The 50802-nt window shown below is 68.0% G+C and carries 51 protein-coding genes; 18 read left to right on the forward strand and 33 right to left on the reverse strand.

Going from position 1 to position 50802, the window contains the following annotated elements; all coding sequences use genetic code 11:
• Positions 1-238, reverse strand: a 238-nt coding sequence (locus DDE13_RS10125) for a hypothetical protein (RefSeq protein ID WP_222626073.1), incomplete at its 3' end; no start/stop codon positions are given.
• A gap of 148 nt (positions 239-386) precedes the next feature.
• On the opposite strand from DDE13_RS10125, the gene DDE13_RS10130 reads away from it, so the two are divergent.
• From DDE13_RS10130 to lexA, 6 genes are all read left to right on the forward strand, one after another.
• A complete protein-coding gene (locus DDE13_RS10130; RefSeq protein WP_111403967.1) occupies positions 387-980 on the forward strand; it encodes an aminodeoxychorismate/anthranilate synthase component II in 594 nt (197 codons plus the stop codon).
• Positions 977-2005, forward strand: coding sequence for an anthranilate phosphoribosyltransferase (trpD, locus tag DDE13_RS10135; RefSeq protein WP_111403968.1), 1029 nt, complete (start codon positions 977-979; stop codon positions 2003-2005). Before DDE13_RS10130 ends, trpD begins: the two co-directional genes overlap by 4 nt.
• Entirely contained in the window at positions 2002-2805 is an 804-nt protein-coding gene (gene trpC / locus DDE13_RS10140; RefSeq protein WP_111403969.1) for an indole-3-glycerol phosphate synthase TrpC, read from the forward strand. The genes trpD and trpC overlap by 4 nt, the downstream gene beginning before the upstream one ends.
• The gene (gene moaC, locus DDE13_RS10145) at positions 2805-3293 is read left to right on the forward strand and encodes a cyclic pyranopterin monophosphate synthase MoaC (protein ID WP_111403970.1); all 489 of its coding nucleotides are present in this window, start codon (positions 2805-2807) and stop codon (positions 3291-3293) included. The genes trpC and moaC overlap by 1 nt, the downstream gene beginning before the upstream one ends.
• Before the next feature lie 4 nt (positions 3294-3297).
• Positions 3298-4473 carry a molybdopterin molybdotransferase MoeA gene (locus DDE13_RS10150; RefSeq protein WP_111403971.1) on the forward strand — a complete coding sequence of 392 codons (1176 nt, stop codon included), beginning with the start codon at positions 3298-3300 and terminating at the stop codon, positions 4471-4473.
• A gap of 81 nt (positions 4474-4554) precedes the next feature.
• On the forward strand, positions 4555-5241 hold the full coding sequence (gene lexA, locus DDE13_RS10155; RefSeq protein ID WP_111403972.1) for a transcriptional repressor LexA: 687 nt from the start codon (positions 4555-4557) through the stop codon (positions 5239-5241).
• On the opposite strand, the gene DDE13_RS10160 is transcribed toward lexA, so the two are convergent.
• Positions 5235-7589 (reverse strand): ComEC/Rec2 family competence protein, encoded by a 2355-nt coding sequence (locus DDE13_RS10160; protein ID WP_111403973.1) that lies wholly within the window; start codon positions 7587-7589, stop codon positions 5235-5237. The genes lexA and DDE13_RS10160 overlap by 7 nt on opposite strands.
• Positions 7590-7714: 125 nt before the next feature.
• On the opposite strand from DDE13_RS10160, the gene gltX reads away from it, so the two are divergent.
• Positions 7715-9118, forward strand: coding sequence for a glutamate--tRNA ligase (gene gltX, locus DDE13_RS10165; protein ID WP_111403974.1), 1404 nt, complete (start codon positions 7715-7717; stop codon positions 9116-9118).
• Between the two features lie 85 nt (positions 9119-9203).
• A complete protein-coding gene (gltA, locus tag DDE13_RS10170; protein WP_111403975.1) occupies positions 9204-10505 on the forward strand; it encodes a citrate synthase in 1302 nt (433 codons plus the stop codon).
• Between the two features lie 42 nt (positions 10506-10547).
• Here gltA and DDE13_RS10175 read toward each other — a convergent pair whose 3' ends face one another.
• Positions 10548-11135, reverse strand: a complete 588-nt coding sequence (locus tag DDE13_RS10175) for a hypothetical protein (protein WP_162630940.1) — start codon at positions 11133-11135, stop codon at positions 10548-10550.
• A 96-nt stretch (positions 11136-11231) separates the two neighbouring features.
• Here DDE13_RS10175 and purB point away from each other — a divergent pair, with 96 nt between their 5' ends.
• The 3 genes from purB (at position 11232) to DDE13_RS10185 (ending at position 13976) form a co-directional block, all read left to right on the forward strand.
• Positions 11232-12539, forward strand: coding sequence for an adenylosuccinate lyase (gene purB, locus DDE13_RS10180; RefSeq protein WP_111403977.1), 1308 nt, complete (start codon positions 11232-11234; stop codon positions 12537-12539).
• Positions 12540-12600: 61 nt separating this feature from the next.
• A complete protein-coding gene (locus tag DDE13_RS22820) occupies positions 12601-12762 on the forward strand; it encodes a chitin-binding domain-containing protein (RefSeq protein ID WP_162630941.1) in 162 nt (53 codons plus the stop codon).
• A 161-nt stretch (positions 12763-12923) separates the two neighbouring features.
• Entirely contained in the window at positions 12924-13976 is a 1053-nt protein-coding gene (locus tag DDE13_RS10185; RefSeq protein WP_235868662.1) for a flagellar motor switch protein FliG, read from the forward strand.
• 129 nt (positions 13977-14105) lie between these two features.
• Here the strand turns inward: DDE13_RS10185 and DDE13_RS10190 are convergent, their stop codons facing one another.
• Positions 14106-15224 (reverse strand): anhydro-N-acetylmuramic acid kinase, encoded by a 1119-nt coding sequence (locus DDE13_RS10190; RefSeq protein ID WP_111404013.1) that lies wholly within the window; start codon positions 15222-15224, stop codon positions 14106-14108.
• Positions 15225-15289: 65 nt separating this feature from the next.
• Between DDE13_RS10190 and tyrS the strand changes: the two genes are divergently transcribed.
• Both tyrS and DDE13_RS10200 read left to right on the forward strand, forming a co-directional pair.
• Positions 15290-16543 (forward strand): tyrosine--tRNA ligase, encoded by a 1254-nt coding sequence (tyrS, locus tag DDE13_RS10195; RefSeq protein ID WP_111403979.1) that lies wholly within the window; start codon positions 15290-15292, stop codon positions 16541-16543.
• 194 nt (positions 16544-16737) lie between these two features.
• The gene (locus tag DDE13_RS10200; protein ID WP_111403980.1) at positions 16738-17727 is read left to right on the forward strand and encodes a GNAT family N-acetyltransferase; all 990 of its coding nucleotides are present in this window, start codon (positions 16738-16740) and stop codon (positions 17725-17727) included.
• On the opposite strand, the gene DDE13_RS10205 is transcribed toward DDE13_RS10200, so the two are convergent.
• Positions 17717-18274: a peptidylprolyl isomerase gene (locus DDE13_RS10205; protein ID WP_111403981.1), complete on the reverse strand. Its 558-nt coding sequence runs from the start codon at positions 18272-18274 to the stop codon at positions 17717-17719. The two genes, DDE13_RS10200 and DDE13_RS10205, sit on opposite strands and share 11 nt — an antisense overlap.
• The gene (locus DDE13_RS10210; protein WP_111403982.1) at positions 18267-18773 is read right to left on the reverse strand and encodes a peptidylprolyl isomerase; all 507 of its coding nucleotides are present in this window, start codon (positions 18771-18773) and stop codon (positions 18267-18269) included. Before DDE13_RS10210 ends, DDE13_RS10205 begins: the two co-directional genes overlap by 8 nt.
• 146 nt (positions 18774-18919) lie before the next feature.
• On the opposite strand from DDE13_RS10210, the gene DDE13_RS10215 reads away from it, so the two are divergent.
• From DDE13_RS10215 to DDE13_RS10225, 3 genes are all read left to right on the forward strand, one after another.
• The gene (locus DDE13_RS10215; protein ID WP_111403983.1) at positions 18920-20110 is read left to right on the forward strand and encodes a phosphoglycerate kinase; all 1191 of its coding nucleotides are present in this window, start codon (positions 18920-18922) and stop codon (positions 20108-20110) included.
• A gap of 95 nt (positions 20111-20205) precedes the next feature.
• A complete protein-coding gene (locus DDE13_RS10220) occupies positions 20206-21135 on the forward strand; it encodes a class I fructose-bisphosphate aldolase (RefSeq protein WP_111403984.1) in 930 nt (309 codons plus the stop codon).
• A 136-nt stretch (positions 21136-21271) separates the two neighbouring features.
• Positions 21272-21565, forward strand: a complete 294-nt coding sequence (locus tag DDE13_RS10225; RefSeq protein ID WP_111403985.1) for an FtsB family cell division protein — start codon at positions 21272-21274, stop codon at positions 21563-21565.
• Between the two features lie 7 nt (positions 21566-21572).
• Here the strand turns inward: DDE13_RS10225 and cysE are convergent, their stop codons facing one another.
• The 21 genes from cysE to fabF all read right to left on the reverse strand — a co-directional run bounded on the left by cysE (position 21573) and on the right by fabF (position 39972).
• Positions 21573-22370 carry a serine O-acetyltransferase gene (gene cysE / locus DDE13_RS10230; RefSeq protein WP_111403986.1) on the reverse strand — a complete coding sequence of 266 codons (798 nt, stop codon included), beginning with the start codon at positions 22368-22370 and terminating at the stop codon, positions 21573-21575.
• 73 nt (positions 22371-22443) lie between these two features.
• Positions 22444-23154 (reverse strand): DUF2793 domain-containing protein, encoded by a 711-nt coding sequence (locus tag DDE13_RS10235; RefSeq protein ID WP_111403987.1) that lies wholly within the window; start codon positions 23152-23154, stop codon positions 22444-22446.
• Positions 23147-27073, reverse strand: coding sequence for a baseplate multidomain protein megatron (locus tag DDE13_RS10240; RefSeq protein WP_111403988.1), 3927 nt, complete (start codon positions 27071-27073; stop codon positions 23147-23149). Before DDE13_RS10240 ends, DDE13_RS10235 begins: the two co-directional genes overlap by 8 nt.
• Positions 27073-27516 carry an NlpC/P60 family protein gene (locus tag DDE13_RS10245; RefSeq protein WP_111403989.1) on the reverse strand — a complete coding sequence of 148 codons (444 nt, stop codon included), beginning with the start codon at positions 27514-27516 and terminating at the stop codon, positions 27073-27075. Before DDE13_RS10245 ends, DDE13_RS10240 begins: the two co-directional genes overlap by 1 nt.
• Positions 27513-28400, reverse strand: a complete 888-nt coding sequence (locus tag DDE13_RS10250) for a DUF2163 domain-containing protein (protein WP_111403990.1) — start codon at positions 28398-28400, stop codon at positions 27513-27515. The genes DDE13_RS10245 and DDE13_RS10250 overlap by 4 nt, the downstream gene beginning before the upstream one ends.
• Positions 28400-29029, reverse strand: a complete 630-nt coding sequence (locus DDE13_RS10255) for a DUF2460 domain-containing protein (protein ID WP_111403991.1) — start codon at positions 29027-29029, stop codon at positions 28400-28402. Before DDE13_RS10255 ends, DDE13_RS10250 begins: the two co-directional genes overlap by 1 nt.
• Positions 29030-29050: 21 nt before the next feature.
• Positions 29051-29713, reverse strand: a complete 663-nt coding sequence (locus tag DDE13_RS10260) for a phage tail tape measure protein (RefSeq protein WP_111403992.1) — start codon at positions 29711-29713, stop codon at positions 29051-29053.
• Positions 29706-29909: a rcc01693 family protein gene (locus tag DDE13_RS10265; RefSeq protein ID WP_111403993.1), complete on the reverse strand. Its 204-nt coding sequence runs from the start codon at positions 29907-29909 to the stop codon at positions 29706-29708. Before DDE13_RS10265 ends, DDE13_RS10260 begins: the two co-directional genes overlap by 8 nt.
• Positions 29906-30226: a gene transfer agent family protein gene (locus DDE13_RS10270; RefSeq protein WP_111403994.1), complete on the reverse strand. Its 321-nt coding sequence runs from the start codon at positions 30224-30226 to the stop codon at positions 29906-29908. The genes DDE13_RS10265 and DDE13_RS10270 overlap by 4 nt, the downstream gene beginning before the upstream one ends.
• Positions 30226-30639: a phage major tail protein, TP901-1 family gene (locus DDE13_RS10275; RefSeq protein ID WP_111403995.1), complete on the reverse strand. Its 414-nt coding sequence runs from the start codon at positions 30637-30639 to the stop codon at positions 30226-30228. The genes DDE13_RS10270 and DDE13_RS10275 overlap by 1 nt, the downstream gene beginning before the upstream one ends.
• Positions 30640-30658: 19 nt before the next feature.
• Positions 30659-31057, reverse strand: a complete 399-nt coding sequence (locus DDE13_RS10280) for a DUF3168 domain-containing protein (RefSeq protein WP_111403996.1) — start codon at positions 31055-31057, stop codon at positions 30659-30661.
• The gene (locus tag DDE13_RS10285) at positions 31054-31392 is read right to left on the reverse strand and encodes a head-tail adaptor protein (RefSeq protein ID WP_111403997.1); all 339 of its coding nucleotides are present in this window, start codon (positions 31390-31392) and stop codon (positions 31054-31056) included. Before DDE13_RS10285 ends, DDE13_RS10280 begins: the two co-directional genes overlap by 4 nt.
• A complete protein-coding gene (locus DDE13_RS10290; RefSeq protein ID WP_111403998.1) occupies positions 31389-31988 on the reverse strand; it encodes a head-tail connector protein in 600 nt (199 codons plus the stop codon). The genes DDE13_RS10285 and DDE13_RS10290 overlap by 4 nt, the downstream gene beginning before the upstream one ends.
• Before the next feature lie 175 nt (positions 31989-32163).
• A complete protein-coding gene (locus DDE13_RS10295) occupies positions 32164-33396 on the reverse strand; it encodes a phage major capsid protein (RefSeq protein ID WP_111403999.1) in 1233 nt (410 codons plus the stop codon).
• A 35-nt stretch (positions 33397-33431) separates the two neighbouring features.
• A complete protein-coding gene (locus DDE13_RS10300; protein WP_235868663.1) occupies positions 33432-34004 on the reverse strand; it encodes an HK97 family phage prohead protease in 573 nt (190 codons plus the stop codon).
• A gap of 4 nt (positions 34005-34008) precedes the next feature.
• On the reverse strand, positions 34009-34269 hold the full coding sequence (locus DDE13_RS10305) for a GTA head formation protein, RCAP_rcc01685 family (RefSeq protein WP_111404000.1): 261 nt from the start codon (positions 34267-34269) through the stop codon (positions 34009-34011).
• A complete protein-coding gene (locus tag DDE13_RS10310) occupies positions 34266-35474 on the reverse strand; it encodes a phage portal protein (RefSeq protein WP_111404001.1) in 1209 nt (402 codons plus the stop codon). The genes DDE13_RS10305 and DDE13_RS10310 overlap by 4 nt, the downstream gene beginning before the upstream one ends.
• A gap of 105 nt (positions 35475-35579) precedes the next feature.
• Positions 35580-36953 carry a DNA-packaging protein gene (locus DDE13_RS10315; protein ID WP_111404002.1) on the reverse strand — a complete coding sequence of 458 codons (1374 nt, stop codon included), beginning with the start codon at positions 36951-36953 and terminating at the stop codon, positions 35580-35582.
• Positions 36862-37203 carry a hypothetical protein gene (locus DDE13_RS22825; RefSeq protein ID WP_162630942.1) on the reverse strand — a complete coding sequence of 114 codons (342 nt, stop codon included), beginning with the start codon at positions 37201-37203 and terminating at the stop codon, positions 36862-36864. Before DDE13_RS22825 ends, DDE13_RS10315 begins: the two co-directional genes overlap by 92 nt.
• A 352-nt stretch (positions 37204-37555) precedes the next feature.
• A complete protein-coding gene (gene mltG / locus DDE13_RS10320; RefSeq protein ID WP_111404003.1) occupies positions 37556-38710 on the reverse strand; it encodes an endolytic transglycosylase MltG in 1155 nt (384 codons plus the stop codon).
• Positions 38710-39972, reverse strand: coding sequence for a beta-ketoacyl-ACP synthase II (gene fabF / locus DDE13_RS10325; protein ID WP_111404004.1), 1263 nt, complete (start codon positions 39970-39972; stop codon positions 38710-38712). The genes mltG and fabF overlap by 1 nt, the downstream gene beginning before the upstream one ends.
• Positions 39973-40200: 228 nt before the next feature.
• Between fabF and DDE13_RS10330 the strand changes: the two genes are divergently transcribed.
• Positions 40201-40506 (forward strand): hypothetical protein, encoded by a 306-nt coding sequence (locus tag DDE13_RS10330; protein WP_111404005.1) that lies wholly within the window; start codon positions 40201-40203, stop codon positions 40504-40506.
• Positions 40507-40565: 59 nt separating this feature from the next.
• Here DDE13_RS10330 and DDE13_RS10335 read toward each other — a convergent pair whose 3' ends face one another.
• The 6 genes from DDE13_RS10335 to DDE13_RS10360 form a co-directional block, all read right to left on the reverse strand.
• On the reverse strand, positions 40566-40955 hold the full coding sequence (locus tag DDE13_RS10335; protein ID WP_111404006.1) for an MOSC domain-containing protein: 390 nt from the start codon (positions 40953-40955) through the stop codon (positions 40566-40568).
• Between the two features lie 17 nt (positions 40956-40972).
• Positions 40973-41263 (reverse strand): DUF1330 domain-containing protein, encoded by a 291-nt coding sequence (locus tag DDE13_RS10340; RefSeq protein WP_111404007.1) that lies wholly within the window; start codon positions 41261-41263, stop codon positions 40973-40975.
• Positions 41260-43926 (reverse strand): alanine--tRNA ligase, encoded by a 2667-nt coding sequence (gene alaS / locus DDE13_RS10345; protein WP_111404008.1) that lies wholly within the window; start codon positions 43924-43926, stop codon positions 41260-41262. The genes DDE13_RS10340 and alaS overlap by 4 nt, the downstream gene beginning before the upstream one ends.
• Before the next feature lie 165 nt (positions 43927-44091).
• The gene (gene recA / locus DDE13_RS10350; protein WP_111404009.1) at positions 44092-45162 is read right to left on the reverse strand and encodes a recombinase RecA; all 1071 of its coding nucleotides are present in this window, start codon (positions 45160-45162) and stop codon (positions 44092-44094) included.
• A 254-nt stretch (positions 45163-45416) separates the two neighbouring features.
• Complete coding sequence (locus DDE13_RS10355) at positions 45417-47717, reverse strand: ATP-binding protein (protein ID WP_111404010.1); 2301 nt, start codon at positions 47715-47717, stop codon at positions 45417-45419.
• 160 nt (positions 47718-47877) lie between these two features.
• The gene (locus DDE13_RS10360; protein ID WP_111404011.1) at positions 47878-49059 is read right to left on the reverse strand and encodes an RsmB/NOP family class I SAM-dependent RNA methyltransferase; all 1182 of its coding nucleotides are present in this window, start codon (positions 49057-49059) and stop codon (positions 47878-47880) included.
• A gap of 356 nt (positions 49060-49415) precedes the next feature.
• Here DDE13_RS10360 and DDE13_RS10365 point away from each other — a divergent pair.
• Positions 49416-50802, forward strand: a 1387-nt coding sequence (locus tag DDE13_RS10365) for a VPLPA-CTERM sorting domain-containing protein (RefSeq protein WP_111404012.1), incomplete at its 3' end; no start/stop codon positions are given.

The following is a 50802-nucleotide window of genomic DNA, read 5'->3' on the forward strand; positions in this document are numbered from 1 at the left end:
CAGCCGGGTCCGGACGCAGCAGGGCGGGCAGCGCGGCAGACGGCGCAGCCAGCGCCCCCATGCGCGGAAGCAGGACCGGCCCGGCATCGGGTGCGGCCGGCGGCGCCGCGGCCCCCAGCGCATCGGGCGGCGTATCGGTCCCGAGATCGATCAGCACTGCCGCCAGCAACAGCACGAGCCCGCCGACGACCGCCCCCCAGATGGCACCCCACAGGACCCCGCCTGCCGTCCCGGCCATTCGCCCGCGCCCGCCACGCCCCATGGCTCGTCTGCCCCGCCAGTTCTGCCGTTTTGACCGGGATAGCGTCTTGTTGAACCCTTGACCACCCGCCCCTGACCTGAACACATGACCGCACCCCGAGCCCGCTGAACGGACCCCCGCCGCCATGCTGCTGCTGATCGACAATTACGACAGTTTCACCTACAACCTCGTGCACTACCTGGGTGAGCTGGGCGCGGAGGTGCAGGTCCACCGCAACGACCGGATTGGCGTGGCCGATGCGCTTGCGCTGCGCCCCGATGCCATCGTGCTGTCGCCGGGTCCATGCGACCCGGACCAGGCAGGCATCTGCCTTGAGCTGACGCGGGCGGCTGCGGATGCGGGCGTGCCGCTGCTGGGCGTGTGCCTGGGTCACCAGACCATCGGGCAGGCCTTCGGCGGACATGTCGTGCGCTGCCACGACATCGTCCATGGCAAGCTCGGCGCGATGCATCACGGCGGCGCGGGCGTGTTCGCGGGCCTGCCAAGCCCGCTGAACGCCACACGCTATCATTCGCTGGTGGTGGACCGCGCGACCCTGCCCGACTGCCTGACGGTCACGGCATGGCTGGAGGATGGCACAATCATGGGCCTGCGCCACCGCGATCTGCCCATCGAGGGCGTGCAGTTCCACCCCGAAAGCATCGCGTCGGAACACGGCCACGCCATGCTGCGCAATTTCCTGACCGACATGAAGACTGGCATGCAGGTGTCCGCATGACCGCGCCCGATGGCCTGAAGCCGATGATCGCCGCGGCCGCGACGGGGCCGCTGACCGGGGCGCAGTCCCGCGCGGCCTTCGGCATCCTGTTCGAAGGCGACGCGACCCCGGCCCAGATCGGCGGGTTCCTGATGGCCCTGCGCACGCGCGGCGAAACGGTGGCCGAGATCGCGGGCGCCGCCGCCGCCATGCGCGCGCGCTGCGTGGCCGTGCGCGCCCCCGAAGGCGCCATGGACATCGTGGGCACCGGCGGCGACGGCAAGGGCACGCTGAACATCTCGACCGCGACGGCCTTCGTCGTGGCGGGCGCGGGCGTGCCCGTGGCCAAGCATGGCAACCGCAACCTGTCGAGCCGATCGGGCGCCGCCGACGCGCTGGGGCAGCTGGGCATCGCCGTCATGCGCGGCGCGGACGTGGCCGAACGGGCGCTGTCGGAAATCGGCATGTGCTTCATGATGGCGCCGATGCATCACCCGGCGATGAAGCATGTCATGCCCGCGCGCACTGAACTGGGCACGCGCACGATCTTCAACATCCTCGGACCGCTGACGAACCCCGCGGGCGTGCGGCGGCAACTGACCGGCGCCTATGGCCGCGACCTGATCCACCCCATGGCGGAGGTGCTGCGCGAACTGGGCAGCGACCGCGCATGGCTCGTGCATGGCGGCGACGGCACGGACGAATTGTCCATCGCCGGGGTCAGCCATGTGGCCGAACTCGACGCCGGAACGATCACGGAACGGGAGGTGCACCCGGAGGACGCGGGCCTGCCCGTGCACCCGTTCGACGCGATCCTTGGCGGCAGCCCCACAGACAACGGCCGCGCGCTGGCGGCCCTTCTCGACGGGGCGACCGGGGCCTACCGCGACGCGGTTCTGCTGAATGCCGCCGCGGCACTGGTGATCGCGGGGGTGGCCGCCGATCTGAAGGACGGCGTCGCGCGGGCGCGCGACAGTATCGACAGCGGGCAGGCGCGCGCCAAGGTCGCGGCCCTCGCCCGGCTCAGCACGGAGGCGGAAGGATGACCGCAACGATCCTCGACCGGATCAAGGCCTACAAGCTGGACGAGGTGTCCGAGCGCCGCACGCACCTGTCCATGCGCGAGATCGAGGCGCGGGCCAGTTGTGCCGACGCGCCCCGCGGCTTCGCGCGCGCCCTGCGCGAGAAGGCGGCGGAGGGCTATGGCCTGATCGCGGAAATCAAGAAGGCGAGCCCGTCCAAGGGCCTGATCCGCCCCGATTTCGACCCGCCCGCCCATGCCCGCGCCTATGCCGCCGGGGGGGCCGCCTGCCTGTCCGTACTCACCGACGGGCCGTCCTTCCAGGGGAAGGACGAGGACCTGCGCGCGGCTCGCGCCGCCTGCGATCTGCCCGTGTTGCGCAAGGATTTCATGTACGACCCATGGCAGGTGGCCGAGGCCCGGTCGCTTGGTGCGGACTGCATCCTGATCATCATGGCAAGCGTGTCCGACACACAGGCGCAGGAGCTTGAGACCGCGGCCTTCGACTGGGGCATGGACGTGCTGATCGAAGTCCATGACGCCGCCGAACTGGATCGTGCGCTGGCCTTGCGCTCGCCGCTCATCGGGATCAACAACCGCGATCTGCGCACGTTCGAGACGAACCTCGCCACCACCCGGCAGCTTGCGCCGCGGGTACCCGCGGGGCGGATGGTCGTGTCGGAATCCGGGCTGTTCACCCGCGCGGACCTCGCCGACATGGCTGGGCACGGGGTGCGCGCCTTCCTGATCGGCGAAAGCCTGATGCGGCAGGACGATGTGCAGGCGGCGACGGCGGGCCTGCTGGCCGATCCGGTCGCGGGCTGATGGCGCAGCTCACGCATTTCGACGCGGCCGGCCACGCCCACATGGTGGACGTGTCCGGCAAGGACGTGACCGCGCGCCGGGCCGTGGCGTCCGGCTGCGTGAAGATGGCCGCCGAAACCCTTGACATCATTGTCGAAGGCCGCGCGAAGAAGGGCGATGTGCTGGGGGTCGCACGGCTTGCGGGCATAATGGGCACGAAACGCACCGCCGACCTGATCCCCCTGTGCCACCCCCTGCCGGTGACCAAGGTCAGCGTGGACCTGACCCCGGATCACGACCTGCCGGGCGTGCGCATCGTGGCCGAGGTGCGCACCACCGGCCAGACCGGCGTCGAGATGGAGGCGTTGACCGCGGTCAGCGTCGCGGCGCTGACGCTCTATGACATGGTCAAGGCGGTGGACAAGGACATGGAGATCGGCGGCATCGCGCTGGACCTGAAGGAGGGCGGCACGTCCGGACGGTTCGAACGCGGCGGCCGCACGGTGTGACCCGATGATCCCCGTCTCCGCCGCGCTCGATGCGATCCTGGCGCTGGTGGCCCCGCTGCCCGGCGAAACCGTGGCGCTGCGCGATGTCGTGGGACGGGTGCTGGCAGCCCCTGCCACGGCGGGACGGGACCAGCCGCCCTTCGATGCAGCACAGATGGACGGCTACGCATTGCGCAGTGCCGACCTGGAGACCGGGCGACCCTTGCGCGTCGTGGGCACCGCCACGGCCGGCCATGGCTTCACCGGGACGATCCAGCCGGGGGAGGCCGTGCGGATCTTCACCGGCGCGCCCGTACCCGGCGGCGCAGACCGCGTCGTTATGCAGGAAGAAACGGGCCGCCAGGGCGACGTTCTGACCGTCGCCGCAAATGCGGAACCTGGCCCATTCATCCGCCCGCGCGGCGGCGACTTCGCACGCGGTGCGGAACTGCCCGCGGGCCGTGCCCTGCGCCCCGCCGATATCGCACTGCTGGCGGCCATGAACGTCTCGCAGGTGACCGTACATCGCCGCCCGGCCGTAGCGATCCTGTCCACGGGCGACGAACTGGTGCCGCCGGGCGCAGACCCCGGCCCCGACCAGATCGTGGCGTCGAACGGGTACGGTCTTGCGGCGCTCGTGACCGAAACGGGGGCGGAGGCGCGGCTGTTGCCCATCGCGCGGGACAGTCTCGACAGTCTCGATGCCTGTCTGCGCCTGGGCGAAGGGGCAGACCTGATCGTCACCACGGGCGGGGCATCGGTCGGCGACCACGACCTTCTGGCCCGCGATGGCACGCGGCTCGGGATCGACCTTGCGTTTTACAAGGTGGCGATGCGGCCCGGCAAGCCGCTGATGGCGGGGCGGCTGCGCGGCACCCCGATGCTGGGCCTGCCGGGCAACCCGGTCTCCGCGCTCGTGTGCGGGCGGCTCTTCGCGGTGCCCGCGCTGCGCCGGCTGGCGGGACATCCCCCCGAAGCCGCGGCGCGCGCGACAGCCGTTCTCGGGACCGACCTGCCCGCCAATGGCGCGCGGGAACATTACATGCGCGCGCGGACCGGCACGGACGGCTGCGCATACCCGGCGGACAGCCAGGACAGCAGCCTGCTGCACATCCTCGCACAGTCGGACGCGCTGATCGTCCGACCGCCCCACGACCCGCCGCGCCATCTCGGCGAAACCGTTGAAATCGTGAAAATTTGAGCGATCTCGCCGCGCGTGAGAATTGACACAAACCGGGAACAGGGGTAGAACACGCGCGAACAGGTGGGGCGGAGCAGGCGAATGCTGACCAACAAACAGCGCGATCTTCTGGAATTCATCCATGCGCGGGTGCAGCGCGACGGCGTGCCGCCCTCGTTCGACGAGATGAAGGATGCGCTGGACCTGCGGTCCAAGTCCGGCATCCACCGGCTCATCACCGCGCTCGAAGAGCGCGGATTCATCCGGCGGTTGGCGCACAAGGCGCGCGCGCTGGAAATCGTGCGGCTGCCGGATGCCATGGGCGGGACCGGCGGCGGCTTCGATCCGGAAGTGATCGACGGCGGTCTGGACGATGCCGCGACGGTGCCGGGTGCCATGCCCCAGGTGCCGCTGATGGGGCGGATCGCGGCGGGCGGCCCGATTTCGGCGGTGCCGGATCAGCACCACAACATCGCCGTGCCGCCGCAGATGGTGGCCGGGTCGGGCAGCCACTATGCGCTGGAGGTGCGCGGCGACTCGATGATCAACGCGGGCATCAACGATGGCGACGTGGTGGTGATCCGCGAAGGCAGTACCGCCGACAACGGCGAAATCGTGGTGGCCGCGTTTCATGAACAGAACGAATACAGCGTCACGCTGAAGAGGTTCCGCCGCAAGGGCAGCAGCGTCGCGCTCGAAGCGGCCAATCCCGACTACGAAACCCGCGTTCTTCCCGCAGACCAGGTCGAGATCCAGGGCAAGCTGGTGGGGCTTATCCGCACCTATTGACCGGGGACACTGGCCACGCGGGGCGCCGCGTCGACGACGGCGGCGGGTTGAGCCGGCAGGGGCAGATCGCCGATGTCGCCCGCCGACACGTGCACGAGCGGCGCCAAGGCATGCACCAGCCGCGCAACGGCAGGATCGGGCTCGGCGGGCGGGGCATCGACGTTCCACGCCACGTGCCAACCCGGCCCCGCATCGCGGGTCGCCCGGTCGTTCCAGAGCCGCAAGCCGTGTGCATCGCGGACCGTGCGCACGTGCAGGGCGGGCGGCGTGTCATCCCATTCTGTCGCCCCACCCAGTAGCGAAGACACGGTCGTTCGGGCGGTCGTCGCCATGTGCCATTGCGGGTCCGAAGACCTGACCGGCGAAATCGCGATGCCGCCGACCCGTTCCAGCCAGTCGGGACCGAGCAGATGGCAGCCCTCCGGCGGCGGCTCTTCCGGCGCGCGGTTCGTGATGGCCAGCGGAAAGTCGGCACAGGCCGCAGCGATCTCCGCCGGGTCCGGAGAAAACAGCGCCGCCACATGCGCCGTCCCGAACGGTAGCGCAAGCCCGCCTGGGATCGGGGCACCCAGACGTCCTGCACGGGCAAAGGCGGCCTCCCTGTCCCGGTCGCCGCCGTCATTCTCCAGCCAGCTTTGCGCCACGAAGCCCTGTCCGCGGGCGCGCGACAGCGCCCGGCCCTCTTGCGTCCGCGCCCCCACCAGCCCGCCATCGGCGGACACGAGCAGGAGCGGCCGTTCCGTCTGGAGCCAGAGCGCGAGCGCGGCCAGCACCGGCACGATCCCGGTCCATCGCCCGCGCCCCTGCCACAACATCACCACGAGCGCACCAAGCACGATGATCGGCAGCACGACCGGACCCGGCTGCGGAACATACCGCACCGCGTGCGGCCATGCCGCGACGACATCCGCCACCGCGAGGATCCAGCCGATGCCCATGCCCATCGCCCACAGCCCGACATATGCCAGCCCGAAAGGCGCAAGACAGGCGGCAAGCACCGCGGACGGGATCACCACGGCGCCCATCGCCGGCACCGCCACCAGGTTCGCGATCAGACCGTAGGTCGAACTCTGGTTGAAATGCGCGGCCCCGAACGGCGCGGTTGCCAGGCCCGCCACCGCCGAGGACATGACCAGCGCCGCAGCGCCACGGGACCATTTCGGCAGCCCGCGCCGCCGGTCGCGGACCTGCCCGAAGACCCATACCAGCGCGGCGGTCGCCGCGAAGGACATCTGGAAGCCGGGCGACAGCAGCGCCTCGGGTTGCCAGAGCAGAACGATCACCGCCGCAAGCGCGACCGAGCGCAAGGTCAATGCCCGCCGGTCGCACATCACCGCCACCAGCATCACGGCCGCCATGATGAACGCGCGCTGCGTCGACACGTTGCCGCCCGACATCGCCAGATACGCCGCCGACGCCACCAGCGCGACGCCGGCGGCCAGTTTCTTCGTGGGCACCCGCAGGGCCACGCGCGGCACCAGCGCGAGCCCCGCGCGCACCGCCATGAAAATGAACCCCGTCAGCAGCCCCACATGCAGCCCCGAGATCGCCAGCAGATGCGCGAGATTCGTATCGCGCATTGCGTCCAGCGTCTCGCGCGACAGCGCCGCGCGGTCGCCAGTGGTCACGGCCGCGGCGAAGGCCCCGCGCTGGTCCGGCAGCGCCGTCTGAACAGCGCCCGAAAGCCGCAGGCGCAGCCGGTCGATGGCCGCGCGCGGCGCGACACCTTGCGGTTCGGCCAGCAGCACCATCGGCGTGCGCGCATAGCCCACCGCGCCGATCCGCATGAACCACGCCATGCGCTGGAAATCGAAACCGTGCGGTTCGACCGGTCCGGACGGCGGGGACAGGTGCCCGGTCACCGCCACGCGCTGCCCCGGCAGCGGCCGGTCGAAGGGCTGGTCGCCATGAAGCGAGACCCGCACGTGCACCGGCGTGCGGGACGGCGCCGTGCGCAACAGCACCACACGGTCGAGCGTCACGCGAGGCACGTCGCTGATCGACCGGTCGAGCGCCACGACACGCCCTTCGATCGGACCGTAATAGCGGAAATCGAGCACCGGCCCCGCCACGGCATGCGCCCGGTACCCGGCCAGCAGGAAACCCAGCGCCACCAGCATGATCGCGGTCAGCGGCGGGCCGATCCCTTCGGGCAGCAGACGCGCGGCAAGCCCCGCGGCCAGTGCCAGCGCCGCCGTACCGCCATAGAGCGCGAGTCCCGGTTCCACCCCCTGCGCGAAATAGCAGGCGATCCCCAGCCCGAGACAGACCGGAATCCAGGGAAAGAGATGGCCGCGCTGCTGCCCGACCAACCGGGCCAGCGCATCGAGGGGCAGATCCTGGCGCATCGCGGGCCTTTTGCGGGGAACCGGCACCACCCTGCCCCCGGCATGGTTGTCAAAGCGTTAACCTCGCCGCCTTTACCCGCGCGCCGCGGGCGGCTAACACCCGCGCAGGACAACAGGAGCCCCCGATGACTGACCCGCAGGTCGTGACACGATTCGCCCCCTCGCCCACCGGTTTCCTGCATATCGGCGGGGCCCGCACGGCGTTGTTCAACTGGCTCTACGCGCGCGGGCGGGACGGCAAGTTCCTGCTGCGGATCGAGGACACGGACCGCGCGCGGTCCACGCCCGAGGCGACGGCGGCGATCCTCGACGGGCTGTCCTGGCTGGGGCTCGACCACGACGGCGACGCGGTCAGCCAGGCCGCCCGTGCCGACCGGCACGCCGCGGTAGCAAACGCGATGCTGGAGGGCGGCACGGCCTACAAATGCTTCGCCACGCAGGACGAAATCGCGGCCTTCCGCGAGGCGGCGAAGGCGGAGGGAAGGTCCACGCTCTATCGGTCGCCGTGGCGCGACGCGGACCCGTCCAGCCACCCTGATGCGCCCTACGTCGTGCGCCTGAAGGCCCCGCTGGAGGGGCAGACGGTCATTGCCGACCGGGTGCAGGGCGACGTGACCATGCGCAACGACCAGTTGGACGACATGGTGATCCTGCGCAGTGACGGCACGCCCACGTACATGCTCGCGGTCGTCGTGGACGATCACGACATGGGCGTGACCCATGTGATCCGGGGCGACGATCACCTGGTAAACGCGGCGCGGCAGATACTGGTCTACCAGGCGATGGGCTGGGATATCCCGGTCTGGGCGCATATCCCGCTGATCCACGGCCCGGACGGCAAGAAACTGTCCAAGCGGCACGGCGCGCTGGGGGTCGAGGAATACCGCGCGATGGGCTATCCGGTGGCGGGCCTGCGCAACTACCTGACCCGTCTAGGCTGGAGCCATGGCGACGACGAGATGTTCACGACCGAACAGGCGCTCGCATGGTTCGATCTCGACGGGATCGGCAAGGCGCCTGCGCGGCTCGACTTCAAGAAACTGGACAACCTGTCGGGTCAGCATATCTCGATCGCGGACCATGCTGCGCTGCTGCATGAAATCGAAGGGTTTCTTGCCGCGACCGGCCAGCCCACACTGACCGGCGCGCAGCGGGCCGGGCTGGAGCGCGCGCTCTACTGCCTCAAGGATCGCGCGAAGACCATTCCGCAAATCCTTGAAAAGGGGTATTTCGTTCTCGCAGATCGCCCAATCGACATGGACGCGAAGGCGGCGTCGGCGCTCGATCCAGTATCCCGTGGTATACTGCGAGAATTGACGCCGCAGCTGCAAACTGCTAACTGGCAGCGAGACGCGCTGGAGGATGCGGTGAGCCGGGTCGCAGAGACCCACTGCACGAAGCTCGGCAAGCTTGCCGCGCCGCTTCGCGCCGCGCTGGCGGGCCGGACCGTGTCGCCCAGCGTCTTCGACATGATGCTCGTGCTCGGGCGGGAGGAGACGCTGTCCCGGCTGCAAGATGCGACGGAATGAGGCTGGATCCCGCTGGCCTCAATCATTGACACCGAAGTGCGGCGCGGCACTCTGAACGCCGCCGCCCGTCAGATGAGGGACAACAATGACAAAGGCCGACTCCACCAAGACCGCGACACTGACCTTCGGGGACAAGACGCTGGAATTGCCGGTCCATTCGCCGACCATCGGGCCCGACGCGATCGACATCACCAAGCTTTATGCACAGGGCGATGTCTTCACCTACGATCCCGGTTTCACATCGACCGCGGCTTGCCGGTCGACGATCACCTTCATCGACGGCGACAAGGGCGAATTGCTGCATCGCGGCTATCCCATCGACCAGTTGGCGGCGAAGTCCCATTACCTCGAAGTCTGCTACCTGCTGCTCTACGGCGAGTTGCCGACCTGCGCGCAGCTCGAGGATTTCGAGCGCCGCGTGACCATGCACACGATGCTCCACGAGCAGATGCAGAACTTCTTCCGCGGGTTCCGGCGTGACGCGCATCCGATGGCGATCATGGTGGGTGTCGTCGGCGCGATGTCGGCCTTCTACCACGACAGCACCGACATTTCGGACCCGTGGCAGCGCGAGGTCGCGTCGATCCGGCTGATCGCAAAGATGCCGACCATCGCGGCCTGGGCCTACAAGTACCACGTGGGCCAGCCCTTCGTGTATCCGCGCAACGACCTGGACTATGCGACCAACTTCCTGCGGATGTGTTTCAGCGTACCGGCCGAGGATTACGAACCGAACCCGATCCTGAGCCGCGCCATGGACCGGATCTTCACGCTTCATGCGGATCACGAACAGAACGCGTCGACCTCCACCGTGCGGCTGGCGTCCTCGTCCGGCGCCAACCCGTTCGCCTGCATCGCCGCCGGCATCGCCTGCCTGTGGGGTCCGGCCCATGGCGGCGCCAACCAGGCGTGCCTGGAAATGCTCAAGGAAATCGGCACGCCGGACCGCATCCCCGAATACATCGCGCGCGCCAAGGACAAGAACGACCCGTTCCGCCTGATGGGCTTCGGGCACCGAGTCTACAAGAATTTCGACCCGCGCGCGACCGTGATGAAGCAGTCGGCGGACGAGGTGCTGGAACTGCTGGGCGTCGAGAACAACCCGACGCTGCAGGTCGCCAAGGAACTTGAGAAAGCGGCGCTGGAGGATGAGTATTTCACCTCCAAGAAGCTGTTCCCGAACGTCGATTTTTACTCGGGCATCATCCTCGAAGCGATGCAGTTCCCGACATCCATGTTCACGCCGATCTTCGCCGTGTCGCGGACCGTGGGCTGGATTTCGCAGTGGAAGGAAATGCTGGTGGACCCCGAACAGAAGATCGGCCGACCCCGGCAACTTTACATGGGCGCGACCCAGCGCGACTACGTGGACGTGGAACATCGCTGAGACACCGGCCCGGCGCGGACGCCTTCGCGGCGCCGGGCCGCGCTACGCCGTTTCGAGATACACGCGCAACCGGCGGCGGGCATCGTAGCCGCCGGTTAAAAGATTCACGGCGAAGTCCGGGGTTTCAGCCGTTCCATCGGCCGATATCCGTGCCGCGACAAGACACTCCACCTCACGCGTCAGCGTCCATTGCAGCCCGCCGCCGCCCATCGGGTACTGCACGTTCGGCGGCATGTCCGCGTCATGGCGGATTGTGGGCAGGATCTTGCACAAGCGCCGGGAACCCCGCACCTGCATGTTTCGAAGGGCCGCCTCTTGCAGGTCTTGATACCCCTCCGCCCCGCGCTCGGACAGGATCGCGTCGTTCACCGTCGGTCGCAGCTTGTCCTGCGCGGCGGTCGCTGCAGGCAGGCCCATCCGGCCACCCGAGCGCAGGGTCGTTCCCGAAAACCGGAAATCCGCCGGTTTCAGCGGTTCGCAGATCAGCGCGATGGCGTAGCCGTTCGCAAGCCGCCCTGCATGAAACCCGAGCTGCGCCTCGATCTGAGGTTCCGAACCGGGCCAGATCACGTTCAACGTCGTGATGTCCCCTGACAGCTTCGGCTTGGCCCCAACCGAAATGTCCTTCATCCCGATGCCCCCCCATGCGTCACTTTCGATGTCTTGTCGCACCGTTGACCCGCGTCTAAGACTGCCACGCAATCTTTCCGACACAAAGGCAAAACCATGATCCCCCGATACTCCCGTCCCGACATGGTCGCCACCTGGTCGCCCGAGACCAAGTTCCGCATCTGGTTCGAGATCGAGGCCCATGCCTGCGACGCGATGGCCGAGCTGGGCGTGATCCCGCGGGAAAACGCCGCCGCCGTCTGGAAGGCCGCGGATACGGACTTCGACGTGGCCCGCATCGACGAGATCGAGGCGGTCACGAAGCATGACGTCATCGCCTTCCTGACCCATCTCGCGGAAATCATCGGCAACGATGCCGCGCGCTTCGTGCACCAGGGAATGACCAGCTCCGACGTTCTGGACACCACGTTCAACATCCAGCTCGTGCGCGCCGCCGATATCCTGCTGGCGGACATGGACGCCCTGCTGGCGGCGCTGAAACGGCGCGCGATGGAGCACAAGCACACGATCCGCATCGGGCGCTCCCACGGCATCCATGCCGAGCCGACCACGATGGGCCTGACCTTCGCGCGCTTCTACGCGGAAATGGAGCGCAACCGGAACCGGCTGGAAAAGGCGCGGTTCGAGGTCGCCACCGGCGCGATCTCCGGCGCGGTCGGCACCTTCGCCAATATCGACCCGGCCGTCGAGGCCCATGTCTGCGACAAGCTGGGCCTGCGTCCGGAACCGATTTCGACCCAGGTGATCCCGCGCGACCGGCACGCGATGTTCTTCGCCACGCTCGGGGTCATCGCCTCCAGCATCGAGAACATCGCCACCGAGATCCGCCACATGCAGCGCACCGAGGTCCTGGAGGCGGAGGAGTTCTTTTCCAAGGGCCAGAAGGGGTCCAGCGCGATGCCGCACAAGCGCAACCCGGTGCTGACCGAGAACCTCACGGGGCTCGCACGGCTGGTGCGCATGGCGGTGATCCCGGCGATGGAGAACGTCGCGCTCTGGCATGAACGTGATATTTCGCACAGTTCCGTCGAGCGCGCTATCGGCCCGGACGCGACCGTGACGCTGGATTTCGCCCTCGCCCGCCTGACTGGCGTCGTGGACAAGCTGGTGGTGTATCCCGACGCCATGATCGCCAACATGAACAAATTTCGGGGGCTGGTGCATTCCCAGCGCGTGCTGCTGGCGCTGACCCAGAAGGGCGTGAGCCGCGAGGATGCCTATACCCTCGTGCAGCGCAACGCCATGAAAGTCTGGGAAGCGGGTGCCGATTTCATGACCGAGTTGAGGGCCGATCCGGAGGTGACGGCGGTCCTCAGCGATGCCGAGATCGCCGAAAAATTCGACATCGGCTACCATACGAAGCATGTGGACACCATTTTCGACCGCGTATTCGGGGCCACGTGACATTTTCTTGCCCTGCGGACGGTCTGTGCTACGCTTTCGTATCCACAACAGGGAGACTGAGATGAAGACCAAGATCCTTCTGACGGCCTTCGTTCTGGTTGCATCGCCGGGCATCGCGCTGGCGCAGTGCAGCTGGGGCAAATCCGAAAGCGTGGCCTCCTGCGCCGCGGGCAGCGTCTGGGACAGCGAAAGCCAGCGCTGCGTGACTGCAACCACGAGCTGACCCACACAGCGACGCGGGCACGCCCGCGACGACCGAATTCAGGCACCCTGCCCCTGCGGCAGGGTGTTTGCTTTCGTGGCCGTCCGATCCGGTCTTGGCGTAACCGGCTCTTAAGGCGACTCGGTCCACCGTGGGCCATCGGCAGAATGCGGAGTTTCACGGTGACACAATCCCTGTCCAGCACGGCCCCGGCCCACCAGCCGGCATTCTCGAAATCACGCCCAGCGCTGTCGCGACGCCAGAAGGCCGCGATCATCGTGCGGCTCATGCTGAAGGAAGGCGCGCAACTGTCGCTCGACTCGCTGCCAGAGGCAATGCAGATGGAACTGACCCATGAAATGGGCGCGATCCGGACCATCGACCGGGCCACGCTGCATGCGGTGATCGACGAATTCATGGCGGAGGTGGAAGATCTCGGGGCCGCCTTCCCCGGCGGTCTCGAAGGGGCGCTCGATCTGCTCGACGGGGCGCTGAACGCGTCGAACCTGCGCAGGCTCCGGCGCGAGACCGGGATCGTGGTACCCGGTGACCCGTGGGACCTGGTCGGGAGCCTGCCGCCCGAACGTCTGGCCCTGCTTGCCGAACAGGAAAGCGCAGAAATCGCCGCGGTGATGCTATCGAAGCTGCCCGTGGCGCTGTCGGCCAAGGTGTTGGGCATCCTTCCGACGGATCGCGGGCGCGAGATCGCCATCGCCATGTCGGGCACCGGCAAGGTCGATCCCGACACGGTCCGCACCATCGGGCATGCGCTGGCCGCGCAACTGGCCGATGAAACGCCGCCCGCCTTTGATGGCGCACCCATTGGCAGGATCGGGGAAATCCTGAATTCGTCGAAACCCGCCACGCGCGACGGGCTGCTGACCGCCCTAGGCGAAGAGGATGCAGACCTGACCGCTGCGGTGCGCCAGCGCATTTTCACCTTCGCCGACATCGCCGCGCGGGTCGAACCGCGCGACATCCCCAAGGTGACCCGCGCCATCGACCAGGAGTTGCTGGTTCTGGCGCTGGCCGTGTCGGATGACCGGGACGGCGCGTCGGTGGACTTCATCCTTGCCAACATGTCGCAACGCATGGCCGGGCAGTTGCGCGACGAGATCGAGGACCGGGGCAAGGTCAAGCCCGACGACAGCGAAGACGCGAAATCGCGCATCGTGGCCGCGATCCGTGATCTCGAACAGGCAGGGGAACTTGCGCTGATCGATCAGGCAGGCTGAGGCGCCGGGCTGCGCTGCTGCCGCGTTTCGCCACCGCGACGGCGTGATCCTGCCGCCCAATGCCCGCGTGACTGCGCCGCGGGATGGGTCTGACGCGGCCAGATCGATGGTCCACATGCGCGGAGACGATCAGGGCCTGCCGCCGGATCGGTCGCCACCGGGCGCGCTGATCCGTCCGCCCGTGATCGGTGATGGCACGCCGGTCGTCGTCGGACCGGAAATCGGCAGCCCGCGCGCGACCCGCACCGCGAGAAAGGCGAAGGCCTGCGCCTCCAGCATGTCCCCGTCCAGCCCGACCTCCTCCACTGGGAGAACGGGGCACACGAGATGCGCCGCCAGCCGCGCCATGACATGCCGGTTGCGCCGCCCGCCCCCGCTGACCAGCAGCCGCCCGATGGGCCGCGGGCACCAGTCCAGCCCGTTCACCACGCCCAGCACCGCCGCCTCGGCCAGTGTCGCCGCCGCATCTGCATCGGCAAGTCCGCTCACGGCACTTCCAAGCGTGGCAAACGCATCCCGGTCGAGGCTCTTGGGCGGCTCCAAAGCGAAGAAGGGATCGGCCAGATATTCCCGAAGCACATCGCGGTCGAACTGCCCCGCGGCAGCCAAGGCCCCGTCCACGTCGCAGGCCGCGCCGCACCGGACCCGCATCAGGTCGTCGAGCGGGGCATTCGCAGGCCCGGTATCGAAGGCCAGCATCGCGCCGGGATCAAAGGGTCCCGCGCAAACAGGGTCGACCCATGTCAGGTTCCCGACCCCGCCCAGATTGAGAAAAGCCACCGGCCCCCGCGCGCCGATCCAGCGCGCCAGCGCGAAATGGAACACCGGCGCCAGCGGCGCGCCCTGCCCGCCCGCCGCCACGTCCGCCGTGCGGAAATCCCACGCGACGGGCCGCCCCAGCCGTGCCGCCAACCGCGCGCCATCGCCCGCCTGGTGCGTGCCGCGCCCGCCGGGATCGTGGGCCAGCGTCTGGCCGTGAAAGCCCACGATCTCGCCCGGCAGGTCGGCCAGCAGGTCGGCATGGGCGGCCTCCACCAGCTCCGCAACCGACGCGACGCTGTCGTCGCCGGGCCAGCGTCCCAGACCCGCACCCAGCACCGCGCGCTCGTTGGCCCCGTAAGCGCGATAGGCGGTTGGGCCGAATTCCGTCACCGTCTCGCCATCGGTCAGGATCGCCGCCGCATCCACCCCGTCGAGTGACGTGCCCGACATGGCCCCCAGCGCCCAAACGGCCCCCGCATCCGACACCGGCTTTCCCTTCATCCCGCTTCCCCCTATACACGCGCCACCCGATGTGAATGGACCGATCCCCGATGACCTACCACCCGAAATCCGAGTTCCTCAACGTGATGACGACGCGCGGGTTCATGGCCGACTGCACCGACCTGCAGGGGTTGGACGAAGCGCTGCGCGACGGGACCGTGCCCTGCTATATCGGTTATGACGCGACCGCGGCCTCGCTCCATGTCGGGCATCTTCTGAATATCATGATGCTGCGCTGGTTGCAGAAGACCGGGCACAAGCCGATCACGCTGATGGGGGGCGGCACGACCAAGGTGGGCGATCCGTCCTTTCGTGCCGACGAACGCCCGCTGCTGGGTCCGGAGCAGATCGACGCCAACATCGCGGGCATGAGCCGCGTTTTCGCGCGCTATCTCGACTATGGCGAAGGGCCCACTGGCGCCTTGATGCTCAACAACGCGGAATGGCTGGACGGGCTGAATTACCTCGACTTCCTGCGTGACATCGGGCGGCATTTCAGCGTGAACCGAATGCTGTCGTTCGAATCCGTGAAATCGCGGCTCGACCGGGAACAATCGCTGTCGTTCCTCGAATTCAACTACATGATCCTGCAGGCCTATGATTTCCTCGAACTGAACCGCCGCTACGGCTGCCGCTTGCAGATGGGCGGGTCGGACCAGTGGGGCAATATCGTCAACGGGATCGATTTGACCCGCCGGGTGCTCGACCACGAGATCTTCGGGCTGACCTCGCCGCTGTTGACCACCTCGGACGGGCGCAAGATGGGCAAGTCCGCGGGGGGGGCCGTTTGGCTCGATGGCGGGATGCTGAGCCCTTACGAATTCTGGCAGTTCTGGCGCAACACCACCGATGCCGATGTGGGGCGCTTCCTGAGGCTCTACACCGAACTGCCGCTCGACGAATGCAACCGCCTGGGCGCGCTGGCAGGCGCCGAGATCAACGACGCCAAGATCCGGCTTGCGAACGAGGTGACGACGCTGCTGCACGGGGCCGAGGCAGCGCAGACCGCCGAGGCCACCGCGCGCGCGGTGTTCGAACAGGGCGGCGTGGGCGAAGACCTGCCGACTCTGGCGCTGACCGGGGCCGAACTGGGCGACGGGATATCGGTCGTGCAGCTCTTCGTGCGGGCGGGTCTGGCGAAGTCCGGCAAGGACGCCAAGCGCCTGATCGCCGAAAACGGCGCGCGGCTGGACGATGCGCCGCTGACCGATGCAGGGCTGGTGCTGGATGCCGCCGCGCTTGCATCGCCGGTGAAGCTTTCGGCCGGGCGCAAGCGGCACGCGCTGGTGACGTTGCAGGGCTGACCTTTCAGCGCAGCAGGCGCCACGCGATTTCGATCGCACCGAGCAGGGCACCGACCGGAACGGCCAATGCGATCGACACCCATAGCGCCCCTGCACGCGTGGGGCGCGGGGGGGGCGCGTGAACGCCCATGACGGTCTGGCGGGGTTTGCGGGCCATGGCACCATTAGGGCGGCGTTAGGTAAGTGCCGCGTTAATGGCGGACATGGACTGGCACGACACAGAAACCCCCGCCCTGCCCGGCGCGGCACCGATGCAGCAGCACCCGGCCTATGCCGCAACCAGCCTCGCGTTGGGGCGGCAGGTGCGCTGGCTGCGGCTGGGTCCGGCGCATGCACCGATGGGCAGCGCGCTGGTCCTGTGCCGCCGCTGGCCCGGGTTGGGGCGCGCCGCGCTCGTGTCGCGCGGACCTGTCTGGGTCGACAATCTGGCGCCCGCCGTGCGGCAGGCGGCGCTCGTATCGCTGATCGACCGGCTGCGGCGCGACCACGTGGTCGTCATCGCGACCCCCGACCCGATCGCGGGGGCCGATCCGCTTGCGGGCAGCGGCCTGCTTCCTCTCGTGACACCGATCACACTGGCCACGCTGGACCTGGGCGGTGGCGCGGCGGTGCGACGTGCCCGGCTGCGGGGAAAGTGGCGTAACGCGCTGACCCGGGCCGAGGCTGCACCGCTGCACACCACGGCGACGCCCCTGCCACCGGACCCGGACCATTGGCTCTTGCGTGCCGAGGCTGCGCAGGCTCGTGCGCGCCGCTATCGCCGCCTGCCCGGCGCGTTCGCCGTCGCCTGGGCGCGGGCAAACCCCGCGGACACGCTGCTGCTTGCAGCGCATGCCGCGACAGGCCCGGTCGCAGGCATGCTATTCCTGCGCCACGGGAGCATGGCCAGCTACCACATCGGCTGGACAAGCGCCGAAGGGCGCAAGGCGAGCGCGCATACCCGGTTGATGTGGGAGGGGATCGCGCGGCTGGCCGCCGCTGGCGTGGCGCGGCTCGATCTCGACATGATCGATACCGAGACTGCGCCCGGCCTCGCGCGGTTCAAGCTGGGCACAGGGGCTGAGGCGGTAAGGCTGGGGGCCACGCGGATCGCGGCCCCCGGCACGGCGTACATGGCGCGCCTGATGCGCGCACCCGCACCCGTCGCCGGCACAGGGCCGCGGGCCGTACAGGTCACTCTGTGACGGTCACGCTGACCATCCGGTCCGGTTCGCCGATCACCGCGCCGTTCTGGCCTTCGCCACGCTTGATCGCATCCACGACGTCCATGCCGTCAGTCACGCGCCCCACCACGGTATACTGTCCGTCCAAGAACGGCCCGGGTTCGAACATGATGAAGAACTGGCTGTTGGCGCTGTCCGGGTCCTGCGCGCGCGCCATGCCGACCACGCCACGTTCGAAGCTGATGTCGGAGAATTCCGCCGCAAGGTCCGGACGGTCCGATCCGCCGCGCCCTGCCATGCGGATGTCGAAGCCCTCGCCCATGCGGCCGAATTCCACGTCGCCGGTCTGGGCCATGAACCCGTCGATCACCCGGTGGAAGACGACACCGTCATAGGCCCCCGCCTCGGCCAGCGCGGTGATCTGGTCCACGTGGCCCGGCGCCACGTCCTCCAGCAGATCGACGGTGATCGTGCCGGATGCCTCACCGGCGATCTCGATTTCCAGCCCCGTTGCCTGCGCATGCGCGGCACACAGCGCCAGGGCCCCTGCCAACCATACCTCACGCATCGGCGGCCACCTTCACGCTGATCATCCGGTCGGGGGCCGCGGGCGGCTCGCCCCGCGCGATGCCGTCCACATGCTCCATGCCGGAAATCACGCGGCCATAGACCGTGTATTGCCCGTTCAGGAAATGGTTGTCGCTGAAGTTGATGAAGAACTGCGAATTGGCCGAATTCGGGTTCGCCGACCGCGCCGCCCCCAGCGTGCCACGATCATGGGGCAGCTTGGAAAACTCCGCCGGCAGGTCCGGCAGATCCGACCCACCCGTGCCCGCCCGGCGGATGTTGAAATCCCCTTCCATGTTGCCATGGGCCACGTCGCCGGTCTGGGCCATGAACCCTTCGATCACGCGGTGGAACGCCACGTTGTCATAGGCGCCCGACCGGGCCAGTTCCTTCATCCGGTCGCAATGCCGCGGCGCCACGTCCGGCATGAGCGCGATGGTCACCGGCCCGTCCTTCAGTTCGATGATGATGGTGTTTTCCGGATCCGCGATCTCGGCCATGGGGAGGCATCCTCTCAAGCTGTGTCGGCGCAGACCCTAGGCCAGCGCGCGCAGAAAGGTCCAGCCCCGTCGGTACGCGCTGTCTTGTCTCTGTCACGGCGCCGTGATCTATCTTCGCGGGAAATACGACGGCAAGGAGACGGACGATGGCCAGGAAAACGCTCGACGACATGGATCTCGACGGCAAGGTCGTGCTGACCCGTGTGGACATCAACGTGCCCATGGCCGACGGGCGGGTGACTGACGCTACCCGCATCGAACGCATCAAGCCGACCATCGACGCAATCCTCGCCAAGGGCGGCAAGCCCGTGCTGCTGGCCCATTTCGGGCGCCCCAAGGGAAAGCCGGTGGCCGATATGTCGCTTGGTCATGTCCGCGCCGCGGTGCAGGATGTGCTTGGGGTGCCCGTGGGCTTCGCAGACGATTGCATCGGTCTGCCCGCCAAGAAGGGCGTGTCCGAGATGGAAACGGGCACGGTCCTGCTTCTGGAGAACATGCGCTTCCACGTGGGCGAGGAAGCCAACGACCCGGCTTTCGCGGCGTCGCTCGCGGCGCTTGGCGATGTCTATTGCAACGATGCCTTCTCGGCTGCGCACCGCGCCCATGCCTCGACCGAGGGTATCGCGCGGCTTCTACCCTCCTGCGCGGGGCGTTCGATGCAGGCGGAACTGGAGGCGCTCGAGGCGGCACTGTCCACGCCCACGCGCCCCGTGGTGGCCGTGGTGGGCGGCGCGAAGGTGTCGACCAAGCTCGACCTGCTCGGCAATCTCGTTGGCCGCGTGGACATGCTCGTGATCGGCGGCGGCATGGCCAACACGTTTCTCGTGGCGCAGGGCAAGCCCATCGGCAAGTCCCTGGCCGAACCCGACATGGCCCCGACCGCGCGCGAGATCATGGACAAGGCCGAGACAGGGGGCTGCCGCATCATCCTGCCCGAAGACGTGGTCGTGGCACGGGAATTCAAGGCCGGGGCCGCGCATGAAACCGTGGCTGCGGATGCCTGTCCCGATGACGCGATGATCCTCGATGCCGGTCCTGCCGCGGTCGCCGCGGTCGCTGGGGCCTTCGATGCAGCCAAGACGCTGATCTGGAACGGTCCGCTCGGTGCCTTCGAAATCCCGCCCTTCGACACCGCCACCAATGCCGCCGCGCGCCATGCGGCGCAACTCAGCCGCGATGGCGCGCTGGTCAGCGTCGCCGGCGGCGGTGACACGGTTTCGGCGCTGAACATCTCCGGCGCGGCCGCGGACTTCACCTATATCTCGACGGCGGGCGGCGCGTTTCTCGAATGGATGGAAGGCAAGGTCCTACCCGGTGTCGCGGCGCTCGATACCTGACCGGATCCACGAAAACCGTTAGCGTTCTCACACTTGATCGCCGCCGTCACGCGGCCTAACGACTGGCGCAAGTGATCAATGAAAGGTTTCCCGGCATGCAGATGACCGACACCGTCCGCCAGATCCTGCGCAACTACGAGGGGGAAAACCCTGGCGTCAAATCCAAGCTTGCCAGCATGCTGATGACAGGCAAGCTTGCAGGGACGGGCAAGATGATCATTCTGCCGGTGGATCAGGGTTTCGAACACGGTCCCGCGCGCACCTTTGCCCCCAACCCCGCCGGATACGACCCGCACTATCACTACCAACTGGCCATCGATGCGGGCCTCAATGCCTATGCCGCGCCGCTCGGCCAGCTGGAAGCCGGTGCAGACACGTTCGCGGGCCAGATCCCCACGATCCTGAAACTCAACTCCGCGAACTCGCTGATGTCGGACACGGCGGGCAAGAACCAGGCGATCACGGGGTCGGTAGAGGATGCGCTCCGTCTCGGGTGTGCCGCGATCGGGTTCACCATTTATCCGGGTTCGGACATGGCGCTCGACATGTTCGAGGAAATCGTGGAAATGCGCCGCGAGGCGGCGGCCTGCGGGATCGCGACCGTGATCTGGTCCTACCCGCGTGGAGAGGCGATCAGCAAGGACGGAGAAACCGCCATCGACATCGCGGCCTACGCGGCGCAGATTGCCGCCCTGCTCGGCGCGCATGTCATCAAGATCAAGCTCTCGACCGACCATCTCGAACTACCCGAGGCGAAGAAGGTCTACGAGGCGCAGGACATCGACATCGCAACGCAGGCCGCGCGCGTGAAACATTGCATGGAAGCGTCGTTCTGCGGGCGCAGGATCGTCGTGTTCTCTGGGGGGGCGAAAAAGGGCGCCGACAGCGTCTATGACGACGCCCGCGCCATCCGCGACGGCGGCGGCAACGGCTCCATCATCGGTCGCAACAGCTTCCAGCGCTCACGTGAAGACGCACTCGACATGCTCGGAAAGCTCGTGGACATTTATCTCGGCAAGGCTTGATCCCTATCGGCACGGCCCGAAACGGCAGGAAAGCCCGGCTGCAACACAGCCGGGCTTTCGCGTTTTATGGGGATTCCCTTGCCCACCGCGCCGTGCGATGGTCCGCATGCGTGGAAACGAGATCAGGGGCACGTCTATGGCGCGCAAGACAGGCTGGGAATTCCCCATCTACGTAATGGTTTGCCTGGCGCTTTCCGGGTATTTCGCGTTTTCGGCAATCCAGGGTCCGCTTGGTGTCGTGACCCGCGTGGAAACCGAAGCCAGTATGACACGCCTGTCACGCACCCGCGATGCGCTGGCCGCAGACGTGGCGACGCTGTCCAACAAGACAGAACGCCTATCGGACAGCTACCTTGATCTCGATCTTCTGGACGAGCGGGCGCGCAGCGTGCTGGGTTACATGAGAACAGACGATCTCGCGATCCGCTGACGCAGATCTAAAGGCGCTGGTTCATCGTGATCGACGGCTGGTCGCACCCGGCCTCGCCCACGATCCGCGCGGGAACACCCGCCACGGTCTTGCACGCTGGCACGTCCTGCAGCACGACGCTTCCCGCCGCAATCCGCGAGCAATTGCCGATGCGGATATTTCCAAGAACCTTTGCACCCGCCCCGATCAGCACACCATCGCCGATCTTCGGGTGCCGGTCGTCGCCGTCCTTCCCCGTGCCGCCAAGCGTCACCGAATGCAGCATCGACACATTGTTGCCAACGACAGCCGTCTCGCCGATCACGATAGAATGGGCATGATCGATCATGATGCCCTGCCCAAGACGCGCTGCCGGGTGCACGTCCACGCCGAACAGCTCCGAAACCCGCATCTGAAGGAAATAAGCCATGTCTTGCCGCCCCTCGCGCCAGAGCCAATGCGCGACGCGGTAGGACTGAAGCGCCTGGTACCCCTTGAAGAACAGGATGGGCTGGATCAACCGGTGGCATGCCGGATCGCGTTCATAGACCGCCATAAGGTCAGCACGCGCCGCCACCTCAAGCGACGGATCGGCCGTAAAGGCCGCGTCCACAACTTCCCCAAGCAACTGGTCCGGCATCTCGCTGGACGCAAGCTTCATCGCAATTCGATAGGACAGCGCCCGTGCAAGCGATCCATGATGAAGGATGCCACCATGAACCAGAGCCCCGAGAAGCGGTTCGTTCGCAATTGCCGTTTCCGCCTCCGCGGTGATCTGCGCCCAGGCGGGGTCGAAGTCCTCGACGCGGCTGAGAGGATAGGACATGATGGCCTCCGTTCACGCTTTGCGGCAACATAGCTCTCCACTGCCCTCGGCGCCACCCCTCGGCGCCGCCCTCTCACACTCGCGGGATACCGACGCGGAGCAGATGCACCGCAAGGCGCACGCGCCCGCTTGCGAACGCGCCGCCCTCGGCCTCCAGCCGCAGCGGGGTGGGCACATAATATGCCTGCGGCTGGCCCGTGACGCCTTGTACCCAGGACCCAAGCGAGACCCCCAACCCGCTGCCATAGCGGTCCGGGCCGCCGACAACGCCAATGCGCCAGGACGACAAAGTTCCAGTGATCGCCTGCGATACGACACCCGACACCCCGATCACGACAGCCTTCGCGGGAATGACTGGATCGCTTTCAACCTCCGTGCCTTCCGCAAGGTTCACGTCGATCTCCACGGTCTCGGCCTGCAAGGCGGCGCCGTTGGGCGACACCGCCAAGGCTCCCGCCACCCATGCCAGACCATCGAAGACCGCGGCCTCGGCCCTGTCCACGATCCAGGCACGCCAGCCGGCCCGCGGCGTCACGAAAATCCAGCCGCCGTTCGAGAACACGGCCAGCTTGCCCGGATGCAGCGCCCAGTCCCCGGTTGCGGCGGGCGGCACGAAGAACGCCATGCCGTCCACCCCGACGGAAGGCGGGGTCTCCAGGGTCACCGACTCCAGCCGCAGCTGTGCGGCTGCATCGATCAGCGCCAGCGCTTCGTTCACGGTCACGTGCTTTTGTGCCTGCGCCGCCTGTACCAGCGGCAGTTCAAGGTTCGCGGTCTTAACCATGGAGTGTCACCTTTCCAAAGGACCCGGCACCGTACCGGTCCGAAATCTGCGCGACGCGCAAGTCATAGCCGCCAAGAGCACCATCCGCAGAACGCAGATCGGCGGGGTAGACCCAGCTTGGCGTGCTGACGATCACCTCGCGGCGCAGCCCGGCGCCGGTGTAGATCCGCACTGCATATTGCTCGAAGGCCTCACCGAGCGGCGCATCCGCCAATGACCAGAGATCCCCGTCGATCCGAGTCCGCCGCACCCAGCTTAGAACATGCGATCCATCCGCCGCCTGCCGCTTCCGAAGATGGACAGGCGCCAGCGGTCGCAGGCCGTTGCCGGCAAAAACGCGCTCTGACGGAACGAAGCTCGGGGCGCTCATGGGCTGGGATGCAGGCCCGACACGGAAGTACCGAACCAGCCCGCGTGCGTCAGAAGGGAGATCGATCTGCTGCACGGCATCGTCCAGCAGCACGACAAGGCTGCCCGCGGGCCATACGGGAGGCATGTCGGCTTCCGTTCCTAATTGCCCGCGCAGGCGCAGGCTCAGGTCATAGACATCGGGTCCCACAAGTTCCGCGCGTTCGAACTGGAAAATCTCCCATCCCGCCGTTCCCCCGTCCCCGATTGCCATCGCATTCGCCCCGGACAAGAGCATCTCCCGCGTGACCGATGACAATGCACCGTCCGACAGTTCCACGCGAAGTGGTGCACCCCTGTCCGGCAAGCCCGGCTGGGCCCAAGCCATCGAAGACCGCGTCACACCGACAATCCCCGCACGCGATACGACCGTGTTCAGCCGAAAGTCAGCGGTGCTTCCAGACCCGAATACCGCGACATCGCCCGGCCACGGCCGCGCCGCGACCGCAATCCATGGCGCATGGGGCACGGCATCGCTCCGCAGAAGCGGCAGGTCCATGAAGACCGGCGACGGCGGCACAGGCGCGTTCGTTGCACGGATCGGCGCGATCTCTTCCACGGGCTTTCCCGACAGGTAGATGCCCGGCTCCACGCGGACGGCCTCGATCACCTGAATCCCCTGGGACTCGCAGCGATCGATGCGGTAGCGGGCGCGTTCCGATCCCATGTCCAGGCCCACCACGTCCCCGGCGCCAAGCTCAAGACACGAGGGCGGCAAGGCGAAGCGCGCCGAATCCCGGGCTGCTCCGGCCTCGGCCAGCCATCTCTCCGTGATCGCACGAGCCTCGGCAGCCGTCAGCACGAGGTTCAGTTCCGACTGCGCAGCCACGTCGCTCTCGGCTCCTGGCAGCGCGGTCTCCATCGCCTTGATATCGAACACGCCATCGGCCGCGACATAGGAAAGCCGCACACGGTCCGCGATCTCCGCCCGCGCTGCGCGCGTCCGGTCCAGATCGATGTCCTGATCGGGATGCCGCGCCAGCATGTCCACCGAAACCATTCGCCGCACGCGCTCGTCGCGGTTTCGGAACACAAGCTGCCCGTCGCGTTCGTGTACGTCGAACCCGTAGGCCAGCATCAGCGGCTCAAGCGCCTGTCGGGCCGATCCGGTCTCGGGCACGCAATAGCCGCGGACAAGCCCATGCAGTTCCGACACGTCCGGGTCGTGAAGACCGGCCCGCCCACAGATCTCGCGCACCACCGTTGCCAGCAGTTGCGCGCCGGTACGTCCGTTCAGCCAGTGTCCACGGATGTAGTTCGGCCCATCTGTCCAAAGGTCCGTGCGCCCCGGAAACCAGGGATAGGGTCGCGCATCCCATGCCCAGACGAATGCCCGTCCCATGTCCACCATCGGCCCGCCATAGATCGGTGAAACCGGGTTCCTTGCGGCGTCGGCCCAATGCGCGTAGGTGGCGCGCAGATACTGCATCTGGATCAGGTCGTCGCGTGCACCGTTGGACCCGCGCGGCAACACCGACTCGGACGATTTCGGATCGATGAACTTGTTCGGCTGGTTGGTCGCGCTGTCCAGCGCCGCACAGCCCAGTTCGGTGAACCAGAAAGGCTTCGATTGCGGCTGCCAGGGGGTCGGCCCTGCCTGCCGCACGCCACCCATCCGGTCGTGATGCGCGTTCGACCACCAGTTCTGCAGGTCCTTGTAACGAAAGACCCACGGCTCGCCGTAGGCACCATCGGTGATCGGCACGCGCAACTGCGTCTCTGCCGCCGCCGCATCGGGGTAGTACCAGTCATACCCCTCTCCACCTGCGACATTCGCCTTGAGGTATTCGAGGTTGTAGATGGAGCCCCAGTCGGCATCGAGGTGGTCCTCCCCCGCACGCCAGTCCGAGATTCGCATGTAGTTGTCGATCCCGATGAAATCGATATCGGGGTGCGCCCAAAGCGGATCGAGATGGAAGAAATGGTCGCCAGACCCGTCCTGCGGCGTGTAGCCGAAGTATTCCGACCAGTCGGACGCATAGCTCAGTTTCACGTCCGGCCCGAGAAGCGTGCGTACGTCCTGCACCAGGCTCATGAACTCGGCCACGGCCGGGAAGTTGTTACCGGCGCCGCGGATCTGGGTCAGGGCGCGCATCTCCGACCCGATGCAGAACGACCCCACGCCCCCTGCGGCAGCACAAAGCGCCGCGTAGTGTAGAATGAACCGTCGCATTCCCCACTCCGGGGGACCGGAATAGATGACCTCTTCACCTTCGATCCGGAAATCCGAGGCACGGGCGGACCCGAAAAAAGCTTCGACCTCCGTTGACGCAGCCGCAGTTCCATCAGGGCTGCCGGGACGCCCCGGCGCGATCGACGTGGTGATCCGCCCACGCCACGGCAGTTCCGGCTGTCCGGCTGCACCTGTCCACGGATCAGGCAGCGTATTGCCAGGAAGCTGCTCCATCAGGATGAACGGATAGAACAGCACATGCTGCCCGCGCGCGCGGATGTTTCGGATCGCCTCGACCACCGCAGCGTCCGCCGGCGTGCCGCCGTAGACAGACTTGCCGTCGAGCCTCGGTACCTCGCGCGCACTGACGCGGTCCAACCCGGCCACGCGCCAGGGCATCGGCGCACCATCGGCAAACTTGTGTTCGACCTTGGGCCGGATCGCGGCCTGTCCGCAGCGCAAGTCGTCCCCGAACCACGACACGACCAGCGACACCGCGCCGCAATTCGGCAGCTCCGTCTGCAAGCTGTCCATGGATGCGAGAAAATCGGTCGCGGCCAGCGTATTGCTCATGTTTGCTGGCGTGTTGCGGCCCGGACCTTCGGCATAGTGAACCGGCGTGGTGGCCAGCGAGTATTCCCCCGTGCCCGGAATGAGCGCGACCGCGCGCACGCCATCGACCATCGAGCGCGCGGCATCCTGAGCCGCGGCCTGCTCCGGGCGCACCACTTCGAACGTGAACTGCGGAACGCGATTGCCAAAGGGTGTCAGGTCGAGATCCTCGAACACCACATAGGCCGTGCCGCGATAGGACGGTGCATTCCCGACCCCCTCGACAGCCGCGATCTTCGGGTCCGCGACCTGCCATTCGGAGCCGGGATAAACCCGCATCGAGACGCCGCCGCGTGGCAATTCCTCGCCATCCGCCCAAATCCGGGCAACGTGGCTGATCTGCCCTTCGCATAGTGCGACGGCAAGGCTCACGCTGTAGCTATAGGTCGTGACGCTCGGACCTTTCGGCCGCCCCTTGCCACCGGACACCCGTTCCGTGCTGCGCGCCTCGGAAAACTCCGACGCCCAGATCACCTGCCCCGCGATGCGCATGCGCCCGTAAAGCTGCGCCACGGCCGCGCCCTCGCTTGCGCCGGTCAGCCGGAACCTGTCGATCCGACCGCGTTCGACGACGTCCGATCCCGACCCCATCAACCGTTGGTCGATCAACTGCCCGACAGTTGCACCGACGGCCCGCCCTATGGCGGCCGCCGAAAGGCCTAGAACCGACCCGCCAACGGCGCTGCCCGCCGCAGCACCCGCTGCTGATAGAAGCAATGTCGCCATCAGATCGTCTCCTCGGGAAAGGCGAAACGCGCGACGACCCGCCGCCGCCACGGCTCGGATAGGGGGCTTTCGACAACCCCGTGCCGGTCGTATGCATGGATGAATGTGGGGGCGATGCCGGCTTCGCACTGGATCCCGAGATGCTTGGCTATTCCGCCATCGCGCATCCGGAACAGCAAAACGGTGCCGACCACGTCTTCAGCGGCGGGACACGCATCAAGCCGCCGCAGCGCCGCCAGCCAAAGCGCCTCGTGACCGTCAGGCTCCGCCCAGTCCGCAGTGTAAGGCGGGATCACCTCTGGTTCGACACCGTAGAGTCCACGCCAGACCCCGCGCACAAGGCCAAGACAATCGCATCCGGCACCCCGTACGCTCGCCTGGTGGCGATAAGGTGTGCCCAGCCAATGCCGCGCGATCTTGACCGCGATCTCGCCCCTGCTCATCGGTTCAGGCTCCCGCCGCCGTTCGAACCACCTGACTTCGGCACCGCCATCAGCCAGTCCTCGCCGGGGATATGCGGAAACCCGCGGAACCGAGAAAAGTTTCCGAACTTGGCCTTACAGGTCTCGGCGCGCTTGTCGCACCCGGCCTGGACGCGCACGCGGTCACCGGCGGCCAGAGTCGCGCGCAGTTCCTGCCACAGATCGATCCGCCGCTCCGCGCCGTCCAGCGCGTCGGACTTGATCATCGCGGACAGACCGGTCGCCGCGCCGCTGAGAACATCCAGTTTGCCACGGGCGAACCAATCGGCACCATAGCTCGAAAGACCGGACAGGCGCAGCGCCTGCCCTCCGACCGCGTCGATAACATTCGCCTCGGCAGAGTAGGCTGGGCTGGCCATGTCCACTGCACAAGCTGCATCGCCAAGCCGCGCATTGCAGTGACGCTGATAGACCCTGCCCATGGGCTGCCCAAGGCTCTCGGTCAGGCCACGCAGTTCTGCCCGGAAACCGCCACCGCCGGTCTGTACCTCGCCGATGGTGCCGCGAAACAGAAGGTGCCGTTCCGCGATATTCGTCCAGTTCACGAGCCATGCGCGAACCTCTGCCGCGTCGTACCGTCCGGCCACGAGATCGGCTTCAGTCACCGCGTCCGACTGCAGGGCCCCCAGCGCTTCGCCGTTATCGACGGCCAACCCGGTGGTCTGCTGCAACGCCTGGCCGGTCAGCCCGCTATCGGCACGAAACAGAACGCCGTCGAAGACCAGATCGTTATCGTGATCGGTGAACCCTAGCGTGACACCGTCCCGCCGCGCAACGGCCCAGCATCGACAAAGTGTTGTTGTACCGGCAGCCAGATGCGCGGCCAGCGCCTCGGAAACGGCCATCAGACCCGCACCTCGAGAACGGGCACATCCGGCACGTCCCCGGCCTGGAAGCTGGCGACCGACGTCACGATCTGATCCGTGTCGAACCGCACTGGCACGTCGAACTCGAAACCCGCGGTCACGACCACCCCGGCTGCAGGCGGCAGGGCAAGCGTCACAAGACCGGTGCTCAGATCAACCGAGAACACGCTCTCAGGCTGCTCGATACCATCGAGCGCAACGCGAACCGTGCCGGCAATCGGCTTCGCGATCGGGCGGAGATAACTTTCCGATCCGGACTCGTACATCTTGGCCAAGGGGAACCCACGCCGGACGGCATCGCCGACGCCGATCTGCTGATCCGTCGCGGCGACAGCCGCCGAAGGCTGGCAGCTCTTGTAATCCGCCCAGTCCTTCCAACGGAACCCGTAAAGCTGCCCTTGCCGCGCCTCGAAAAACGCGGTCAGCACGGCCACGTCGTCAAGCGACCGCACACCAAGACCCGCGTCGTAACGGCGGCGTGAATGTGCCCAGGGCGTGTTACGCTCCTCGAAACCGTTGGCCAGCGTCACGACATCCGTGCGCCGCACAGGCCCGCCCGCCGAACCGAAGCTCAGCGACGTCGGGAACCGCACTTCGTGAAATCCCATGTTCCATCCTTTCCTGTTCGCTCAGCGCGCGCGTTGGCCACGCCCCAGCGCGCGGCCCAGTTGCGCCGCGATCTGCGATTGCGACCGCTGGAAACTGCCCGCATCGGGCGTAGTCACGTTCATCACCACCGTGACCGGGCGCCCCCCACCCGCGGCCTGCACACCCAGCTTGCCATCGGGCCCGCGTGTAAGCGGCATGATCGCCTCCGGCCCGGCCTCACCCATCAGCCCGGAGCCACCGCGCATCGGGAACGTGGTGGGCGCACTCACGATCCCCCCCCGGGCAAAGGGCATGACCCGGCCCTGCGCAAAGGGCGCGCCATTGGCAAAGGGCATCGCCGCGCCGATCACCGACTCGATCCCCGCACCCGCGATCTTGCCCAGGTGACGGCTGACCGGATTGATCGCCGCCGAATACGCCGAGCTGAGGATCGACTTGCCGACCTCGCGCAGCGCGTCCGACGCCTTCATGCCGTCGAACACCATCCCCTCGAACGCGCCGCGCAAACCCCGGCTGATTCCGTTCGAAAGCGTACGAACCTCGCGCCCCGTGTCCGCCATCGTGGTACGGATCTGTTGCAATTCACCGGCGAATCCCGACGCGACACTCTGCGCGCCAGCAAGGCTTTCCTCCAACCCGCGCATTTGTTCCTCGAAACTGTCGGTTCCTTCGATCTCAACCATCGTCCTGCCCTTTCGGCCCATCGGGGAAACGTGCCATCAGCGTTTCCAGCCCAGCGCGGTCCAGCGGGCCCGCGCCCTCGTCCAGCCCCAGCATCATGAACAGCTCCGCCGGGGTCAGCGCCCAGAACTCTGCCGGGCGCAGCCGCAACCCGGTCAGCCCGGCACGCATCAGTCCCGGCCAGTCGAGTCCCGTCATCGCGGCGCAGGCACACTGAAGGCACGTACCAGCAGATGCGCCGCCGCCTGCGCCGCGGCCATCGGCCCGCCCGCGATCTCGGCGGTCATCAGGTCCCCCGGATCACCCTGCCAGCCACCACCGCGCAGACCCGCCACGATCAACGCCAGAACGTCGCGGCTCGAACAGGCCCCGCTTTCGAAACGTGTCACCAGATCCACGAGCGTGTCCTGCTCGAGCGCTGCCTCCAGTTCAGCCAGCGCGCCCAGAGTCAGCTTCAGCCTGTGCGCCTGACCGTCGATGGTCAGGCACACCTCGCCCGCCCAAGGGTTGCCCATCACAGCGCCGAGAACGCCAGCGCCCCGGCCGACGCCATAGACATCTCGTAGGTCGCCTCACCGTCATGGCTGCCCGCGTATTCCAGCGCGGTAATCTGGAACGCACCCTCCACCACGCCGAAATCCGGGATCACCACCTGGAACCGGGGCACCTCGCCCGCGAAGAACACCGAACGCGCGCGGGCATCGGTTGCCGCATCGCGGAACACGCCCGACCCCGAAAGGCTGGCCGACCGCATGCCCGCACCGCCCAGCAATTCGCGCCATCCCCCGGCGCTGTCGAGGCTCGTCACATCCACCGTCTCGGCGTTGAATGTCAGGCGGCTGGCACGCAGGCCCGCCACCGTCTGGAAATCCCCAGCCCCGTCGATATCGATCTTGATCAACAGGTCCTTGCCGCTTTGCACCGCCATCTCGGTCTCCGATCTTTGGTCAGTTGTCATCCAGCAGCGCGCGGAAGGTCATCTCCACCCGCCGCCGCGTACCGTCCCGGTCGCGCCGTGCGACCGCCCGTTCGAAACGCAGGAAAGCCACGCGCCCCCGCGCCAAAGTCAGTCCTGCGCCCAGGGCGGCCTCGACCGCCGCCGCCGTTTGCTTCAGCGCGTGAAATCCGCCGCCGTCGCCCGCGACCGTCAGGACGAAGCGATGTTGCGCAGCCCGCCCGGTCTTGTCCGACCGGTCGCGCACATCCTCGGACCCGAGCACGACGTGAACCGAGGCCACCGTTTCCCCGGGCGTCGAATCGAAGACCGGAACACCGGCCAGTGCAGGGTCGCCCGTCAGCCGCTCATGGACCGCCGCCTGAAGCGGCGCTGCCAATGCATAGGTCATGGGCTTACCTCCTCACGCGCACGACAGCGCAGCAGGCGCCCCTTCGCGTCCACCTCCCCGACAGCGAGGATATGAAACACCCGCGCACCATGCCGGAACCGGTCCCGCGCTGTGGGACGAGACGGAGCACCGTGGGGCGCGGCGGGCACGGTGATCCGGTATTCCTGAACCGATGCGCCCCGCCCGCCGACAAGTGTTTCGCGCCCGCCTGCTATTTGGACGTCGGCCCAGAGCGTGCCCTGCGCAGCCCAGGTCGTCACGACGCCGCCCGCGCCATCCGCCGTCCGTCCCGCGCGTTCCAGCACCAGCGGCCAGCGCCGTACCCGGGCGCTCATGCGCTCACCGATCCCAGCACACGCACAGTGCGATACCGGTCGATCAACGTCGTGACGCCGAACGGCATGTTGCCGTCGTGCTCGCCACCCTCGTGGCGCACGTCATAGAAATGCGCCGCCAGCAGCAGCACCGCCTGAGCAAGATCCGGCGGCATCCCACCCCAATCCGCGCTGTATCCGGCGGTGAAGGTCAGCACCGCGTGGCCCAGCGCGGGAATGTTCGGCAGGCACGGTCGCACTGCGTGCAACAACGGGCGGTGCGTGTCCTCTTCCAGGACCACCTCGCCCATGTCCACCATCATCATGTCACCGGTGCGGGTCACGATGCTCAGCGACACGAGTCCAGTCACCGGCGCCACCGGCAAGGGCTGAACTCGCGGATTGCGCCAGGCTCCCGTCTTCCAGCGGAAGGCACGCTCGAACAGCACCTTGCCGGTGCGCGCCTCGATCGCCGCCAGCGCCGCACGCAACGCAACCTCCAGCACCGGGTCCTGCAGATCGTCGTCCGCAAAGCCGGTGCCCAGCCGCAATTGCGCGCGCAGGCCTGCCATCGGCAGGTCGCCCAAGGCAATCGGCGTCAATTCGTCTAGCATCATGAAGTGTCTCCGGTCTTGTCAGGGACGGGTCAGAACCCGGGGATCAAGGGCGGGGTGGCCGCCCATCCGCGCCGCTCTGACGGAAGGGAAAGCTGGACAGCGCGTGCCCGAAGGCGGACCGCCACCCCTATGGACCGCGCGCTTCACCGTCGCGCGGCCCAATCGGGTTGGCGGATCAGCTGGCCGAGAAGCGCAGCAGCTTGATCGCCGCGAAGTCGCTCACGTCGCCGCCCACGCGCTTGGTGGCATAGAACAGGACGTGGGGCTTGGCCGAGAACGGATCGCGCAGCACGCGCAGGTCGGGGCGCTCGGCGATGGTGTAGCCCGCGGCGAAGTCCCCGAAGGCAACGGCGGCCGTCCCCGACCCGATATCGGGCATCTGCTCGGCGATCAGGACCGGGTAGCCCATCAGCCGCGCGGGTTCCGCCGCGGCCAGACCGTCGGACCACAGGAACCGGCCATCCGCGTCCTTCATCTTGCGCACTGCCCCCGCGGTCTTTGAATTCATCACGAAGCTCGCGTTGCTGCGGTATTGCGCGTCAAGGGCATAGACCAGTTCGATGATCGGGTCGGACGGGGCGCTCGACGAAAAGTCGCCATCCTGCCCCGACGCGATGTAGCCAAGGCTACCCCAGGCCCAGGATGCCTGCGGCACCATAGGGTGATCGAGGAACCCGCGCGGCTTGTCCACGCCATCGCCGCTGACAAAGGCACCGGCCTCGGCACGGGTGAACTTGTCCGCGATGCGCGCAGCCAGCCAGCCCTCGATGTCGAATGCGCTGTCGTCAAGCAGCCGCTGGCTGGCCTTGGGCAGCGCCGACAGTTCGTGAAGCGGGATCGAGATGCGGCTGATCTTCGGTGCGTCCGTCTCGATCAGCGACGCCGTCTCGTTCGTCCACGTGTAGCCCAGGTCCGAATGGTCCACGAGCACGTCGTAGGAATTGGCCTCGACATTCACCACGGTCGAAATCGACCGGATCGACGCGTTCGCCCGCAGCACCGACTGGATCGTGGCCGATGTCTGGGGATCGACGAGGAACCCGCCGTCGGCATCGATCGCCGTGGACATGCCCTTGGCCTCCAGCGGAAGGTGGCGCAGGCCGTCGTCGTCGCCGCTGCGCAGGTAGCCTCCAAAGGCATGCTTGTGTGTCAGGTCGGTGTCGGTGCCGGTGGACAGTGCGGGGCGCGCGGCCAGCGCGGTCTTGCGGTCAAGCATGGTCAGCTTCTCTTCCTGTGCCTTGAGTTGATCGGTGATTGCAGTGCGAAACGCGGTCAGGTCGTCCATCAGGCCGCCCAGCGCGGTCTTCATCTCGTGCACCGGACCGGGCGCGGTGCCGGGGCCCTGCACGGGGGCGGGGGCGGCAGACATGCCGATCCCGGCCCGAGCCTTCGTCTCGGGGGTACTCATCAGTTCTCTTTCCTCTCTCTGGGGGATCGGCCGGCTCAGTCCGTGCAGGCCAGACGACGGCGGGCGTCCGTGACGACCTCCGCCAGTTCGTGCCACAGCGCACCGTCGGTCGCGGGCGGCGTTTCCGCCTTCGCGCCGACCCGTGCCGTGGGCAGCATCGGGAAGGTGACAAGCGACACCTCCCACAAATCGATCTCGGCCAGCACGCGCCGGCCGTCTTCGTTCTTGTGGGCGCGCACCGTACGGTAGCCGATGGACAGCCCGTCGATGGCACCCGCCGCCAGCAGCGTCGCGGCTTCCCGTGCGCGGGCGACCTCGGTCAACAACCGGCCCTTGACGTAAAGGCCCCGCGCGTCCTCGCGGACCTCGTCCCAGATACCGATGGGCTGGGTCGGATCATGCTGCCACAGCATCTTCACCGCCCGCCCGCAGGACGCGAGCCGCGCAAGCGATGCGCCATAGGCCCCTGCCGCCACAAGATCGCCGCCCTGGTCCACCTCGCCGAAGCGCGAGGCATAACCCTCGATCCCCGCCTCCCCGACCAGTTCCACGTTCGCCTCGAGCTGACAGAACTTCCGCTCCAGCCCGTGCTCCATCATCACGCTCATCGCCTCAAAGCCCTCCTACCAGCGGCCCGGCGGACAGCGACCCGATGGCCTGCGCCAGGATCGTGGCCACCACGCCATACACCGTCAGCCAGAGTCGCCGCTCCAGCCGCTCCATCACCGCCTCGATCCGGGTCAGCCGCCCGTCGATGCCCTCGAACTGCATCTGCAGCAGCCGCTCATGGGCCTCCCGCACCTGCGCCGGGCCGTAATCGAACGGCTCGTAAAGGAAGCGCGACCCGCCGGGGGCACGGCGCAGATCGCTCATGTACCCCCCTCGTCCGCCCGCGGCGGAAAGCCGAGCATCTGCCGCTTCTCGTCGTCGGTCAGGAATTCGGCCCCTGCCACGCGGCGCCACTGCGCCTCGCGCTCCACCGACAGCGCAGGCACCTTGTCGAGGTCCACCTGAACCTCCACCGCGTCCGGCCCGAACCGCGCCAGGAACGTGCCCAGCTGCGCCACGACCCGGCTTGCCAGCGGCAGCACCGTGAGCCGGTAGAACGCCCGGTTCGCCTCCTGGTAATTGGCATAGGTCGCGTCGCCGGGGATCCCCAGCAGCATGGGCGGCACCCCGAAGGCCAGCGCGATCTCCCGCGCCGCACTCTCCTTGGTCTTCTGGAACTCCATGTCCGACGGGCTGAACCCCATGGGCTTCCAGTCGAGCCCGCCTTCCAGCAGCATCGGCCGCCCGGCATTGCGCGCGCCCATGTAATTGGTGGTGATTTCGTCCACCAGCCGGTCGTACAGGTCCGCTGGCATCGTGCCGTGCTGGTCCTCGCTGCGATAGACGATGGCGCCCGAAGGCCGCGCCGCGTTGTCCAGCAGCGCCCGCGACCAGCGCGACGCCGCATTGTGCACCGCCACGGACCCTGCCGCCGCCTGCAGCGGGGCCAGTCCGTAGTGGTCGTCGGTCGGATGAAAGCTCTTGAGATGACACAGCGCCGGGGCGGTCCCTCCCATGTCGAACCGCCGCTTGCGCCCGCTCACCGCGTATTCATAGGCGGCGGGCCAGCCATCCGCACCGGGGATCACCGTCACCCGGTCCGAGCGCAGGACGTGCAACGCCAGCGGGCGCGCGTCCTCCGCCCCGCCCACGGCCTCGATATAAGCGTTGCCGGTCAGCAGAAGCTGCGCGTAAAGCGCCTCAAGCAACTCGGCCCGCCCCTGCCCCGGGTTGGGCCGCGCCAGCAGCGCCGCCACCGGGTGACAGTCATAGCGGCAGGTCGCATCCTGCACCACCAGCGGCAGCGCCGCCGCCGCCTCGGCGATCATCTTCACCGACCGAAACCCGATCGGGTTCCCGGCAAAGCCATCGCGCACAAGTGCTGCCCCATTGCGCGGGACGGCCGCGCTCCCGGCGCTTGCCGCCGCCATGGCCAGCACCGACCCCGTGACAGACTTGCGCTGCAAGGGCGCCGCCGGGGGATCGAGCGGAGCCTTGGCCGCGCGCGTTTTCAGGAAATCCAGTTTCATCGGCACATGTCCTCTCCTTCCGCCGGGGCGGTTCGCGCCTCGAGGGGCGCGGTCACGATCGTTTCCAGAATTCAGGGGCCAGGACCCCGCGCGCCAGATCGGCGCCTAGAGCTGCCGCATCCGCGGCTGGCGGAACCGCGCCGCCGGGTCAAGCACCAGGTCCTGCAACGCCCAGACCAGCGCATCGACCCGGTCGGGGCTGCCGCGCCCCTCGAAACCGCGCACCGTCATCTGGCACATCTGCTCTTCCAGTTCGGCCAGCGCCGCACGGCGGTGCTTCACCCGCCCCTGTTCATAAAGCGCGGCCACGGGTTCGGCCCGTGCGGCCTTGCCCCGGCTGGCCCGCACGGCGCGGAACGGCACCATCGGGTCCACCTGCCGGATCACGCTTTCGACAAGGTTGCCGCCCTGGTTGACCTCGGCCACCAGCCGGTCGGCGCCGTGCCGCGCCATCGCGGCCAGCGCTGCTTCGGCCCAGCCCCGGGGACTGGCCCCCTGCAAGGTCGCGTCCTCGATCACATAGGCGACCCAGTCCTGCGGCGGGCCGGACATCCGCACCCCCGCCACGACGATACCGCAACTGTCCGACGTGCCGTGCCCGCTCACCGGCGGGTCCACCGCCACGACCACGCGGTCCAGATCCGGCACACGTTCCACCTGCAACGCCTCCAGCATGGCCAGCGTCCACAGGGCACCCTCGGCATCCTCCAGCAGGATACCGTCCAACTCCTGCCTCCCCAGCCGCGTGCCGGCATAGCGCGCCCGCACCTCGGCCAGGAAACTGTCCGCGAGATAGGCGCTGTTGGCCTCGGTCGGCGCATGGGTCACCACGGTCGACCCGTTGTCGAGAATGCGTTTCAGGACGCTCACGTTGCGCGGCGTCGTCGTGACCACCTGCCGCGGCGTCTGCCCCAGCCGCAGGCCGAACTGCAGCATGTCCCAGGCGTCCTCGGCCTTCTTCCACTTGGCCAGCTCGTCCACCCAGGCCGCGTCGAATTGCGGGCCGCGCAGGCTTTCGGGTTCATGGGCGGAAAACACCTGCGCGATGGCGCCGTTGGGCCACACCAGCCGCTTGCGCGTCGCTTCCCACACCGGGCGGCGGTCGGGCGGCGAACAGGCCAGGATCCCGCTGTCGCCCATCACCATGACCTCGCGCACCTGCTCGATGGTCTCGCCCACCAGCGCCACGCGCTTGGAGCGGCCGGGTTCGAGGGGCTTCGACCCCTCCACCTCGGCGCGCACCCATTCGGCCCCGGCGCGCGTCTTTCCCGCACCGCGACCGCCCATGATGACCCATGTCCGCCAGTCGCCCTCGGGCGGCAATTGGTGATCCAGCGCCCAGAATTCGAAGATGTAAGGGAGCGCCAGAAGCGCCCCCTCCGTGAGATCATTCAGAAATGCCTCCCGCACTTCCTGCGGCGCGGAGGCAAGCAAGACGCCGCCCGATCTCAAGTCTGGCTGCGTCGAAATCGACGGCATAGTCGTTGACGATGCCGGCTTCAGATCGTGCTTTTTGTTCAAGGCGTTCCCTTTCGGCAAGGGCCGTCTGCAAGGCCTGTTTCAACTGGCCGAGAAGCTTGTTCGCCTCTCCGCCATTGCTCAGTTCGCCGACATCCAGTTCGTCGACCAACCTGTTCAGCGCGCGCGTCGCGCGATGAAACGTCTGCTGCGCCTCCGAGAACACCTCCTCGGCGCTGCCTTCACCCGGCTTCGGGTAAATCAGTGTCATGTTCGTAAACCCGCCTCTCTCGTTTCCCGTCGAGAGAGCCATGGAAAAGGCGGCCCGGGGTCGCCCCCTGCCGCCTTGCCCATGTCTTCCAGCTTGTCACAAGTTCTACTTTGGACCGTTCGCTTTGTCAATCGAAACAAGTACTTGGAACAAATCCAGTCCGTGCGCGGCGTTAGGATTCCGGTCACTTTCCGACCCCGGCACACCCCGCGACACCCTTGTTTTTCAGCACCTGCCCGGCCTTGAAACCGTTAACGCGGTCGGGCACGTCTAAGGGTCGCGCTGCGCGCGCGAGCCCCGCCCGCCGTCGGCGCGGGCCGTCGCACACTGGCGCCGCAGGGCGCAGGTACCGTCACTGATTCCGCTGCTGCTCGATCTGCCGCCAGCGCTGCACGTTGACATTGTGCTCCGCCAGCGTCTCCGCAAAGACATGGCCACCCGTGCCATCGGCCACGAAGAAAAGGAAATCCGTGTCCGCCGGGTTCAGCGCGGCCTCGATCGCCGCGCGGCCCGGATTGGCGATGGGCGTCGGCGGCAACCCCTCGATGACATAGGTGTTCCACGGCGTCGCCCGGTTCAGCTCGCTGCGCAGCAGGCCGCGCCCAAGCACACCCTGCCCCTCGGTCACGCCATAGATCACCGTGGGGTCGGTCTGCAGCCGCATCCCCTGGTTCAGCCGGTTCACGAACACGCTCGACACCCAGGGACGTTCCTCGGGCACCGCCGTTTCCTTCTCGATGATCGATGCCAGGATCAGCGCGTCATAGGCATCAGCCAGCGGCAGGTCCGGCGCGCGCGCCTGCCACAGTTCGGCCAGCTGCGCCTCCTGTGCCAGTTGCATCCGCGCCACCAGCCGGGACCGTTCCGACCCGATCGGCACGTCATAGCTTCCTGGGGCCAGCCAGCCCTCGCCCGGCAACTCGCCAAGACCCCCGGTCAGGAACGGGGCCACCCGCAAGCTTTCCCCGATCTGCCACTCGGTCACGCCCTCGGCAACGGTGACCCGCGTCCGCGCGAAACCCTGCTCGATCAGCCGCGCGACCGCGTCGGGCAACGGCTCCCCAAGCGCCAGCGTGGCAATCTGCGCGAATTCCCCCGTCGCCGGGTCCAGTTCCCGCACCCGCAACTCGGCCTCGGCCACGCCCACCAGCAGGATGATCTCGCTGCCGCAAGTGCTCGCGCCGCTGCGCGTCACCAAATCGACGATGGACTCCATTGAGCTTTCCGCCGGGATCAGGAAATTGCCCGCCTTCAGCTGCTGCGCCTTGTCGGTGTATTCCGCGCCGATCCGCAACATCGCCGGGTGCGTCACGGCCCCCCGTTCGGCCAGGTCCTCGGACACGCTGACCATCGTGGCCCCGCGCGGCACGCTCAGGCAGATCGCCTCGGCCAGCGGCCCGGGTGCGCGCCACATGTTCTGCGCCATGGCAACGGCGATGGCCGCACCGATCAGCATCACGATGAACAAGGTCAGCGCGTTCGACGCGATGGACCGCCAGACCAGCATCAGGCCGCCACCCGCCCCAGCACGAGCGACGCGTTGGTGCCCCCGAAGCCGAAGCTGTTCGACAGCGCCACGTCGATCGTCCGCGACCGCGCCGCGTTGGGCGCAAGATCAAGCCTGCTTTCGACATCTGGATTGTCGAGGTTGATGGTCGGCGGCGCCACCTGGTCGCGGATGGCGAGAATGGAAAAGATCGCCTCCACCGCGCCCGCGGCCCCCAGCAGATGCCCGATGGCGGATTTCGTGGAACTCATGGTCGCCTGCGCCGCGGCATCGCCCAGCATCCGCTCCACCGCCGCCAGCTCGATCGTGTCGGCCATGGTCGATGTGCCATGCGCGTTGATGTAATCCACCGCGGCCGGGGCAATGCCCGCCCGCTTCAGCGCCGCGCGCATGGACCGTTCCGCGCCCTCGCCCGTCTCGGACGGGGCCGTGATGTGATAGGCGTCGCCCGACATGCCATATCCCAGCACCTCGGCATGGATCGTCGCCCCGCGCGCCTTGGCGTGCTCGTACTCCTCCAGCACGACGACACCCGCACCCTCGCCCATCACGAACCCGTCGCGATCGGCGTCATAGGGGCGGCTGGCGGATTGCGGATCGTTGCCGCGCTTGGTGGACAGCGCCTTGCACGCGTTGAACCCCGCGATGCCGATTTCGCAGATCGGGCTTTCCGCCCCGCCCGCGATCATCACGTCCGCGTCGCCCCACTGGATCAGCCGCGCCGCATCGCCGATGGCGTGCGCGCCGGTGGAACAGGCCGTCACCACCGCGTGGTTCGGCCCCTTGAAGCCGTAGCGGATCGACACCTGCCCCGAGATCAGGTTGATCAGCGCACCGGGGATGAAGAAGGGCGACACCCGCCGCGGACCCCGTTCCTTCAGCAGCACGGCCGTATCCGCGATGTTGCTCAGGCCGCCGATGCCTGACCCGATCATCACGCCCGTACGTTCGAGGCTTTCGGTATCGGTGGGCGTCCAACCGGCATCCCGCACGGCCTGCTCCGCCGCCGCAAGCCCGTAAAGGATGAAATCGTCCACCTTGCGGCGTTCCTTCGGCTCCATCCAGTCGTCGGGGTTGAAGCTGCCGTCGCTGCCGTCGCCCAGCGGGATTTCACAGGCATAGGTCGTGGCCAGGTGTCCCGCGTCGAAGCGCGTGATCGTCCCCGCACCGGACTGCCCCGCAAGCAGGCGCTGCCACACCGGCTCCACGCCGCAACCCAGCGGCGTGACCATTCCCAAACCCGTGACGACTACCCGGCGCATGCGCGGCCCCCGAAATCCGTTATGTCAGTGCTCCGCCTGATAGCGCGCTCTGGCAGGTCGGGGCAAGCGCCCGCGCAGATCAACCTGTGCGGTCCTGACCAAAAGTCCATTAACCAGCATACCGATGCGCCGTCGCCGCACCCGATGCAGAGATGCTAAACCATGGGGATCAACCCCATGTTTTCATTGCACGCACGATCCCTTTCTTACCTTTGCAGGAGCCGTCTCATGACCCATCGCAGCCCGTTCGCAGCCGCCGTCGCGCTCTGTGCGGCACTCGCCCTGCCCGGCGCCGTCGGCGCCGCTTCGCTCAGCCCGCTGGACAATCTCGGGCCGGGCGCCGCCGTGCCGGGCCTTGACGAGGTGCCGGGCCTGCCCGCCACACCGGGGGCGAAGCCAGTTCTGGCCGGTCCCGCGCCCTTCAAGTTCGTGGACGATACCGGGCTCAACGCGGACCCCCTGCGCGGCGTGCTGCCGGAAAACCAGTGGGCCGTCCCGCAAGCCGCACAGAACGGTCTGATCCGGCGGCGCTAACCTGCCGGCCCGACGGCATCGCCGACGGCCACCGGTCCGGCCTGCAGCACCCGCGCGGTTCAGCCGCCATGGCCACGCATGGCATTGTAGCCGCCCGGGCCGAGCGCTTCCGCCATATGCGAACAGGGCGCGCAGGGTTTGCCGATCTCGACAACCGCACCGCCCAGCCGCAGCGCCACGCCCCGCAGCGCGATCAGGTTGATGCCCGACACCACGATGTTGCGCCGCAGGATCGCGGGGTCGATCTCGTCCTGCCCGATCAGCGCCGCGATCACCGGCAAATGCTCCGCCTGGATCAGCGTGACAGCGCGCCCGTTGGCGCGGCTGTGCCGGTCGCCGTCCAGCCCGGTCAGCGTGATGTCCGCCCGTGCAACGGATGCCACCGGCCCGCGCCGCGCCGCGCGCAGGCCGATCCAGTCCACCCGGCCCGCCTGCGCATGGGTCGCCATCAAGGTTGCAAGATCCGTCAGGGCGCCAGTTCCTCGACGATCACGAGTTCGCGCTCGCACGCGCCGCGCGCATGTTCCATCGCCCGCTGGTAGATGTCGGAATTGTAGCAGGCCACTGCCGTCTCCATGTCCGCGAAACGCGCCACCACGTTGCGGGGGCGTTCGGGGCCTTCCATCTGCCGGAACGCCCCGCCCCGTACCAGGAACACCCCGCCATGAGCGCCGATGGCTTCCGTCGCCAGCGTCGCATAGCGGCCATAGCGCTCCGGGTCCGTGACGGTGACGTGGGAAATCCACAGCACGCTCATGCCGCGGCCCCGCCGATCAGCGCCTCCACGGCCGCGATGGCCGCATCGGCATTCTCCGCCGACGGGCTTCCCGCCTGCGCCATGTCCGCCCGGCCGCCACCGCCCTTTCCGCCCATCGCTTCCGCCGCGGCGCGCACCATCTCCACCGCGGACAGACGCCCGGTCAGGTCCGCCGTGACGCCCGCGGCGATGGCCGCCTTGCCACCCGTGTCTGCCACCAGCAGAACCGCCCCGGACCCGAGCCTGTCCTTGTGCGCATCCACCAGCGCGGGCAGATCCTTGCCGGTCACGCCCGACAGCACCTGCGCGATCAGCTTCACGCCGCCCACATCGCGCGCAGCTGCCCCGTCCGCGCCGCCGCCGCCCATGGCCAGCTGCCGCCGCAGATCCGCCAGTTCGGCCTGCAATGCGCGCCGTTCGTCCAGCAGCGCGCGCACCCGGTCCGGCACATCCGCCGCCTGCGCCTTCAGCGCCGTGGCAGTCTCCGCAAGCCGCCGATCCTGTGCCGCGAGGTAATCGAACGCCGCCGCCCCGGTTAGCGCCTCGATCCGCCGCACACCCGAGGACGACGCGCTGTCGCCCAGCGTCACGAACATGCCGATATCGCCGGTCTGGCGCACATGGGTGCCGCCGCACAGTTCGATCGAATAGGTCGCGCCGTCCGCGCCCTTGCCCGACTCGTCCTGCCGACCCATGGACACCACGCGCACCTCATCGCCGTATTTCTCGCCGAAGAGTGCCTGCGCACCCAGATCGCGCGCCGCATCGGGCGTCATGATCCGCGTCTCGACCGGGGCGTTCTGGCGGATATAGGCGTTCACCTCGGCCTCGACCCGCGCGAGTTCGTCCATGCTCAGCGCCTTGGCATGGCTGAAATCGAACCGCAGCCGGTCGGGCGCGTTCAGCGATCCTCGCTGCGCGACATGGTCGCCCAGTGCGTGGCGCAGCGCCTCGTGCAGCAGGTGGGTCGCCGAATGGTTGGCGCGGATCAGCGTGCGGCGGTCGCCATCGACCTCCAGAACGGCACCCTGCCCGGGCGTGATCTCGCCCTCGGTCACCTCGGCCATGTGCAGGAACACGCCGTTGATCTTCTTCGTGTCCGTGATCCGCGCGGCCCCGGTGCCGGTCCGCAGGGTGCCGGTATCGCCGACCTGCCCACCGGATTCGGCATAGAACGGGGTCTGGTTCACCACCACGGCCACGCTGTCGCCCGCGCGGGCCACGTCCTGCGCCGCCCCGTCGCGCACGAGCGCGCGGATCTCGCCCTCGGCCCGCTCGGTATCATAGCCAAGGAATTCGGTCGCGCCATGGGTCTCGGCCAGATCGAACCAGATCGCGGCCTCCGCCGTTTCGCCCGACCCGGCCCATGCCGCCCGCGCCTGCGCCTTCTGCGCGGCCATTGCCGCGTTGAACCCGGCGATATCCACCGCCCGGCCCATCTCGCGCAGCGCATCCTGCGTCAGGTCAAGCGGGAACCCGAACGTGTCGTACAGCTTGAACGCCGTCTCGCCCGGCAGGTCGCTGCCATCGGGCAGCTTGTCCAGCTCGTCGGACAGCAACCGCAGACCCCGGTCGAGCGCCTGGCGGAACCGCGTCTCCTCCAATTGCAGCGTTTCCGCGATCAGCCCCTGCGCGCGGCCCAGCTCCGGATAGGCCTGCCCCATCTGGCCAACCAGCGCGGGCACCAGCCGGTGCATCAACGGATCCTCCGCCCCCAGGAGATGCGCGTGCCGCATGGCGCGCCGCATGATCCGGCGCAGCACGTAGCCGCGCCCCTCGTTGCTGGGCAGCACCCCGTCCGCGATCAGGAACGATGTCGACCGCAGGTGATCCGCGATCACCCTGTGGTGCACGCGCCCCGGCCCGTCGGGATCGGCGCTGGTGGCGTTGGCCGACGCCTCGATCAGCGCGCGAAAGAGATCCGTGTCGTAATTGTCGTGCTTGCCCTGCAACAACGCCCCGATCCGCTCCAGCCCCATGCCGGTGTCGATGGACGGGTTCGGCAGGTTCTCGCGGCGGCCATCGGCGAAATCCTCGAACTGCATGAAGACGAGGTTCCAGATCTCGATGAACCGGTCGCCGTCTTCCTCGGGGCTTCCGGGCGGGCCGCCCCAGATATGGTCGCCATGGTCATAGAAGATCTCCGTGCACGGCCCGCACGGGCCCGTCGCACCGGCCGACCAGAAATTGTCGTCGGTGGGGATCCGGATGATCCGGTCATCCGGCAGGCCCGCCACCTTCTTCCAGATCGCCACGGCCTCGTCATCGGTGTGATAGACGGTGACCAGCAGCTTCGACGCGTCGATGCCGAAATCCTTCGTCAGCAGGTTCCATGCATAGGGGATCGCCTCGTCCTTGAAATAGTCACCGAAGCTGAAATTCCCCAGCATTTCAAAGAACGTGTGGTGCCGCGCCGTGTAACCCACATTGTCCAGATCGTTGTGCTTGCCGCCCGCGCGCACGCATTTCTGCGCCGTTGCGGCGCGGGTGTAATCCCGATGCTCGACCCCGGTGAAGACGTTCTTGAACTGCACCATGCCCGCGGCGGTGAACATCAGCGTCGGGTCGTTGCGCGGCACGAGCGGCGAGCTGTCCACCACCGCATGCCCGTTGCGGCCAAAATAATCGAGAAAGGTCCGGCGGATATCGTTCAGGCTGGCCATGGGTCCGTCTTTCGGTTGCGCGGCTTTCGCGCGGTGTAGCGGGCGTGCGAGCGGGTGTCCAGAATGGCCCCGCGGCGGACATGCGGACGCCCCGGCCTGTCGGTCGGGGCGTGCATGGCGATCGGGTGGTGCCGGGCGGTCAGCCGCCGACCAGGATGCGCGGCGCTAGCCGTCGACCACATCATCCTCCTGCGCGCCGGGCAGCAGGTCGAAATCCAGCCCGTGAGCCGCGCGGATCTTGTCCTCGATCTCCAGCGCCACGCGGGTGTTGGTCTTGAGATAGGTCTTCGCGTTCTCGCGCCCCTGCCCGATGCGTTCGTCACCATACGAAAACCACGACCCGGATTTTTCCACGACCCCGGCCTTCACGCCGAGGTCCAGCAACTCCCCGGTCTTGGAAATCCCCTCGCCGTACATGATGTCGAATTCGACCTGCTTGAACGGCGGGGCTACCTTGTTCTTGACGATCTTCACGCGGGTGGCGTTGCCCACGACCTCGTCGCGATCCTTCACCGCGCCGATGCGGCGGATGTCGAGCCGCACGGAGGCGTAGAACTTCAACGCGTTGCCCCCCGACGTCGTCTCGGGGCTGCCGAACATCACGCCGATCTTCATGCGGATCTGGTTGATGAAGATCACCATGCAGTTGCTGCGACTAATGGAGGCCGTCAGCTTGCGCATCGCCTGGCTCATCAGGCGGGCCTGCGCGCCGACCTGGTGTTCGCCCATGTCGCCTTCCAGCTCGGCCTTGGGTGTCAGCGCCGCGACGCTGTCCACCACGACCAGGCTGACAGCGCCGGACCGCACCAGCGTGTCGGTGATCTCCAGCGCCTGTTCGCCCGTGTCCGGCTGGCTGATCAGCAGTTCCTGGATATCCACGCCGAGCTTGCGGGCGTATTGCGGGTCGAGCGCGTGTTCCGCATCGACGAAGGCGCACACGCCGCCCTTCTTCTGCTCCTCGGCCACGCAATGCAGCGTCAGCGTGGTCTTGCCCGACGATTCGGGGCCGTAGATCTCGATGATGCGGCCCTTGGGCAACCCGCCGATTCCCAGCGCGATGTCGAGTCCGAGCGAGCCTGTCGAGGTCGACTCGATCTCCGTCACCGCGTTCTGGCCGAGCTTCATGATCGAGCCCTTGCCGAATTGCCGTTCGATCTGCGCGAGCGCCGAGTCGAGCGCCTTTTGCTTGTCCATGCTGCGTGATCCGCCGAGGTCGAGAAGGTTGGCCGTGCTCATCGTTCCTGTTCCTTGTTGCACACCCGCGGCGGGGTCACAATGCCGCCGGATGTTCCGCTCTTGTTCTGTTTCATGTATGGCACGAAACAGGAACAAATCAATGAAAATCCTCGGAACAGGCTGCGCCGCAGGTCGTTAAGGAACGGTTACCGGGCCCATATGACCGCCCCGCGCGACCCCGGTTCCGGCGCGCGGACACGATGCGCCGCGATGCGGGCCCGGCACCGGACCGGTGCGAGGCGGGCGGTCGCGTGTCAGTGCAACTGGCGCTGCACGGTTTCGGTGAGATCGCGCAACGAGAAGGGTTTGGGCAGGAAGACGGAATTCGGGATGCGCGCCTGCTGGTCGCTCAGGGCGTCCTCGGCATAGCCCGACACGAACACGACACGGGTGCCGGGCCGGGTCTTGAGCGCCTCGCGCACCCAGCTTGGCCCGTCCATGCCCGGCATCACGACATCGGTGACGAAGACATCCACCTGCAGCGCGCGGTCCTCGAGCCGTTCAAGCGCCTCCTCGGCGTTCTCCGCCTCGATGACAGTATAGCCGCGCAGCCGCAGCGCGCGCGACGCGAAGGCGCGCACGGGCGCTTCGTCCTCGACCAGCATGACCACGCCCTCACCCTTGGTCACGACATGCGCCGGTGCCGTCACCCGCGGCTCCGGGGTGCGCGCCGCGGCTTCGGACGCCGGGAAGTACAGGGTGAATGCCGTGCCCTGCCCCGGGCGGCTGTCGGCGAAGATGAACCCGCCGGTCTGCTTGACGATGCCATAGGCGGTCGACAGGCCCAGCCCGGTGCCCTCGCCGGTCTTCTTGGTGGTGAAGAAGGGTTCGAATATCTTCTGAAGGTTTTCCTGCGCGATGCCCACGCCCGTGTCGCGCACCCGCACCACGGCATAGTCGCCGGGCGGAATGGCGGCGCGGTTGCGCCGCATCTCGGCGTTCAGGGTCACCGCTGCGGTTTCCACCGTGATCTCCCCGCCATCGGGCATCGCGTCCCGCGCGTTGACCACGAGGTTCATGATGACCTGTTCGAGTTGGCGCTTGTCCACCCGGATAGGCGGCACCGCGTCGTCATGGTTCAGCCGCAGCCGCACGGTTTCGCCGACCAGACGGCTCAGCAGATGGGTCAGTTCCGACATCGCCTCGGACAGGTCCACGACCTCCGGGCTCAACGTCTGCTTGCGCGAGAAGGCCAGCAGCTGACCCACGAGGCTCGCGGCGCGATTCGCGTTCTGGTTGATCTGCACAAGGTCGCCATAGGCCGGGTCGCCCTCGTCATGGCGCAGCAGCAACAGGTCGCAATGGCCCGAGATGGCGGTCAGCAGGTTGTTGAAATCATGGGCGACGCCGCCGGCCAACTGGCCGATCGCCTGCATCTTCTGGCTCTGGACGAACTGCGCCTCCAGCGTCTTGAGCTCGGTGGCGTCGGTCAGCACCGCAAGCAGAAGCGGCTCCCCGTTCTCTTCGACCGGCTTGAGCGAGACCTGCACGAAGCGGTCCCCGCCATCGCCCCGTACCTGCAGGAATTCCGACCGCGACGGCGAAAGACTGGCATGGGCATCCTGCAGCCAGTCGGTCAGCGGGCGGCCCAGACCCGACAGCCCGTCCGACAACCACGACCCGGGCGGCAGGTCCCGGCCCAGCAATTCGCGCGCACCGGCGTTGCAGGCCCGCACCGCCCCGTCGACGGCGACCTTGACCATGGGCACCGGCAGCGTGTCGAACAAGGCCCGCGCATCGGGCGCGCCCCCGATATCGGGGGGCAGGAAATAGACCTCGCGGCACGGATCGGCCGGCTCCGGTTCGGGCACATAGAGCCGCAGCGCCACGGTGCCCGCGGCCGTGGCGACACGGCACAGATCGCCGCTGCGCCAGCCGGACCGCCCCGCGATCTGGTCGAACCGGTCCGGCGCGTCCCCGCCTAGGCACTGGCGCATCGCGTCGTTCGACGCCATCACCCGCCCGTCGGGCTGGACCACGACCATCGGCAGGCCGATATCGCCCGTGCCCACCACCGCGTCCCGCGCCGTCAGGCTTTCGGCGCGCCACAGCACTAGGTCGCCGGGACCGCGCAGCGCCGACACCCGGACCAGCCCGCGCCGCGTCGCGCGTTCGGCGCAGGCATGCCCCCTGCGCGCGACCTCGTCGAGCAGCCGGGCCACCGTCTGCCCCGGCGTGGCGAAGAACCCGCCGAACCCCTGCGCGACGGGGCCGCCGGTCGCAAGGCCGAGTACACGCCCCGCGGCATCGTTCACCAGAACGACCCGCCCCGACGCATCGCTCAGCGCGGCCGGCGCGGCATCGTTGTCCACCAGCGCACGGACGGCCTCCACCGCGCTGCGGCGGCGCCACCACTGCAAGGCCCGCCAGCCCAGAACGACCAGCGCCACCCCCGCCAGCCCCGTCCCCGCCGCCACGAGCGTGACCTGCAACCCGAGCGGCGCGGACCACGCGCCCGCAAGCACAAGACCGAGCCCGACCAGACCAAGCGGCAACTCGCTGCGCGCCAGCCTTGCGGCGGGGGGCTGTCGGCGGATATCGGCGATCTGCACCATGGGGTCTCCCGTGATCGACACGGCCCAGATAACGACCGTGGGGTTAACCACGGATTAAGCCCGATCCCCCGGCCGGGCAATCACCAGTTTTCAATCACAGGTGGAATATTCAGACCTGCGGCGCCGCTGCCGCGCCCGTCCCGGTCCGGCGCGGGGCCGGTCAGCCGGGTACAGCCCCCGCTGCCAGGATCGCGGCGAAAAACCCGTCGCCGCCATCTGCAGGCAGCCATTGCCGCCTGCGCAGGCAGCGCCAGTCGGGATGGGCCGCAAGGAACCGCGCGACCGTGCCGGCATTTTCCTCCTCGATGAACGAGCAGGTAACATGGACCAGATGCCCGCCGGGGCGCACATGCCGCACCGCTTGCCCGAGGATCTCGTCCTGAAGCGCGCACAGCTCCGCCAGCCGCGCCGGTGTCAGCGCCCATTTGCCCGCCGGATCGCGCCGCCACGACCCGCTGCCGGAACAGGGCGCGTCGACCAGCACGGTGTCGAAGGGCGGCTCCGCCCCAAGCGCCGCCGTGTCGCGCAGCATGACATCGAGGCCCGCCCGCGCCGCGCGTGCCGGCAGATCGGCCATCCGCCGCGGCTGCGCGTCATGGGCGACGAAAACGCCTGGTACCCGCGCCCCGATGGCCAGCGTCTTGCCGCCGCCACCCGCGCAATAATCCAGCAGCCGCCCGCCCGGTTTCAGCGGCACCATGTCCGCCACGGCCTGCGACGCCGCGTCCTGGAACTCCACCGTGCCATCCAGCACGCGCGGATCGCTGCGCAGCCGCCGCCCATCGCCCCTGATTTCCAGCGCCGTGGGCGACAGCGGATGCGGCACGCAGGCAAAGCCCGCCGCGCCCAGCGCCGCCGCGACACTGTCCCGGTCGGCCCGCGCGGCATTGACGCGCAGATGCACCGGCGCGCGGTGGCGCAGGGCGTCGAGCGACGCCCGCGCATCATCCGCGCCCAGGTCATCGCAGAGCAGGGGCCACAGCCAGTCTGGGCAATCCAGCGCCTCCGCCCCGTCCATCGGGGCGCGGCCCGCCGCCACTTCCTCCGGGCTCAAGGGGTCGGGGCCGTGGCGCGATCCGTCGAACAGCGCCGCAGCGTCCTGCCCCTGTGCCCGCGCCCAGCCGATCATCAGGCCGCGCCCGGTCTCGGTCCCGCCAAGCGCCGCAAGCGACCGGCGCTGGCGCAGCGCGTCATAGACGAGATCCCGCACCGCAGCGCGATCCCCCGACCCGGCATAGCGGTTCGCCCGGCCCCAGCCGGTCAGAAGCTTCTCCGGCGGTCCCCCCGCAAGAATATCGTCGAGCAGCCCGATGGCGGCCGCCACCCGCGCCGCCGGGGTCACGGGGCACCCAGGGGCAAAGGGGCGGATGGGGGTGGGACAGGTCGGGAAACGGGATATGCCATGGCGCGGGCTTACCCCAGCCCGGCGCGGGCGAAAAGACCGCCCGCGTCGCCGCGACCGTCACGAGGCGCCGGGATCGGCCGCGCGGCCGCCGGAAGACCGCACCGGCACGGCACGCGGCCGCGGCCACCGGGGCCAATGGCGCGACTCCCGGCAACCCCCGGTTGCCAAAGCGAAAAAATGCGTCGTCCCGTCGGAGCCGGACAGGGCTTGTCACATTTACTTCATACATTCTTAACAAACGCGTTACGTAGCGTCGCCATGGCGGGGACGTGTCTGCCAAACCGGAGTGAACCATGCCCAAGACCCTGCCGCTGCGCACGATCCTGTCCACGACGGCGCTCGCCGCGCTGTCCATTGCCGCCCTGCCCGCCCAGGCCGCCTGCGTCGATGACGGAACGACCCTCACCTGCACCGGCCCCGGCAATGCCGCGATCGTCGACGCCACGGACGGCCAGAACTTCGCGATCGAACCCGGCGCCGCCGTGGGCCCGCTCGCGGGGATCGCGCTGACCCTGTCGGGCGATGACCAGAGCGTCCTGAACGAAGGCCTGATCGAAAGCCTCGACGACGAGGCGGTGCGCACTACCGGCGCACGCCTGACCTTCGACAACGCCGGCGACGTCCGCGCCACCGAAGACCGGGGCATCCGGCTTCAGGCGGGCGCGAACGACAGCACGATCATCAACCGCGCGGGGGCCACGATCCTCTCCCAGGACCAGGCGATCCGTGCCGACAACGGCGACGACATCCGCAACCTGCGGGTCGAGAACGCCGGAACGATCACGGCCACCGACGGCCGCGCGATCCAGTCCCGCGGCGCGGGCACGACCGTCGTCAACACCGGCCTGATCGAAGGCGGCGAAGAGGTCATCGAGGCGCGCATCGACTTCACGCTGGAAAACCGCGGCACCATCCGCATCATCGACCCGACCATCGCCGACGAGGACGGGGTGCAGTTCGCCTCGGGCCGGGTGGACAACTACGGCCTGATCCAGGGGACCGATGACGGCATCGACGTGGACGAGGGCACCATCGTCAACCACGCCGGCGGCGTCATCCGCGCCCAGCCCGCCCCGGGCGAAGGCGGCGGCAACGGCATCGACGCCGACGAACTGCTGCAGGACGACATCCTCGGCGATCTGCCCGTGGGCGTGCTGCGGATCGAGAATGCTGGACTGATCGAGGGGCCGAAGGCCATCGCCGTGGCCGAGGGGCGCCCCGCCGCCATCGATGTGGTGAATTCCGGCACCCTGCGCGGCACGTCGGGCACGGCCATCGAATTCGATCCGGGCATGGACGCGAGCACGCTGGAGATCTTCGACCACTCCATGATCTTCGGCTCGGTTCTGATGACCGACAACGATGACACGGTGACCGTGGGCGCGCTGTCGTCGGGCCAGTTCACCGACGCGTTCTTCGACGGGCGCGGGGGCGACGACACCGTGCTGCTCGACGGCTACGGGCTTGCAGACATCACGCGCTTCGTCGTGTCGGGCGACAGCGCAAGGCTGACGCTGGCCACGCTGGCCGGCAACGTGACGGGCGAGTTCCGCAATTTCGAGTTCTGGAATGTCGGCGGCACGGCGCTCAGCACGGCCGATCTCGCGGCCGTGGCGCCGGTGCCGCTGCCCGCCGGGCTGCCGCTACTGGGCGCGGGGCTGGCCGGGCTCTGGGCGCTGC

Source organism: Meridianimarinicoccus zhengii (assembly GCF_003254465.1).
Lineage (GTDB): Bacteria > Pseudomonadota > Alphaproteobacteria > Rhodobacterales > Rhodobacteraceae > Meridianimarinicoccus > Meridianimarinicoccus zhengii.

Bases quoted from the DNA above. Each gene is read 5' to 3' on its own strand.
- DDE13_RS10130 (WP_111403967.1), top strand. From the start codon at position 387: ATGCTGCTGCTGATCGACAATTACGACAGTTTCACCTACAACCTCGTG.
- trpD (WP_111403968.1), top strand. From the start codon at position 977: ATGACCGCGCCCGATGGCCTGAAGCCGATGATCGCCGCGGCCGCGACG.
- trpC (WP_111403969.1), top strand. From the start codon at position 2,002: ATGACCGCAACGATCCTCGACCGGATCAAGGCCTACAAGCTGGACGAG.
- moaC (WP_111403970.1), top strand. From the start codon at position 2,805: ATGGCGCAGCTCACGCATTTCGACGCGGCCGGCCACGCCCACATGGTG.
- DDE13_RS10150 (WP_111403971.1), top strand. From the start codon at position 3,298: ATGATCCCCGTCTCCGCCGCGCTCGATGCGATCCTGGCGCTGGTGGCC.
- lexA (WP_111403972.1), top strand. From the start codon at position 4,555: ATGCTGACCAACAAACAGCGCGATCTTCTGGAATTCATCCATGCGCGG.
- DDE13_RS10160 (WP_111403973.1), bottom strand. From the start codon at position 7,589: ATGCGCCAGGATCTGCCCCTCGATGCGCTGGCCCGGTTGGTCGGGCAG.
- gltX (WP_111403974.1), top strand. From the start codon at position 7,715: ATGACTGACCCGCAGGTCGTGACACGATTCGCCCCCTCGCCCACCGGT.
- gltA (WP_111403975.1), top strand. From the start codon at position 9,204: ATGACAAAGGCCGACTCCACCAAGACCGCGACACTGACCTTCGGGGAC.
- DDE13_RS10175 (WP_162630940.1), bottom strand. From the start codon at position 11,135: ATGAAGGACATTTCGGTTGGGGCCAAGCCGAAGCTGTCAGGGGACATC.
- purB (WP_111403977.1), top strand. From the start codon at position 11,232: ATGATCCCCCGATACTCCCGTCCCGACATGGTCGCCACCTGGTCGCCC.
- DDE13_RS22820 (WP_162630941.1), top strand. From the start codon at position 12,601: ATGAAGACCAAGATCCTTCTGACGGCCTTCGTTCTGGTTGCATCGCCG.
- tyrS (WP_111403979.1), top strand. From the start codon at position 15,290: ATGACCTACCACCCGAAATCCGAGTTCCTCAACGTGATGACGACGCGC.
- DDE13_RS10200 (WP_111403980.1), top strand. From the start codon at position 16,738: ATGGCGGACATGGACTGGCACGACACAGAAACCCCCGCCCTGCCCGGC.
- DDE13_RS10205 (WP_111403981.1), bottom strand. From the start codon at position 18,274: ATGCGTGAGGTATGGTTGGCAGGGGCCCTGGCGCTGTGTGCCGCGCAT.
- DDE13_RS10210 (WP_111403982.1), bottom strand. From the start codon at position 18,773: ATGGCCGAGATCGCGGATCCGGAAAACACCATCATCATCGAACTGAAG.
- DDE13_RS10215 (WP_111403983.1), top strand. From the start codon at position 18,920: ATGGCCAGGAAAACGCTCGACGACATGGATCTCGACGGCAAGGTCGTG.
- DDE13_RS10220 (WP_111403984.1), top strand. From the start codon at position 20,206: ATGCAGATGACCGACACCGTCCGCCAGATCCTGCGCAACTACGAGGGG.
- DDE13_RS10225 (WP_111403985.1), top strand. From the start codon at position 21,272: ATGGCGCGCAAGACAGGCTGGGAATTCCCCATCTACGTAATGGTTTGC.
- cysE (WP_111403986.1), bottom strand. From the start codon at position 22,370: ATGTCCTATCCTCTCAGCCGCGTCGAGGACTTCGACCCCGCCTGGGCG.
- DDE13_RS10235 (WP_111403987.1), bottom strand. From the start codon at position 23,154: ATGGTTAAGACCGCGAACCTTGAACTGCCGCTGGTACAGGCGGCGCAG.
- DDE13_RS10240 (WP_111403988.1), bottom strand. From the start codon at position 27,073: ATGGCGACATTGCTTCTATCAGCAGCGGGTGCTGCGGCGGGCAGCGCC.
- DDE13_RS10245 (WP_111403989.1), bottom strand. From the start codon at position 27,516: ATGAGCAGGGGCGAGATCGCGGTCAAGATCGCGCGGCATTGGCTGGGC.
- DDE13_RS10250 (WP_111403990.1), bottom strand. From the start codon at position 28,400: ATGGCCGTTTCCGAGGCGCTGGCCGCGCATCTGGCTGCCGGTACAACA.
- DDE13_RS10255 (WP_111403991.1), bottom strand. From the start codon at position 29,029: ATGGGATTTCACGAAGTGCGGTTCCCGACGTCGCTGAGCTTCGGTTCG.
- DDE13_RS10260 (WP_111403992.1), bottom strand. From the start codon at position 29,713: ATGGTTGAGATCGAAGGAACCGACAGTTTCGAGGAACAAATGCGCGGG.
- DDE13_RS10265 (WP_111403993.1), bottom strand. From the start codon at position 29,909: ATGACGGGACTCGACTGGCCGGGACTGATGCGTGCCGGGCTGACCGGG.
- DDE13_RS10270 (WP_111403994.1), bottom strand. From the start codon at position 30,226: ATGGGCAACCCTTGGGCGGGCGAGGTGTGCCTGACCATCGACGGTCAG.
- DDE13_RS10275 (WP_111403995.1), bottom strand. From the start codon at position 30,639: ATGGCGGTGCAAAGCGGCAAGGACCTGTTGATCAAGATCGATATCGAC.
- DDE13_RS10280 (WP_111403996.1), bottom strand. From the start codon at position 31,057: ATGACCTATGCATTGGCAGCGCCGCTTCAGGCGGCGGTCCATGAGCGG.
- DDE13_RS10285 (WP_111403997.1), bottom strand. From the start codon at position 31,392: ATGAGCGCCCGGGTACGGCGCTGGCCGCTGGTGCTGGAACGCGCGGGA.
- DDE13_RS10290 (WP_111403998.1), bottom strand. From the start codon at position 31,988: ATGATGCTAGACGAATTGACGCCGATTGCCTTGGGCGACCTGCCGATG.
- DDE13_RS10295 (WP_111403999.1), bottom strand. From the start codon at position 33,396: ATGAGTACCCCCGAGACGAAGGCTCGGGCCGGGATCGGCATGTCTGCC.
- DDE13_RS10300 (WP_235868663.1), bottom strand. From the start codon at position 34,004: ATGAGCGTGATGATGGAGCACGGGCTGGAGCGGAAGTTCTGTCAGCTC.
- DDE13_RS10305 (WP_111404000.1), bottom strand. From the start codon at position 34,269: ATGAGCGATCTGCGCCGTGCCCCCGGCGGGTCGCGCTTCCTTTACGAG.
- DDE13_RS10310 (WP_111404001.1), bottom strand. From the start codon at position 35,474: ATGAAACTGGATTTCCTGAAAACGCGCGCGGCCAAGGCTCCGCTCGAT.
- DDE13_RS10315 (WP_111404002.1), bottom strand. From the start codon at position 36,953: ATGCCGTCGATTTCGACGCAGCCAGACTTGAGATCGGGCGGCGTCTTG.
- DDE13_RS22825 (WP_162630942.1), bottom strand. From the start codon at position 37,203: ATGACACTGATTTACCCGAAGCCGGGTGAAGGCAGCGCCGAGGAGGTG.
- mltG (WP_111404003.1), bottom strand. From the start codon at position 38,710: ATGCTGGTCTGGCGGTCCATCGCGTCGAACGCGCTGACCTTGTTCATC.
- fabF (WP_111404004.1), bottom strand. From the start codon at position 39,972: ATGCGCCGGGTAGTCGTCACGGGTTTGGGAATGGTCACGCCGCTGGGT.
- DDE13_RS10330 (WP_111404005.1), top strand. From the start codon at position 40,201: ATGACCCATCGCAGCCCGTTCGCAGCCGCCGTCGCGCTCTGTGCGGCA.
- DDE13_RS10335 (WP_111404006.1), bottom strand. From the start codon at position 40,955: ATGGCGACCCATGCGCAGGCGGGCCGGGTGGACTGGATCGGCCTGCGC.
- DDE13_RS10340 (WP_111404007.1), bottom strand. From the start codon at position 41,263: ATGAGCGTGCTGTGGATTTCCCACGTCACCGTCACGGACCCGGAGCGC.
- alaS (WP_111404008.1), bottom strand. From the start codon at position 43,926: ATGGCCAGCCTGAACGATATCCGCCGGACCTTTCTCGATTATTTTGGC.
- recA (WP_111404009.1), bottom strand. From the start codon at position 45,162: ATGAGCACGGCCAACCTTCTCGACCTCGGCGGATCACGCAGCATGGAC.
- DDE13_RS10355 (WP_111404010.1), bottom strand. From the start codon at position 47,717: ATGGTGCAGATCGCCGATATCCGCCGACAGCCCCCCGCCGCAAGGCTG.